The sequence below is a fragment of the Holdemanella hominis genome (assembly GCF_014306155.1).
Lineage (GTDB): Bacteria > Bacillota_I > Bacilli_A > Erysipelotrichales > Erysipelotrichaceae > Holdemanella > Holdemanella hominis.
Window position 1 is genome coordinate 1 of sequence record NZ_JACRWH010000016.1, and the last position, 40848, is coordinate 40848.

General features: G+C 34.4%; 41 protein-coding genes, 2 tRNA genes, 2 riboswitches and 1 other annotated feature. Of the genes, 5 read left to right on the forward strand and 38 right to left on the reverse strand.

The genetic code is table 11. The annotated features are described in order from the left end of the window. Nucleotides 1-178: 178 nt before the first annotated feature. The gene (locus tag H8911_RS05455) at nt 179-1210 is read right to left on the reverse strand and encodes a M42 family metallopeptidase (protein ID WP_117925573.1); all 1032 of its coding nucleotides are present in this window, start codon (nt 1208-1210) and stop codon (nt 179-181) included. 43 nt (nt 1211-1253) lie between these two features. Between H8911_RS05455 and yaaA the strand changes: the two genes are divergently transcribed. After that, nucleotides 1254-1964: a peroxide stress protein YaaA gene (gene yaaA / locus H8911_RS05460; protein ID WP_186998936.1), complete on the forward strand. Its 711-nt coding sequence runs from the start codon at nt 1254-1256 to the stop codon at nt 1962-1964. Here the strand turns inward: yaaA and H8911_RS05465 are convergent. The 17 genes from H8911_RS05465 to ftsX (H8911_RS05545) all read right to left on the reverse strand — a co-directional run bounded on the left by H8911_RS05465 (nt 1959) and on the right by ftsX (H8911_RS05545) (nt 20877). Continuing rightward, nucleotides 1959-2939, reverse strand: a complete 981-nt coding sequence (locus tag H8911_RS05465) for a Gfo/Idh/MocA family protein (RefSeq protein ID WP_186998937.1) — start codon at nt 2937-2939, stop codon at nt 1959-1961. The genes yaaA and H8911_RS05465 overlap by 6 nt on opposite strands. Continuing rightward, nucleotides 2936-4351, reverse strand: a complete 1416-nt coding sequence (locus H8911_RS05470; protein ID WP_117925570.1) for a HAMP domain-containing sensor histidine kinase — start codon at nt 4349-4351, stop codon at nt 2936-2938. Before H8911_RS05470 ends, H8911_RS05465 begins: the two co-directional genes overlap by 4 nt. Before the next feature lie 60 nt (nt 4352-4411). Then, nucleotides 4412-5071 (reverse strand): response regulator transcription factor, encoded by a 660-nt coding sequence (locus H8911_RS05475; RefSeq protein WP_117570991.1) that lies wholly within the window; start codon nt 5069-5071, stop codon nt 4412-4414. A gap of 15 nt (nt 5072-5086) precedes the next feature. Next, nucleotides 5087-6421 carry a phosphoglucosamine mutase gene (glmM, locus tag H8911_RS05480; RefSeq protein ID WP_117925569.1) on the reverse strand — a complete coding sequence of 445 codons (1335 nt, stop codon included), beginning with the start codon at nt 6419-6421 and terminating at the stop codon, nt 5087-5089. Further along, entirely contained in the window at nt 6421-7215 is a 795-nt protein-coding gene (locus H8911_RS05485) for a CdaR family protein (RefSeq protein ID WP_117925568.1), read from the reverse strand. The genes glmM and H8911_RS05485 overlap by 1 nt, the downstream gene beginning before the upstream one ends. Then, nucleotides 7199-8137 (reverse strand): diadenylate cyclase CdaA, encoded by a 939-nt coding sequence (gene cdaA / locus H8911_RS05490; protein WP_117925567.1) that lies wholly within the window; start codon nt 8135-8137, stop codon nt 7199-7201. Before cdaA ends, H8911_RS05485 begins: the two co-directional genes overlap by 17 nt. A gap of 22 nt (nt 8138-8159) precedes the next feature. Further along, on the reverse strand, nt 8160-8927 hold the full coding sequence (locus H8911_RS05495) for an HAD-IIB family hydrolase (RefSeq protein WP_199593202.1): 768 nt from the start codon (nt 8925-8927) through the stop codon (nt 8160-8162). Nucleotides 8928-8974: 47 nt separating this feature from the next. After that, entirely contained in the window at nt 8975-10549 is a 1575-nt protein-coding gene (locus tag H8911_RS05500) for a gamma-glutamyltransferase family protein (RefSeq protein ID WP_186998938.1), read from the reverse strand. A 548-nt stretch (nt 10550-11097) separates the two neighbouring features. Further along, on the reverse strand, nt 11098-11760 hold the full coding sequence (locus tag H8911_RS05505; RefSeq protein WP_186998939.1) for a LytR/AlgR family response regulator transcription factor: 663 nt from the start codon (nt 11758-11760) through the stop codon (nt 11098-11100). A 56-nt stretch (nt 11761-11816) separates the two neighbouring features. Continuing rightward, nucleotides 11817-12578, reverse strand: coding sequence for a creatininase family protein (locus H8911_RS05510; RefSeq protein WP_186998940.1), 762 nt, complete (start codon nt 12576-12578; stop codon nt 11817-11819). After that, nucleotides 12568-13197, reverse strand: coding sequence for an ECF transporter S component (locus H8911_RS05515; protein ID WP_186998941.1), 630 nt, complete (start codon nt 13195-13197; stop codon nt 12568-12570). Before H8911_RS05515 ends, H8911_RS05510 begins: the two co-directional genes overlap by 11 nt. 91 nt (nt 13198-13288) lie before the next feature. After that, a riboswitch (FMN riboswitch) is annotated at nt 13289-13407 on the reverse strand. A gap of 77 nt (nt 13408-13484) precedes the next feature. Next, nucleotides 13485-15458, reverse strand: a complete 1974-nt coding sequence (uvrB, locus tag H8911_RS05520) for an excinuclease ABC subunit UvrB (protein WP_186998942.1) — start codon at nt 15456-15458, stop codon at nt 13485-13487. 47 nt (nt 15459-15505) lie between these two features. Beyond that, nucleotides 15506-16921, reverse strand: coding sequence for a S41 family peptidase (locus H8911_RS05525; protein ID WP_186998943.1), 1416 nt, complete (start codon nt 16919-16921; stop codon nt 15506-15508). Nucleotides 16922-17017: 96 nt separating this feature from the next. Then, nucleotides 17018-17920 (reverse strand): permease-like cell division protein FtsX, encoded by a 903-nt coding sequence (gene ftsX / locus H8911_RS05530; protein WP_255466300.1) that lies wholly within the window; start codon nt 17918-17920, stop codon nt 17018-17020. Then, nucleotides 17917-18603, reverse strand: coding sequence for a cell division ATP-binding protein FtsE (gene ftsE / locus H8911_RS05535; RefSeq protein ID WP_117925559.1), 687 nt, complete (start codon nt 18601-18603; stop codon nt 17917-17919). Before ftsE ends, ftsX (H8911_RS05530) begins: the two co-directional genes overlap by 4 nt. Before the next feature lie 10 nt (nt 18604-18613). Beyond that, nucleotides 18614-19978 carry a murein hydrolase activator EnvC family protein gene (locus H8911_RS05540; protein ID WP_186998944.1) on the reverse strand — a complete coding sequence of 455 codons (1365 nt, stop codon included), beginning with the start codon at nt 19976-19978 and terminating at the stop codon, nt 18614-18616. Next, nucleotides 19975-20877 carry a permease-like cell division protein FtsX gene (gene ftsX, locus H8911_RS05545; protein ID WP_186998945.1) on the reverse strand — a complete coding sequence of 301 codons (903 nt, stop codon included), beginning with the start codon at nt 20875-20877 and terminating at the stop codon, nt 19975-19977. Before ftsX (H8911_RS05545) ends, H8911_RS05540 begins: the two co-directional genes overlap by 4 nt. A gap of 174 nt (nt 20878-21051) precedes the next feature. On the opposite strand from ftsX (H8911_RS05545), the gene H8911_RS05550 reads away from it, so the two are divergent. Further along, on the forward strand, nt 21052-22029 hold the full coding sequence (locus tag H8911_RS05550; protein WP_186998946.1) for a restriction endonuclease: 978 nt from the start codon (nt 21052-21054) through the stop codon (nt 22027-22029). 64 nt (nt 22030-22093) lie between these two features. Here the strand turns inward: H8911_RS05550 and H8911_RS05555 are convergent, their stop codons facing one another. From H8911_RS05555 to H8911_RS05575, 5 genes are all read right to left on the reverse strand, one after another. Further along, the gene (locus H8911_RS05555) at nt 22094-23176 is read right to left on the reverse strand and encodes an iron-containing alcohol dehydrogenase family protein (RefSeq protein ID WP_117925556.1); all 1083 of its coding nucleotides are present in this window, start codon (nt 23174-23176) and stop codon (nt 22094-22096) included. Then, the gene (locus H8911_RS05560) at nt 23163-24314 is read right to left on the reverse strand and encodes a YkvI family membrane protein (protein ID WP_186998947.1); all 1152 of its coding nucleotides are present in this window, start codon (nt 24312-24314) and stop codon (nt 23163-23165) included. Before H8911_RS05560 ends, H8911_RS05555 begins: the two co-directional genes overlap by 14 nt. Nucleotides 24315-24383: 69 nt before the next feature. Next, nucleotides 24384-24622, reverse strand: a binding site (T-box leader). 105 nt (nt 24623-24727) lie between these two features. Next, a complete protein-coding gene (locus tag H8911_RS05565) occupies nt 24728-25204 on the reverse strand; it encodes a methylated-DNA--[protein]-cysteine S-methyltransferase (RefSeq protein ID WP_186998948.1) in 477 nt (158 codons plus the stop codon). Nucleotides 25205-25262: 58 nt separating this feature from the next. Beyond that, a tRNA-Ala gene (locus H8911_RS05570) sits at nt 25263-25338 on the reverse strand. Nucleotides 25339-25352: 14 nt separating this feature from the next. Next, nucleotides 25353-25429: transfer RNA gene (locus tag H8911_RS05575), tRNA-Ile, on the reverse strand. Between the two features lie 146 nt (nt 25430-25575). Here H8911_RS05575 and H8911_RS05580 point away from each other — a divergent pair. Next, entirely contained in the window at nt 25576-27216 is a 1641-nt protein-coding gene (locus H8911_RS05580; RefSeq protein WP_186998949.1) for a DUF2130 domain-containing protein, read from the forward strand. 30 nt (nt 27217-27246) lie between these two features. Here H8911_RS05580 and H8911_RS05585 read toward each other — a convergent pair whose 3' ends face one another. From H8911_RS05585 to H8911_RS05645, 13 genes are all read right to left on the reverse strand, one after another. Then, nucleotides 27247-28143, reverse strand: a complete 897-nt coding sequence (locus H8911_RS05585) for a CPBP family intramembrane glutamic endopeptidase (protein WP_186998950.1) — start codon at nt 28141-28143, stop codon at nt 27247-27249. A gap of 44 nt (nt 28144-28187) precedes the next feature. Further along, nucleotides 28188-28694, reverse strand: a complete 507-nt coding sequence (locus H8911_RS05590; RefSeq protein WP_117926133.1) for a transcription repressor NadR — start codon at nt 28692-28694, stop codon at nt 28188-28190. Next, on the reverse strand, nt 28695-29546 hold the full coding sequence (gene nadC / locus H8911_RS05595) for a carboxylating nicotinate-nucleotide diphosphorylase (RefSeq protein WP_186998951.1): 852 nt from the start codon (nt 29544-29546) through the stop codon (nt 28695-28697). It lies immediately after the preceding gene. Next, nucleotides 29539-30831, reverse strand: a complete 1293-nt coding sequence (locus H8911_RS05600) for an L-aspartate oxidase (RefSeq protein WP_117926131.1) — start codon at nt 30829-30831, stop codon at nt 29539-29541. The genes nadC and H8911_RS05600 overlap by 8 nt, the downstream gene beginning before the upstream one ends. A gap of 1 nt (nt 30832) precedes the next feature. Then, the gene (gene nadA / locus H8911_RS05605; RefSeq protein ID WP_186998952.1) at nt 30833-31738 is read right to left on the reverse strand and encodes a quinolinate synthase NadA; all 906 of its coding nucleotides are present in this window, start codon (nt 31736-31738) and stop codon (nt 30833-30835) included. A 148-nt stretch (nt 31739-31886) separates the two neighbouring features. Further along, nucleotides 31887-32408 (reverse strand): ferritin, encoded by a 522-nt coding sequence (locus H8911_RS05610; protein ID WP_117926129.1) that lies wholly within the window; start codon nt 32406-32408, stop codon nt 31887-31889. 64 nt (nt 32409-32472) lie between these two features. Then, nucleotides 32473-32934: a flavodoxin family protein BilS gene (gene bilS, locus H8911_RS05615; RefSeq protein WP_117926135.1), complete on the reverse strand. Its 462-nt coding sequence runs from the start codon at nt 32932-32934 to the stop codon at nt 32473-32475. Nucleotides 32935-32947: 13 nt separating this feature from the next. Further along, on the reverse strand, nt 32948-33196 hold the full coding sequence (locus H8911_RS05620) for a hypothetical protein (protein ID WP_117926128.1): 249 nt from the start codon (nt 33194-33196) through the stop codon (nt 32948-32950). A 63-nt stretch (nt 33197-33259) separates the two neighbouring features. Further along, nucleotides 33260-33802 (reverse strand): rubrerythrin, encoded by a 543-nt coding sequence (gene rbr / locus H8911_RS05625; protein WP_117926126.1) that lies wholly within the window; start codon nt 33800-33802, stop codon nt 33260-33262. A gap of 96 nt (nt 33803-33898) precedes the next feature. Beyond that, nucleotides 33899-34288, reverse strand: coding sequence for an Inorganic pyrophosphatase (locus tag H8911_RS05630; protein ID WP_117926124.1), 390 nt, complete (start codon nt 34286-34288; stop codon nt 33899-33901). Nucleotides 34289-34365: 77 nt separating this feature from the next. Continuing rightward, complete coding sequence (locus H8911_RS05635; protein WP_117926122.1) at nt 34366-35349, reverse strand: asparaginase; 984 nt, start codon at nt 35347-35349, stop codon at nt 34366-34368. After that, nucleotides 35342-35851, reverse strand: a complete 510-nt coding sequence (locus H8911_RS05640) for a hypothetical protein (RefSeq protein WP_186998953.1) — start codon at nt 35849-35851, stop codon at nt 35342-35344. The genes H8911_RS05635 and H8911_RS05640 overlap by 8 nt, the downstream gene beginning before the upstream one ends. Before the next feature lie 8 nt (nt 35852-35859). Next, nucleotides 35860-36993 (reverse strand): glycerate kinase, encoded by a 1134-nt coding sequence (locus tag H8911_RS05645; protein WP_186998954.1) that lies wholly within the window; start codon nt 36991-36993, stop codon nt 35860-35862. Between the two features lie 175 nt (nt 36994-37168). On the opposite strand from H8911_RS05645, the gene coaBC reads away from it, so the two are divergent. Beyond that, a complete protein-coding gene (coaBC, locus tag H8911_RS05650) occupies nt 37169-38365 on the forward strand; it encodes a bifunctional phosphopantothenoylcysteine decarboxylase/phosphopantothenate--cysteine ligase CoaBC (protein ID WP_117926116.1) in 1197 nt (398 codons plus the stop codon). A 1-nt stretch (nt 38366) separates the two neighbouring features. Further along, nucleotides 38367-39134 carry a type III pantothenate kinase gene (locus H8911_RS05655; protein ID WP_117926114.1) on the forward strand — a complete coding sequence of 256 codons (768 nt, stop codon included), beginning with the start codon at nt 38367-38369 and terminating at the stop codon, nt 39132-39134. On the opposite strand, the gene H8911_RS05660 is transcribed toward H8911_RS05655, so the two are convergent. Both H8911_RS05660 and H8911_RS05665 read right to left on the reverse strand, forming a co-directional pair. Continuing rightward, nucleotides 39131-40315 (reverse strand): cation:proton antiporter, encoded by a 1185-nt coding sequence (locus H8911_RS05660; RefSeq protein WP_186998955.1) that lies wholly within the window; start codon nt 40313-40315, stop codon nt 39131-39133. The genes H8911_RS05655 and H8911_RS05660 overlap by 4 nt on opposite strands. A 46-nt stretch (nt 40316-40361) precedes the next feature. Then, a riboswitch (Fluoride riboswitch) is annotated at nt 40362-40437 on the reverse strand. A 185-nt stretch (nt 40438-40622) separates the two neighbouring features. Beyond that, the coding region (locus tag H8911_RS05665) for a hypothetical protein (RefSeq protein ID WP_186998956.1) at nt 40623-40848 on the reverse strand (226 nt) is incomplete at its 5' end.

A 40848-nucleotide genomic window follows, 5' to 3' on the forward strand; every position in this document is an offset into this window, starting at 1 on the left:
ACGGTATATGCAAAAACAAGACCACATATGAAAGGTAGTCTTGAATACATTATAAACAAAAATTTAAAAAATTGGAGAAATCCAATCTTTTTGTCGTGGAAAATCATCAAAAAATGTGTTCTTCATGGAAAGACACAAAATTTTATGAATTAGGCTTGATTTTTATTATCTAATTTTTCTATTCACTTAATACATAAGCCAATGTTAGACGTGCACAATCCTCAATAGCTTGAACACTCGTTCTTTCATAGCCATGCGAATTCATACAACCAACCCCAAATACAGCAGGCATAATATTGTTTCCAGCGCGAATCGCCGCTGTAGCATCTGAGCCAAAACGATAATATGTATCTACGCAATAGTTAATATTGTTCGCTTTTGCCAAATTGATGATTTTAGTTGTTAATCCCCAATCATAAGGAGAATAGTTGTCGCTAGCCCCAATAGAAACTTTCTTTTCAGATCCATGATTATCTGGCCCAATCAAGCCGATATCCAAAGCTACATATTCACTCACTTCACTAGGAACATATGCTCCTCCATGGCCAATTTCTTCATAAATAGGAAACGCAAACAAAGTATCATAAGCCGGTGTTAGATTCTCTTCTTTCAATTGACGCAACACATCAATCACGGCTGCAACCATAGCCTTATCATCAATATGACGTGATTTAATAAAACCAAATTCTGTACGTCTAAAACGTGGTTCTACACTAATCAAATCCCCATGTTCAATCCCTAAATCATATACATCTTTAGCACAACTAACATCTTCATCCAATAAAATAGCTTCATTAAATTTATCACGCTCACGACTTCTCGCATCATCAAATACATGTGTAGAGTGCGACTTACAAATTACCATACCCTCATATGTTTTTCCACTACGAGTGTGAATATAGACATTCTCCCCTTCCACATTATGGAAATTGACTCCACCCAAGTTTTTTACTTCGATCCATCCATTGTCCATCACATGACGAACCTGCATACCAATCGTATCTAAGTGAGCTCCTACACATACAATCTTACTAGAATCTTTACCTGGTACACGAACATAGGCAGTACGTTTATTATCAAACTCAAGTTCATATCCAAACTTTCCTACCATCTCCGCTAATTTTTTATGAATTTCAGGATAAAAACCAACCACACTCGGTGTATTGATCAATTCCTCTAAATTTTTTAACATTTCTTCAGTTTTCACCATAATCTTCACTTCCCTTTCTTGACACCTATTATACAATATTATTATGAAAATAATTATCTCACCCGCTAAGAAAATGAAAATGATCGATGATATCAACATAGAGTGTACAACACCCATGTTCTTATCCAAGACAACTGAACTTTTAAATCATATTAAAAGTTTAGACTATTCAGAATTAAAATCTTATTTAAAATGTTCAGACACAATTGCCCAAACTACATATGATCAATTCCAAAATATGAGTCTAGAAGAAAATACAACACCAGCCATACTGAGCTATTCTGGCATACAATATCAATATATGGCACCCCATGTATTTACAGATGATCAAATCAAATATATTCAAGGGCATCTGTACATTCTTTCTGGATTTTATGGTCTTTTAAAGCCACTGGATGCGATCACACCCTATCGTTTAGAAATGCAGACAAAATGCCCATTCTCTTTGTATGACTTTTGGAAAGACGATCTTGCCAAACAAATCGATGAACCGATTTTAAATCTGGCGAGTGAAGAATATGCCAAAATCATACGAAAATATAAGCCATTGATTGATGTTCGTTTTGTCGAAGAAAATGGTAAAGAAAAAGGTGTTTATGCCAAGATGGCAAGAGGTGCTATGGTTCGCTATCTTGCCGAAAACAAGATTGAAAACATCAAAGATATTACTCAATTTTCAGATTTAGGATACACTTTTGATGCGAGTCAAAGCACTGAAAAATTATATATATTCCAAAAAAAGCTATCATCATGATAGCTTTTCTAATAGTTCGACAACCATTTGGGTTTGTTCCTTATACATTGTATAAGCTTCTTCATCCTTATTTAGGATGATATCCATAAAGTCCTGACACTCATACAACATGTGATTTGGTTGTTCAATACTGATTTTTTCTTTAGTGTCTGTAGCTTTTTTTCCAATTTGATCCTTTTTAGGCGCATCAAAATACACATCTTTACATACACCACTGCTCGCACCAGAGACAATAATCGTTCCTTGATCCCCTTGTACATATACTGCATAAGGACTTGAACAATCTTTAGCACCCGTACAAGTTGCGATAAAATCGGGATACTGCATAATAATAATTCCGCTTGTATCGATGCCGTTGTATCCAACATTTTTAAAATAATGAACCTCATTCGGCTTACCAAACATTCCCGTCACAAAATGTAAATTATATACATTGATATCCATTAATGCTCCACCATTGAAAGCTGTATCAAAGGCATTTGTTTGAACATGATTTTTATACTTTTGATACTTCGATGAATATTGTGAGAAATTACACTGAACCATCTTGATATTTCCGCAATTCGACATATTTTCTTTAATAATTTTATAATTTGGTAAATGCACATTTGTGATGGCTTCAAAAATATAGACACCCTTTTTTTCTGCTATTTCAAATAGTTCATTACACTCTTTTAAAGTTGGCGTAAATGGTTTTTCATTAATAACATGCTTCTCATGTTCCAACGCCATTTTTGATTGTGAATAATGTAAAGAGTTTGGACTTGCCACATAAACAATATCCACATTTTCATCATTCAACATTTCTTCCATGTCCGTGTAATACTTTTGAATCCCATGTTTTTCGGCAAATTCTTTAGCACGCTTCTCCGTTCTAGAATATACACAATATAAATTGTATCGACCATCTAAACGCATAGCTTCAATCATGCGCTCTACTATAACACCAGAGCCAATCGTTGCGACATTCATCATGCTTTTTCTCCTTTATTTTTTACCCAGTTATTTTCTTTTTTCTTCTTTTGTTTTTTTGTTTTACGATAAATGATAAAGCGAACTCCATCCTCGCTGTTTTCACCTTTCACAATATAGTGGTTGGCCTTACAAACCTTAGAAACAATGGATAATCCTAGTCCGAAACGTCCTCCTTCGCCTTTTTCATAAGGTCTAAATAAAGATTGAATGCGATCTTCAGGCATCTTTGGACCATCATTACTAATACACAACCAGTCTTCTCTTACTTCAATCTTAATGTAAGATTTCGCATAACGGAATGCATTTTCCATAATGTTTTCAATGGCTACACGCCACGCTTCAATCAAACCATCAAAGAAGACTTCTTCTACATCTGTAATCACTTGAATTTCAGGGCGAATCACGGCTGCATTTAATACAACCTGTTCCACAACATCCTTCATATTTGTGACTACACCCTCAGCATCACTTGCCACCAAGTATTCAACACGATTCATATACAATAAAGAATGTACCTTATTTTCTAATCTTTGTGCATTATCTAAGATGACATCAACACTGCTTTCCAAAGTTCCATAAGGATAGATACCATCTTTAATAGATTCAGCGTACGATTTAATTGTCGCAATCGGCGTTTTTAAATCATGCGAAATATTATGAATCATATCTTCTTTGGCTTTATCCTGCTTTTTCAATTCTTCATTCATCTTCACAATCGCAGTCGCCATTTCACCAATTTCATCATCACGATTTAAATGAAGTTCTACTTCTTTTCCATCTTTAATTTGTTCAATATAATTTCGAATTAAATTCAAAGGATGAATAATTGAGAATACCCACATTAAAATAATCAGGAATACAATCATAAACGCAATCACAATAACGTATACCGTAGAATCAATCAATGAATCTCTAAATTGTGTCGCGTACGTATCATCCATAAAACTTGCCAAAATTATACCGTCATGACAATAGATCAAACGATAATAATACTTCGAATTTGCGACTATAATCGTTCCCTGTAGTGCTTCTTCATTTTCGGAATTCATTTGTTTAGATTGATCTAATAAATATTCATATACTTTATGATTCACTGGTTTTCTTTTGGAACTCTGATTTGAGATCACATTCATTTTACCATCTTGAATAATACAGTTTGTTTGAACACTGTCACTCGCTAAGAAAGCATAAATGTCATCTATACTATCGGTTTGTTTCGAATCCACTAATCCAACGATCGATGTTTGTCGATTTAAGATCAGTTCATACATTTGTTTAGTAATGGTTCGATCAATATTATCGCTGACAAACACAAAGAAAAACATGATAAAAAACATCAAAACCGTCAAAATAATTGTTAAAATTTGTCGCGTTAATGACATTTTTTGAAAATAAAAGGAAGGTCCCTTCATAAAATATCACCTCATCATAAACATTTTACCATAAGAAAAAGAAAAGGGGATACATTTGTATCACCCTAAACGATATCCATATCCATAGATTGTATGAATGTTTAAATTTGGAAGTTTTTTACGCAAACGACGCAAAGTATCATCTACGACACGATCACTACCAAAGTAGTTTTCATCCCAAACATTTTCAAGAATTTTATCACGTGAGAAGGCAATTCCTTTGTTTTTGATAAACATCATCAACAAGTCAAATTCCTTTGTCGTTAATTCAATTTCTACATTGTCCGCATAGATTTTTCGTTGTTCTTCATCCAATTCATATCCATCAATGCTAATGCGATTATTATCATCACGATAAGCACGCTTAATAATATTGTTGACTCTTAATACTAATTCTTTAGGTGAAAATGGTTTTGTGATATAGTCATCGCAGCCTTTCTCTAATCCAATAATACGGTCAAATTCTTTATCACGCGCAGACATAAAGATAACTGGCGTTTCTGGTCCTTGAAGACGAATTTCTTCAATCAAGTCAAAACCAGATTTGTCATCCAACATAATATCTAAGATCCACAAATGCACATCATCATCCGCAACATGTGCACTTGCCTCTTCGTATGTATAGTAAGAATGAACCTCATATCCTTCTTTTCGTAAGTATTGGGCAACTAGATTATTGATATCCTTCTCGTCTTCAACAATACTAATGACTCTTTTCATTGGGCCACCCTCTTTCTAAAAATTATTTTCTTCTAAGAAATCTGTAACACGCTTAACATATTGAGCACATAACTCATCTGTCTTCGCTTCCACCATGACACGAATCAATGGTTCTGTCCCACTTGGACGAACTAAGATACGTCCTTCATTTCCTAAATCATTCGCAACTGCATCTACAACTTCTTGTAGTTCTTTACTTTCTAGACATGCATTCTTATCTTTAACAGTCACATTCTTTAATAACTGTGGATAAATAAACAATCCTTCACTTAATTCCTTTAATGATTTTCCTGTAGCTTTCATGATTTCTAGAATCTTTAAAGCCGTCATTAAACCATCACCCGTTACTTCATGTTCTAAGAAAATGATGTGTCCACTTTGTTCTCCACCAACCCAGTAGTCATTCTTCTGCATTTCTTCAAATACATACTTATCTCCTACTGCCGTTTGAATATAATCAATCTTATTGGCATCTAAAGCCTTATATAAACCTAGGTTTGCCATAACCGTTGTGACAACCATATTCTTGTTTAAATGATTGATTGATTTCATGTAGCGAGAACAAATATATAAGATGTAGTCTCCATCGCAAAGCTTTCCATCTGAATCCACCATGATCAAACGATCGGCATCGCCATCAAATGCCAAACCAATATCATAGTCCCCTTCACGCATCATTCTTTGTAGTCCTTCAGGATGTGTAGATCCACACTTATTGTTGATATTGATTCCATTTGGCGAATTGCTGATGGCATCTACTGTAGCACCTAAAGAATCCAATGTTTCTACCGCTGTACTTGTCGCAGACCCATTTGCCAAGTCACAAAGAATCTTCATACCAGATAAATCTACAGGAACACATTCTTTTAACCAGCTCATATAGATTTCTAGTCCATCTTCCCATTCGAAATATTCTCCAATGTGATCTCCAGTCACTAGATCTAAATCGGTTAATCCATCCATAAATTTTTCAACTTCAAGAAGAAGTTCTTCTTCCATCTTCTCTCCATTGTGGTTAAAACACTTGATTCCATTATCATAATACGGATTGTGACTTGCACTTACCATGATTCCACAATCAAAGCGTTCTTTACGAACCAAATAAGATATAGCCGGAGTTGGACATACACCTAATAAATAGACTTGAGCCCCCATGCTTGTAGCACCCGCCGCAAGACCTAATTCAAACATGTCTCCACTAAGTCTTGTATCTTTACCAATCAAGATTTTCGCATGTTTTTCTTTTCCATAATACCAGCCTAAATATTGTCCAATTTTAATGGACATATCCAAAGTTAAACCTTCATTCGCTCTTCCACGAACTCCATCTGTTCCAAAATACTTACCCATTACTCTGAATCCTCCTTGTCTGATGATGTATTTTTAGCTAATTTCACACTTGCATGTACTGTCTCTGGTGATAGTGTAACATTTACTCGATTACCCTTCGCATCATAAGCCGCCAACGCTGCATTAGCCTCAAAATCTTGAATTTGACCTGTACAGTCAATCAACGCCTTCACAATTCGAATTGAATTCAATTGATTCTGGCTTGCCGTAATTTTAACTGTCATCACATCTAATGTAGGTGTTTCAAAATCAGTTACCTTTTGATTTGATCCCACCAACAATTCTGGTTGGATTGTGAATGATTTTGTAACTTTTTTAGAAAGTGTAACATCAATTGTAGCAGGATCTACAACAGCTTCAATTTTTTCTGGCAAATTCTTTACCTTTAAATTGATGATATTTTCACCTTCCGAATATTTTTTCAAGTCAGCTACGACTTGCACACTACCCTTTGAACGGAATACCTGAATACTTGTCGCATCTCCAGTTAATGAAACATCTACTGTACTTGGCACACCAGCCACATCATATTTATCTGTATCTGCTAGTACTTCAACAGCTACATTTCTTAGATCCACAGTTGTTCTGGTATCGTTAAACAATTTTAAACTAATATCTTCATAGTTGATCACAACACAAATCATGATGGATAAAACCAAAGAAATAATTACAGATCCTTTTTTATCAAATAATACACGGTCTACGAGTTTACTAACTTTTTGAAATATCAAAGTCAGTAAACCACGCAACTCATTAAACCATACAGAAGGGCTCTTCTTATTTGGAGATTCCATGTTGACTGCCCTCCTTTTTCTGTTCATATAAATTCACAATTTCAATTGCCTTCACACGCTCATCCTTATTTGCGTCCTCAGTCTGCTTTTTAGCACGTTTGCCCATGGACTTGGCCTGAGACAACATAGGAACAAGAATTGAAGACGGATTTTGACTTGATTCTGTCACTAACATATTTGTTAGATAACGCTGTAAACCTTCTGGTGGATATTGCGTTAACTGGCCGTTGACCGCAACTGAAATATTTCCTGTTTCTTCACTCACAATAATTGTGATTGAGTCTGTAATTTCACTAATGCCGACAGCCGCTCTATGTCTTGCTCCATACTTACTAGGAAGATCCTTTGTGGTTGGAGGAAAATAAGCTGCTGCACACGCTATTTTATTCCCCTGAATAATAACGGCACCATCATGCATTGGTGTTCCATACTGAAATATTGTTCCTAATAATTCAGTTGAAACTTCCGAATCCATCACAATTCCTGTACGAATAAAATCGGACAAGCTCTGTGTTCTTTCAATAGAAATCAAGGCTCCTGTCTTTGATTTTGACATTTCTGCGCATGCCTCTACCAATTCATTGATCATTTGTTGAATTTGTGAAACGGAGACATCCGTTGTTAAGATGGCTGTTGTTTTACCAACTTTCTCCAACATACCACGAATTTCAGGTTGGAAAACAACCAAAATAACGACAACTCCCCAATTCAAGAACATTTCAATCAAATAATTTAAAGCATTTAAGCCTAGCCATACGGCTAAAGCCTTGATTAAAACGATAATCAATACACCCTTCACAAGTTGGATCGTACGTGAATTATTACGCACAATTCTTAGTCCAGAATATATCAATCCCCATACTACTAAAATATCCAATAATAATCGAATTAGGAATGTAATATCAGATAAGCTGAAACTCATCTAAAATACCCCCTTATTTTATTTATAAATTTTTTGAAATTAAATCACTTACTGAATCATACTCAACTTGAGCATGTGCTTTTACATCTTCATCTGCACACGACATAACTGAACCATGCACACCAAATTCAATCAACGGAATATCATTATGTCCATCACCAATTGTATATACATCTTCTTCTTTGATATTCGCATATTCAATCAAGAAATCTATACCTGTCGCTTTAGAAACCCCCTTTGGAACAATATCAACAACGAAATTATTTGGATAAGCAACAACTTGTTCATAATACAAATCATTGATTTTACTTGCCACTTCTAAAGCTGAATCTGTATCTTCCATTGATAATACGATCTGCGCAAAATGTGTCATATCCAACAACTCGGCTTCCGTAACATCTGGTTTTAAATTTGGATAACGATGATCCACTGCATCTGGCTGCAATACAATACGATGACGGTGAATTCCATCATTTACAACATAACTAATCACAGTGTCTAATTTTTTAACATTATGTAAAATGTCTACGCAAACATCAAAATTCAAATAATTCGACAACAAGACATCTCCATTTTCGCCAAAAACCATACCACCATTATTTGTGATCAAATAATCACATGGTAAATTAAATAATTTGATTTGCGCATCAATCGATTCTTTAGAACGACCCGTCACAATCACGAATTTGTTCCCCTTATTTTTCCATTCTTCAATCGATTTTAAATCTTCTGGCATTACATCCTGTGCATAACGTAATGTACCATCATAATCTGTAGCTAAAAGCTTCATGTATAATTCCTCAACTTTTCTATTTACCCTAATTTTATCACATACATTTAATAACAGGCAATATTACTATCCGTCCTTGATTCACATCCTGCAACATAGACACCATTTTCTAATCGAATAATGACTTGTCCACGTCCAAACATTGCTAATTCGGACTCTATTTCAATTTCATGACCACGTTTCTTTAATTCAGTAATTATATTCTCATCAAAGCCTGGCTCAACAATAAATTTCATATTCTCTATCCACTGAAATCGTTTGGCATCTAAAGCCATCTGTGGATTTAAATGAAAATCAATCATGTTTGTGACAACTTGCATATGTCCCTGTGGCTGCATATAACCGCCCATTACACCAAAAGGCCCAACAGGTTTATCATCTTTTGTCAAAAAACCAGGAATAATTGTATGATACGTCTTTTTATGAGGCATCAAGTAATTTACATGAGATGGATCTAAACTAAAATCATATCCACGATTTTGTAAGGAAACTCCATCTACGACAATGCCACTACCAAATCCCATATAGTTTGATTGAATATATGAAACCATATTGCCATCTTTATCTGCTGTGCACAAATAGACTGTACCGGAGCCATGCGGCTTATCTACCCTTGGTGGCAAAGCCAAATGACCAATTTGACTTGCTCTTTGTTTACCATAATCAACACTTATCAAATCATCCACTGGCATATTCATACATTTAGGATCTGTAACATATTCTTTGGCATCCGCAAAAGCCATTTTTAAAGCTTCCATCTGCGTATGAATACAATCCACATCTCTTTCTTTAAATTGAAAATTATTTAAAACATTCAAAGCCATTAAAGCCACAATGCCCTGTCCATTAGGAGGTAATTCCCACACTTGATAGCCATGATAAGCTACATGAATTGGATTGACCCATTCAACCTTGTGATCTTCTAAATCTTGTTTTCGTAAGAATCCACCAAATCTTTTAGATTCTTCATCAATTCGATCTGCCAATTCTCCATAATACAAAGAATCTGTATTTGTATCAGCAATCTTTTCTAGTGCATCCGCAAGTTTTGGCATGCAAATCATCTGTCCTGGTTCAGGTGTTTTTCCATCAAAAGTAAAAGTATCATACCAGCTCTTAAACTCCTCACTATTTGGAATCGCATTTAATGCTTTTTTCCACATACGAGCAATCTCTGCACTGACTGGATATCCATTTCTTGCATAATCAATGGCAGGTTCTAATAACTTTTTAAACGGCAAAGAACCAAATCTTTCACTTAAAGCTTTCCAACCCTTTACTGCACCAGGCACCGTAACTGGAATCCATCCTCGTTTTGGAATTTCATCCACTTTATCTGCCGAAATCGCATATGGAGAATGACCTGAACTGTTCATGCCATACATCTTATTTTTCATCCACACAATCGCAAATCCATCGGATCCAAGTCCATTTGAACATGGTTCTACAACCGTCAAACAAGCTGCCGTCGCAATGGCCGCATCTACGGCATTTCCACCCTGCATAAGCATTCTTAAACCAGCTTGTGTAGCTAAATTATTTCCTGTGCAGACAACTCCGTTTCGTGCAATCACATTCGTTCTTTTGGATGCGAATGGATTATCATAATAGTTAATTTCCATATCTTCATCACCGAGACAATTATACAAAAATTAGAGCAGACATTCCATCTGCTCTGATTTATTTATTCACTTTTTTTAAACCGGATAACTTTTCTACCTTATCCAATTTTTTATCATCCGCATTATGATTTTATTCTATTCATTTTCCTTAAGCATTTTCTCAAGTATGACCATATATGAGTATCTTTAAGTTCCATGATCTAGATTGGATGATATCCTTAACATTCCAAGTACTCTATCCTTTTTGTGATTATTCACTCAATAAAACCCTTTATCTAAATCCTATTTCCTTTTCTTGTTAAGTTCCACTGAATGTTTTTTCTAGAATTCCTCTAGCTTAACCTTTGGAGCCTTCTCTCCATAGCTTCAACTTTTTATAGTTAAAACTTTCCGTTTCAACCCTATGTTATTGTCATCTTCTCACCGCTCTCTTTTTGTCTCAAGAGAAGTTTTCTCTGCTCTTACTTCTCTTTGCACTTTCATTATAACCAACAAAATCAAAAAGAAAAGACAAGTGGTAAAACTCGCCTTTTTACTGGTAAAATCGGTTATTTCATCGATATCTTTCGTTTTTTTCCTCTCGAAACAGGAATCAGAACCTTGTTTATAAGCTCAACTTCATCTTTATACCAAACCACAATATATTTAGAATTCACAATATAGGATACGTGTACTCGTAAAAAACCGAACTCTTTAAACACTTCTTCAAGTGCATTCATACTATCACGCTTATGAAAAACGCCTTTTTTTGTATAGAAATACACCATCTTTTCATTCTTTTCCAAATAGTAGATATCTTCATACGAAAGATTCATACGAACTCCATCATAATTAAATTCATATACATGACTTTGAATACATTGCGAACGAATCATTTGATCATAAGCTGAAATGTCATCTGCGATATTTTCTTTTGAAATATAGAACACACGACTTCTTTCATCATCGCCACGCGTCTTAATTGGATTTTCACACACATAAATCACAATCGCATTTGGATTATCATGTACAAATACACTTTCAATACGATTCGTCTTAAACATTTCATCAAACACAAATAATTGATACTCTTCTTTCTTCATCCGTTTTGCCAGATCACTCGCCTTTAAGTAATGACGAAAACACCAATCCTCATGCATAAACAATTTAGATAATTGAAAAACGATGTCCTTAGTTTCTTTTTCATATTCTAATATGGCTACTTTTATCATACTTATAATTATAAAGAGTGAACGCATTTTTATCAAATGTAAACCATTTCAAAATATTATTCTTTAAAGTCACGAATTAAAATCAAATCCTTAACAATTTCTTTTGCGCTAATTGATAAAATGATTTCTCCCTTTTCTTTAGTCGCACCCTTTGGATCTCCACCAATCCCAATTGGTTTTTGCTGCTCAGTTACCCAATCCGATGCAAGCCAAGACAAATGTGCTTTCATAGCTGTATTTTTAGGAATACCCTTTTCACTTGTTTCTAACTTAACTAAACTTTCATCAATTGCCATGACCATGGAAGTTTCCATTTCTCCACCATGAAAATCAAAAGTATTCCCTTTAGAAATTGTTGCCTTTACAACTGGATGATCAAAGGCTCCTGAGTTTAATACAAATGGATACACTTTAAAATCGCTTCTTACTTCTCTAGAAATCAAATTTGCGACCGGTGCATTTCCACCATGACATACAAGAAAAGCCAATTTTTTAAAGCCATGATGAGCTAGACTTTCACATAAGTCATACAACATATGATAGTAAGTCATAGGTTTAAATGTAATAGAGCCACAAAACTCTTTATGTTCCGTACTCAATCCAACTGGAATGACTGGAAACAACAATAAATGTATGTCCTCATCCTTTAACTCTTTTTCAATATAGTCACACATGGCTGTGGCAATGAGTGTATCCGTACCAAGTGGTGCTTGATTTCCATGTTGTTCTAATGCACCTAATGGAATCAAAACAATTGTGTTTTCTCGATCGACTTGTTCCATTTCTAAACGTGTTAATTCTTGATACTTACAAATCATACTTATTTGCCTCATAAATAAACTTAAAACTTGGACGAATGGCAGACAATCTTTCCATCAAGAAATATCCAATGATATAGTTAGCTGAGATTTTGATCAAGTTAAATGGAATTGTCGCAAATGCAATAAATGAAATTAAATCTTTAATACTTGGATTTACAGAACCTACCATTTGCACAACAGAATCTAACGGCATTCCCATAGCTTTGGCATATAGTGGCAAAGTAATACATGCATTACAGAAACATGCGAATACAGTACGAATTAGAATTCCAACAATTAAAGAGACAATAACAGCTTTTCTTGTCTTATTCATCTTCTTGTACACAAACCATGTTGGTAAAATAAATAGAGCAATTCCTAAAAGATTTGCGAGTTCACCCACATAAGCTGTATTTGTTCCTACAGTCACTACTTTTACAATCAATTTAATAACTTCAACTAAAGTGGCAGATACAGGTCCTAGACTAAATAGGGCAATAATACTTGGTACATCACTAAAATCAATCTTGTAGAATGGTGGCATCATTGGTAAAGAAAATTCCAGTGACATCAGTGCCCCGGCAAGACCTGCAAGCATCGCCGTTAATACAATTGTTTGAACATTCCATTTTTTCATCTTTTTACCTCCTTTTGATTCGGATAAGCTCTTCCAAAAGGAAAACCCCAAGAAAAATCTTCTCGGGGTCTAAAAAATACAAAAAATACTTTTGTGTCTTCTACCATCCAGACTATACTGTCGGTCTTGGAATTACACCAAGTCAGCCACTTGCGTGGGTCGCGGACTTTTACCGCCGGTAGGGAATTGCACCCTGCCCCGAAGAACTCATTGAATCTATGTTCGCAAATAAAATAACACACTTATTTTCATTATGCAATTAATTTGTTTATTTTTTCACAATGTGACTATTTTTCACCTTTCATCTCAAATAAGATATCTCTTAACTGCGCTGCTCTTTCGAAATCTAAAGTACGAGCTGCCTCTTTCATTTCCTGCTCTAATTCTTTGATCATCTTTTCCTTTTGTTTTGCCGGCAACTTTTTCTTCTTCAAATACTTAGCTGCCATTTCCTTAGTTTCCTTAGAACGAACTACATCGTGGATTGGTTTGATGATTGTCTTAGGAACAATACCATGTTTTTCATTGTATTCCATCTGAATCGATCTACGTCTTGCGGTTTCATCTATGGCTTCTTGCATACTTTCCGTAATTTTGTCGGCATACATAATAACTTTACCTTTGGCATTACGTGCCGCACGACCAATAATCTGAATCAATGATCGTCTTGATCTTAAGAAACCTTCTTTATCCGCATCTAATATCGCAATCAAGCTGACTTCCGGAATATCCAAGCCTTCCCTTAATAAGTTGATACCTACAAGTACATCGTATTTTCCTTGGCGTAAATCATGAATGATCTCCGTACGTTCAATCGTTGTAACTTCATGGTGTAGCCACGCTACTTTTAAATCCATATTCTTTAAATAGGAAGTTAAATCTTCAGCCATACGAACCGTTAGCGTCGTAATCAGAGTTCTTTCATGTTTTTCAAGGCGCTCCTTGATTTCATCTACTAAGTCATCAATTTGACCTTCAATAGGACGTACTTCGACTTCCGGGTCTAAAAGACCTGTTGGACGAATGATTTGTTCAACAATTTCCCCATGCGTTTGATCCAGTTCATAATCTCCAGGTGTTGCAGATACAAAGATGGCATTTTTAATCAACCCCTCAAATTCATTAAAACGCAAAGGTCGATTATCTAAAGCACTTGGAAGTCTAAAGCCATAATCCACCAATATTTGTTTTCTTGCGCGGTCTCCATTATACATGCCACGAATTTGTGGTAAAGAAACATGACTTTCATCTACCACAAGCAAGAAATCATCTGGAAAATAATCAAATAGTGTATACGGTTTTTCGCCTGGTTTTCTGCCATCAATATGCCTTGAATAGTTTTCAATACCTGGACATACGCCAAATTCCCTTAATGCTTCTATATCATAACGACACCTTTGTTCCAAACGCTCTTTTTCTAATGGTTTATCCTGCTCATCAAAATAAGCCAATCTTTCATCCAATTCTTCTTGAATTGTGTCTGCTGCATGATTGATGATATCCATACTTGTCGCATAGCCATTGGCCGGATAAATAATATACAGCTGATAAGATTGATTGACATGTCCTGTTACTGGATCGACTTCACAAATTCTTTCCACTTCATCATCAAACATTTCAATACGAATTAAATAACGATCTGTATGACCTGGTGTGATTTCAATGACATCCCCACGTACTCTAAAAGTCCCTCTTAATGGATCTGTATCATTACGCTTATATTGTTGATGTACTAACGCTAGCATCAATTCATTTCTTTCAATGATCTGTCCGCTTCTTAAAGTAAAGATCATATGACGATATTGTTCTGGATTACTAGCACCATAAATAGAGGCAACACTAGCTACAATAATCGTATCTCTTCTTTCTAAAACACTATTTACAGCTGCCATTCTAAGCATATCCAATTCTTCATTGGTCTTTGTGTTTTTATCAATATATGTATCTGTTTTTGGCAAATAGGCTTCTGGCTGGTAATAATCAAAATAAGAGACGAAATATTCCACACGATTATGTGGAAAAAATTCTTTAAATTCGGAATACAACTGTCCCGCCAAAGTTTTATTATGTGCAAACACCAAGGTTGGTCGATTCACTTGGGCAATCACATTCGAAATTGTAAATGTTTTTCCAGTTCCTGTAGCTCCCAACAGTACTTGAAATTTTTTATCTTCTTTTAAACCAGAAACCAATTCCCTAATAGCTTCTGGCTGATCTCCACTCGGTTTATATTCAGATATTAATTCAAACTGATTTTTCATACGTTCACATCCTTCTTCTCCATTATATACAAAAAGTAGGTTTATACCTACTTTTGTGCCTCTTCTATCGCTTTTTGTCTTTGCGTATCATCACTTGGTGTTCCATTCATCTTCAACAATACTTTTTCCATCAAAAGATCCCACGTCTTTTTATCACAATCTCCCGTTACTTCTAAACGATTGTCCTGTTGAAAACTTGCCAAAGCTTGAGAGCTGGTATTTGAAAAATATGTATCTGTTCGATCCACATCATATCCTAAATACTTCAGATATACTTGTAAAGCTTGGGCATTATCATCCACGCTGTCTTTTTTGATGACATCCTTTTTCTTGACTTTATAATAGGACGTTGTCTTCACTTCTCCAAGTTTTACTTCAATATCTGGTTTAAAACCCTTCTTGTTGATACTTGTACCTTTTGGCGTATACCAACGTGCCACTGTATACTTAAAACTTGTTCCATCTGAGAATGGTACTGTAACTTGTTCGGTACCTTTACCGTAAGATGTTGTTCCTACCGTAATCACTGTATCCCCTAAATTATCTTTTAAAGCACCAATCAAAACTTCGGCTGCACTTGCCGTATTTTCATTTTGTAGAACAATAATTTTACCCATTTTTACTTGATTGAATTCATCTTTTGCCATTTCTTTAGTAAACTTGCCATCTTTATCTTTTTCCTTAAAGACAACTGACTTTTTGGGAATCAAAGAACTTGAAATTTCCAATGCCGCATTTAAATAGCCGCCACCATTATTACGTAAATCTAAGACCAACTTTTTGATCCCCGCTTCTTGTAGGCGAGACATTGCCTTTGAGAAATCTTTGCCACTATTTTCTGAGAAACTCGTTAGAATAATTTCTCCATAACCTTCGTATACGTTACATACGACCGTTGAATCAAAAGTACCTGGAATCAAATTTGTCGTATATTCTTTTCCATCACGAAGATATTTTGTTTTAACATTCTGCCCTTCATGCGCCTTAATATATTTAATGATTGTGTCTGAATCATTTTCACTACATTTTAAATCATCTAATGAAATGATTTCATCTTGGGGTTTTAAGCCTTTCTTATCCGCTGTTGAATTGATGTATACGTTGGATACGACGAAGTTTTTACTTTCATTTAAATAAAAAGAGATCCCTAATCCTACATTACTTCCTTCAAGACTGCTTGAAAAGGCTCTGGCTTGTTCTAAGTCAAAATAGTTTGTATGAACATCTTGATCTAGAGTTGTCATTCCATCAATAGCTTGTTCCATAAGTTTGGAATCCAAATTTTTGATTTTATTCGAATAATACCAATCTGAATTCAAAATTGAATAAATGGTATCAAATTTTTCTTGTTCTTTACTATTTCCTGTCGTTTTTTTATTTAAAATAGCTGGTACACTTATGCCTGCGCCAAAACATGCAATGCATAGTAGTGTAATCAATATTGTTTGACTTTTTTTTCTCATAAGCTCATCCTATTCTAAAACAAAATGGGACGAATCATTCGCCCCAATAATTCCATATAGAAAGTATACGAAACAATCCTTTATTCTGCAATGTTTTTATCGTTTCATTTTCAAATATTTTCTTGCCGCAAACAAGGATGCGAACCCACCAATCAAGGCTCCCGCAAGAATGATAGAGAGTCCTACTTGAAAGCTGATTGTACTTGGTTTAAATAGGGCAAACATAGGTGTGAATAGTTTTCCGTCTAAACTTTCGTACAGCTTTTCATATCCAAAATGCACCAATAAATATGGAATGATAGATCCAATTAGTCCAATAAAAATACCTTCGACAATGAATGGATTACTGATGAAACCATTCGTTGCACCTACTGTACGCATAATAATAATTTCATCACTTCTTGAATCAATTGTCGTTCGAATCGCGTTATAAATCAAATATAAAGACAATAGAGTCAATAAAGCAACAATGCCTAAACCAATCTTTTGAATCATATTCAACATGTCTACTAAGCTTGTAACGCTGTCTCCTCCAAAAGCTGTGCTGGATACGCCATCAATTTTTTGAATCTGCACACTTGTTTTACGGATAGAAGAAGCATTCTTTACATAAACAAAGAAAGCATTGGATAAGGGATTTGTTTCTCCTCGATAAGCTTTAAAAGCATCTCCCTTTTCTTTGATCATAAGTTCAAGTTCATCATCTTTAGAGGATACTTCTACCTTTGAAACATTCTTCAATTTAGATATTTCACTCTGAATACTTGATATAGCTGTTTCATCATCGATATCCTCATTTAAAATAATGTGAATACTCAAATCTTTTTGAACATCATTCGAAAAATAATTAACGTGTAATCCAATAATCAATATCGAACCAATCAAAAGTAGGGTAATGCCAATGGCACTAATGGCAGAAAAGCACAACATAATATGTCTTTTCATTTGGAGAAAGGCATACTTCAATTCGTATAAAAAAGTACGTAAACCTTTCATCATAAACTCTTATACCCACCTTTATTCGAATCGTGAATCACATATCCTTTGTCTAACATAATCGTACGTTTTTTAAAGCGGTCAACCAATACTTTATCATGTGTAACCATCATGATTGTTGTATCTAGTTTTTGGTTGATTTTTTCTAATAATGAAATAATTTCTAAACTCTTTTCGGGATCTAGATTTCCTGTTGGTTCATCTGCAATCAAAACTTTTGGTTTATTCGCAATGGCACGGCCAATCGTTACACGCTGTTGTTGTCCTCCAGATAATTCGTCTGGATAACTTCTAGCCTTTTCTTTCAAATCAACAAGCTCTAATACTTCCATTACACGTTTACGAATTTGTTTGCGTGGCATACCCACAACTTCTAGGGCAAAGGCAATATTTTCAAAGACAGTTAATTTTGGAAGTAAACGATAATCTTGAAATACGCAGCCAACATTACGTCTATAGTATGGAACTTTTCTATGTTTTAAGGCCCCTACATTAATACCATCTACAATAACTGCACCTTCATCTGGAACTTCTTCTCCATTTAGCACTTTGATCAATGTAGATTTACCAGAACCTGTGGCTCCAATCACATAAACAAATTCACCTTTATCAATATGTAAATTTACATGATTTAAAGCATGTACTCCATTGGGATATGCTTTTGAAACATCTTTTAAATCAATCATAATGTTCCTCCTAACTAAAGAACTTTTCTGGTCTTTCCCTGCAAGGCGCTGCTTTGCCAGCTTCACAAGAAGTACCTGTGCCTGACCAGCCTGTTCCCCACGCAAAATCAGCACCCGCACTAAAACGAGCTACCGCATCACTTACAGACATTGAACCTAGATTATAGACTTCAATATGTGTATGTGGCCCACTTGAATTTCCTGAATTTCCCGATAACGCGATTGCTTGACCTTGTGAAACACTTTGTCCTGCACTTACGTAGATTGTTTGCGACAAGTGACAGAAACTTACGGCATAAAGTGTATCGTTCACATTACACAACATTTCTATTGTGTTTCCACCACCATAAGGATATCCTGACCAGTTACCCAAATAGCCTGAGTTGCTTCCTACAGGGGCTGCGGCATATAAAATCACACCACTTGCTGGAGCTACTACAGTTGTACCAATTGGAGCTGCCCAATCTAGTCCTAAGTGCATGCCTCCACCAGGATATGCCCAGGTACCTGCACTTTTGCTTCCACCTTGTACAGGATGTATAAATCCAGATACGGATTCAATCGATCCTGAGAAGTTTGTTGAAATCACAAAGTCTCGAATGCTATTCATGTCCACTTGTGCGGAACGTTTCTGTGCTTCTAATTCTGTAATTTTTTTCTGATATTCTTCAACCAGTTTATTATAAGATTCCTCTAATTTACTGGCCTGCTGTTTTTGCGATTCTAATTCTGCCTTTTGACTTTTTGCGTCTTCATCTAAACGTTTTTGTTCATCTTGCTGCAAAACAAGTTCTTTCTTTAATTTATTTAACTTTTTAATTTGCGACTGATCATCTTCTGTGATTCTTTCAACTCCAGAAATACGACGAAGCATATCACTTAAACTATCCGATCCCATGATCAAGTCTATAATCATATTGGTTCCAATCGTTGTTTGTTCATTTTTCATACGATTTTCGATTTGTGCGTTCCAAGCATCAATTTCAGCTTGTTTTGCCTGAATCTTCTCTTCCAATTCTTTAATGTTGTTTTCAATCAACTCAATCGATTTTTCTTTTTCACTTATCTGCGTTTGTAAATTGGAAACCAATTCTTTTTGTTCCTTGGCAAGCTGCTCCATTTTTGTCGTATCACTCTGCAAAGAAGCTATGCTCGAAGTATAAGCTTCAATACTGTTTTGCAGACTTTGTTTACGATTCTTCTGATATTCCTGAAATCCCTGACAAGCTTTTACGCCAGCTTGTGAAGTTTGTGCCTGACTACACTTGGCATACCAGGCTTCTGTATCGGAATAGTCTTCTGCTGAAACAGGCATGATTAATGAGCAGGCCATAGCTAAACTTAGAAAACCTGCACAGAATTTATATTTTCTCATCGTGTCCACCTCAAATATTTTCTAACGGCTAAATAACTTCCTAGCATTCCTACAACCATTCCAATCAAAAGAATGCCACCTGAAGTACAAAGTACGAATGGATATGGTTTCAGCATACTCATCATGTCACTAAAAAACATACCATTCATTACGTGGTAAAGTCCTGTATAGCCAAATATACAAATCAAAACAGGGCCTAATGCACCCCAAAAGCCAATAAAGATTCCTTCTAATACAAACGGTAAAGAAATATACCAGTTATAGGCACCAACTGTTCGCATGATCGCAATCTCATCTTTTCGTACTAAAATTGTCATTTTAATAGTATTTCGAATCAAGAATACGGCAATCAAAACCATCAATCCAACAAAGACACTTCCCCATACACGGATATTTTTAAACAGTTGAATCATCGTGTTGATAGCACTACCTCCATATGTAGCTTGAACAACACCATCCATTTTAGAAATTTTCTTTGTCACTTTTGAAATTTTTGTGTTGTCTTTTAATTCCACATTCAAAACGTCATATAAAGGGTTCTTGTCCTCTCCCTTATATTGTTTAAACATCGCCCCATTTTCTTTGATCAACGCATCCAATTCCTCTTCTTTACTTGAATACGTTACTTTTTTTACGGAAGCAAGAGATGAAATTGAATCGGATAATTCACTAATTTCTTCATCTTCTAGTGTTGGATTTAAAGAGACTTGAATCATAAATTCACTTTCAATTTGACTCGTAAATCCTCCGACATTCATATAAATCACAAATATAAACAAAGCCATTAATAAAGCAATGCCAATCGATACAATGGAAGAAAAGGTCATCAAGAAATGACGGTGCATATCTTTATTGGCACTGTGTACTAGTCTTGGTAAACTCTTAAAAAACAGTAACATTTTTATCACCTACATCACTAATTATAACATATCTATCAAATCAACCTACAAATCACAAAATTTCACATACACCTTCATTCTAATCCTTCCATGTGAAAATAACATTAAAGTCGCTAATTTTCTCAAAAAATGATATATTTTTCTTATAGTTTTTATAAAAAGGGGAAAATTAAAATGTACATATTTGAAGATTTAATAGGCTATATCTTCTTAGCATCTTTATTAGGGATTATTTTAACTATTATTATTGGTCCTTTTGTTTACCTTACGATTTACATAAGGAATAAAAGAGAAGAAAAAGCCATTGAATTAAATAACAATCTCAAAAGAGAATTTACCAATAAATATCAATTAGATATAATGCCGAGCAACGCAATTATCGAGAGCACAGAAGAATGTTATGCAGAAAATTATTATCAATTAAATTTTCCACATTGGAAATTTGAAAATATGAATAAAACAAAAGATAATCGCATGAACAATAATTATATTGTCTGGGAAGATAGTTATCTCTATATTGACAACTATTTAATATCTTTTGATAATCCATTATCCCTAATGGACTGTATCTATCACTTACGAAATAATAGCGTTGAAATAAAGAAATCTTTTTACGAAATTGAAAAGATAAATAAAGAAAAGAGTAAATTTGAATATAGCAACACCCTCCTGTCAATTACAGATTTAATCAGACTATATAGTTCAAAGCCTACAGATTTTGAGTATTATTGTGCAAATATTTTTAAAAAAATAGGCTTTGAAGCTGTAGTAACTCCGCCAACTAACGATGGAGGATATGATATAAAATTATTGAAGAACAACAATATATTCGCTTTAGTTGAATGCAAGTTATTTGATAAAACAAAAGTTGGACGACCATTAATCCAAAAACTTGTTGGAGCTAGTGTCACAGAAAAAGCCAATAACTTGATTTTTATAACGACAAGTGATTTTTCAAATGAAGCAATAGAATACGCTAATGCCACTCACGTTCAACTTATTAACGGCGAAAATCTAATCAAATTATCCGAACGTGTCTATCATAGTGACAACAAAAATTATTTTGATGAAGATTCTGTAAGACTTGATATTCAAGACTTCTTAGAATACATACCAAAAGATATTTTAGCAATCTGCTATGATAATATGTAATCATTAAAAAGAATCCCGAAAAATCGGGATTCTTTTTATAAGCAAAGATCGATTACTCGATCTCTTATAAGCTTTGACCTACTGCATCTGCCTTTTTAATAGCGTCAATAAACTCTTCTTTTGTGAATGGGAAAGGTGCATTTTTCCACTCATTTGTTTTTGTAGCCGCTTCAGTCAAAGCTTCCAAATGGCTTTCATCCAAGTCCACATCCGCTAAAGTCACTGGTAAGCCGATTGATTTATTGAATTTTGCCATTTTCATTAAATTTTCTTCATCTTTGGCATATGCATACAATACTAATACACCAAAGGATACAACTTCGCCATGTAGATGGTGTCCATCACGTGTAATTGAGCAACTACCATTATAGAAGGCATGCGCAATGCTTGAATTATAATAATATTCTGGTTGGTTTGTTAAGTTTGAAACATATCCAGTTGATACGACAATATCCAAGGCAATAGCTTCGATTGCAGCTGAATTTGTATCATTTTTACAATCTTCCATACCTTGTTTACCATATTTCAACAATGGTGCAGTACAAGTTTTCGCCAATGCCAATCCCATTGTAGCCGTGTGATCTAAAATCTTTCCTTGTGTTGCGAATTCAACTTCACATTGTTTAGACAACGCATCCCCAATTCCGGCCCAGAAATATTCACTTGGTGCTTTTGCGATGACATCTGGATTGATAAAAATGTGTGCTGGACAATGAGGATATGAATAGTGGTCCAATGCTCCATTATCATCATATACTACGGCAATAGCTGTAGCGGCCGAACAGTTTGAACAGATTGTTGGAAATGAAAAAACCATTTTGTCATTCATCTCAATGGATGCGGTTTTACAAGTATCGATAGCTTTTCCTCCACCAATCGCAAAGATAACATCGGCTTCTTGTACGTTTGAATTTGAAGTCAATTTATGTACGTTCGTCATAGTACATTCAATACCATATACAATTGAATCTGTAATAATAATATCAGTCTCTTTAATGGCTTCACGAATTCTTGGTTCAGTAGCCGCCAAAGCTCTTTTACCACCAATCAATACAACTTTTTTAACATTGTACTTTTCACATACACCTGGGATTTCGTTGTAACAACTTTCTCCGACTGAATAATTAGACATTTCAATTGTTTTCATAAACTTCTACTCCTTCTTTTACTTCAATACTTTTTGTATGATAATTCTTGTATACACCGACCGTTAAGAATGGAACAATGATGATTGCGATAGCTAAATATCCACAATATCCATATCCATATTTAATAATATTTGTTAATCCGGCTAAAGAAATTGTCATGGATACAATAATAATAAAGGCAGATACAATAATTCTTTTCTTTACTGGATTTTCTACATTCTTTAAAACACGCATATTTTCAAAGCGAGCCACAAATCCGAATGTTGTTGTTACTGCTGTAGAAATTAAGCAAAGTAATAAACAAATACCATATACAACAACCATCCAATTGGCATTCATCGTATTTAAACTCGTCAATGTAGGAAGAGTTGTTTCTCCATAAACACTCTTCCAAGAAATTAACATCAATACACTTAATACTAATGCGACAGCATTCATCACAAATGAGACCCACATTGCTTTTGAACAAGATTTTCGATCTGGTAAGATAGCTCCACATGCTACGATCGTTGGTAATGTCACACATTGAAAGCCTGCATATGTAAATGCATTTAAGATGGCTTTAGGCATATCCATAAAACCATTTACAGTAAAGTCATTTGCTAAAATAGCTCCAATATTTTGACCTTTCATGATTCCCATACCATAAATAACAATAGCTGTTACCAAAATAGCCATACCCATATATGTACTTGCCATACGAACCACGTCAGCTCCAAAAATTGTTAAGCAAAGAACAACAATTCCAACCGCAACGACACAAGCATAATAATTAAATCCAAAGTATTGTTGCAATGCACTTGCAGCTCCACTAATTGCTGCTGCAACAGCCATCAAAACCATGATATTAAAGAAGATCTCAAATAAGATTTCCAACTTATCGAATGGATGATATAAGTTTTCAAACAATTCCTTTGCACTTGTCAAATTTCTCTGGTTATACATCACCATGGCTTCTCGCATTGTCAATATCAATAGCAACATAGCTATTATGGCACTCACAATACCAGTCCATCCTAAACCTACATAATATGTATTTGCCTGATTTCCTGTGGCAAATCCACCTCCAGCATGTGCTGAGAATAATACAGCGCCTACCGAAAATATCGCCATTTTCCCAACTTTTTGTGCTTTCATAATTTTCCTCCTATAACGTGCACAACAAGCTAACAAAAAAACCAATCGTTTCTTGCTGCCTGTTTAGACAGAAGAGACGAAAGGTTAGAATTACAATACTTCCGCGGTACCACTCTTCTTCATTCATTTAAGAATGCACTCATTTCAGATGCTATCACATCCTGCTTTATTAACGTTAAGCCTACGTTCAAGTCTTATCAACCTGACCACTCCATGGTAAGTTCAAAGTTCAATCCTTTATGTCTTGCACCAACCGACAACTCTCTAACAAAGACTTTCCTTTTACTACTCCATTTCCTTGTGTTTTATGCGTTTATAATAACACCACATTTTCATTTAAGCAAGCATTTTATTACATTTATTTTCAGTAAATTCGAATCTATGTTTTACATCCATCAAAAAAATGGTACATATTACTCATATATACCCTCAATTTCTAATAATTTTTCTTTCTTCTCAATTCCACCTGCATATCCAGTTAAACTACTGTTGGATCCAATTACTCTATGACAAGGAATCAAAATCGAGATCTTATTATGTCCTACAGCACTTCCCACTGCTTGTGCTGACATTGATGGAGAAATCATTCTTGCGATGTCTTTATATGTCATAGTTTTACCATAGGGTATTTTAAGAAGTAGTTGCCAAACTTTCTTTTGAAACTTTGTTCCAATTAGATGCATTTTAGGCAAAACTTTTGGTTCATTACCACTAAAATAAAGATTTAACCATTCTTTTGTTTCTTTTAAAACAGCCGTTTCTTTTTCAACAGGGTCTATCAAACCATCCGCATAATATTTTTGATTTTCAAACCAAACACCAATCAATCCGATTTCATCAGCCGCCAATAACATTTTACCTAATGGTGAATCATAATATTGTATATACATAATCAAACCTCTATATATAGAAAAAAAGTCATCCGAAGATGACTTACTTTTTTTTAATTGGTGGAGCGTATCGGGATCGAACCGATGACCCCCTGCGTGCAAGGCAGGTGCTCTCCCAGCTGAGCTAACACCCCATATATTCAGCAAATGGTGGGCCTGAATGGACTTGAACCAACGACCTCACCCTTATCAGGGGTGCGCTCTAACCACCTGAGCTACAGGCCCATTTGCTGAATGCCTATTTAATATACCATGCGATTTTATATTATGCAAGTCTTTTTTTGATTTTTTTTAAATATTATAATTAATCTAGTTTTAGACATCAGTATTGTCAGTTTAATGATTATAATCTTTTAAAATGGAGGTATCTTATGAGTCAAATAAAATGTCCCAATTGTGGAACTGTATTTCAGGTGGATGAGAGTCACTATCATGAAATCTTACAACAAGTCCGTAATGAAGAATTTGAAAAGGAATTAAAAGAAAGAGAAAAGAATTCAAACCAGGTTCTTCAGTCTAAACTTGAAAAAGAATATGAAGCTAAATTAAGTCAGAAAACTTTAGAAATCAAAGAGCTTCAGGCAAATAAAGAGCAAGAAATCATTTCTTTAAAAGAACAATTAAAGTCTACTGAACAAATTATCAAGAGTGAAACTGAAAAAGCTTATCAAGACCAATTAAACAAGAAAGAGCTTGAAATCAAACAGCTGCAATCGGACTTCAATCAGAAACAAAGTGATAAAGAGCAGGAAGTCATTTCATTAAAAGAAAAGCTAGAAGCAAGTACGCAGTTAACGAAAACTGAAACGCAAAAAGAATATCAGGAGCAATTAAATCAAAAAGATTTAGAGATTTCTAAACTCAATGCCAAATTAGAACAGATTCTTTCACAGAATAAAATCCATGAATCTAAGGCTGAACAAGAATATAGATTGCAGCTACAGGCAAAGGAAAATGAAATTCAAGCCTTAAAGAACAACATTTCAAACAACGAAAAAGTATTAAAGGCAAATCTATTAAATACATACCAATCAAAGCTAAATGAAAAGAACCTTGAAATCCAGTCTTTAAAGCAAGATATGGATAAGGCTAAGGTTGAAAACGAATTGAATGTAAAGAGTATTAAACAAGATCTACAAAATCAAATCGAGCAGGATAAAATGAAATATCAGCTTCAAGAAAAGAGCTTGCAGGAAAAATACGATACTTTACTACAAACCAAAGATGAGCAAATTGCCTACTATAAAGATTTCAAATTAAAACAGTCTACTAAAATGATTGGTGAATCTTTAGAACAACATTGTGAAATTGAATTCAATAAACTTCGTGCTACTGGTTTTCAAAATGCATACTTTGAAAAAGATAATGATGCTCGTACAGGATCAAAGGGTGACTATATCTATCGTGAGTTAGACGAGAATGGTGTAGAAATCATTTCCATCATGTTTGAAATGAAAAACGAAAATGACAAAACAGCTACAAAACATAAGAATGAAGATTTCTTAAAAGAATTAGATAAAGACCGTAATGAAAAGAATTGTGAATATGCTGTTCTTGTTTCTATGTTAGAGCCAGAAAACGAATTATATAACACGGGTATTATTGATAAATCCCATCGCTATCCAAAGATGTATGTGATTCGTCCTCAATTCTTTATTCCAATGATCACCATTTTAAGAAATGCTGCATTCAATTCTATGCAGTATAAAAATGAATTGCAGTTGATGCGTAATCAAAATATTGATATTACACACTTTGAAGAGAATATGAATGATTTTAAACAAAAGTTCTCAAGAAATTATGAATTAGCTTCCAAAAAATTCAATACGGCTATCGAAGAGATTGATAAAACAATTTCACATCTTCAAAAGACAAAAGAAGCCTTACTATCAAGTGAAAGACAATTGCAATTGGCTAATAATAAAGCAGAGGATCTTACAATCAAGCGTTTAACTCGTAACAATCCTACAATGAAGCAGAAGTTTGATGAATTAAAGAAATATGACAAATAAAGGACATTTCCAATAGGAGATGTCCTCTTTTTAAAACATATTCATGAATAATGAAATGATAATCCAAAGAATAGTAAATATTAAATATAAAAGGTTAGGAATTTGCTTAAAGAATCTTACATACCAATTCTCATTTGTCTTCTCTTCTTTAATAAATGCATTCACTTCCTTTGATTTTAGTATTATTGTAATGAGGCCATAAATCACAAGGGCAAGTACTAAAACTGTAATCAAAACATGATTTGAATAAACCGACATTAAAGCTAAAAAGTTATTACCTGCATGAGCTAGCATAGTAACTAAAATACTATCCGATTTAAGATACATATAACATAGTACCAGTCCCATAAAGAAAGCGGGTATGGCTTGTGTAATATTTAAATGTAAAAGTCCAAATAATAAAGAAGTCACAATAATCGCAAACATTTTATTATATTTCGACAATGTTTGTAGAATCATACCTCTAAATATCAACTCTTCAAATATAGGTGCAAGCACGACAACACTGATAAAAGTAAAAGCGTTATACATTAAACTGCCGCTTAACGAAAAATCTGGACTTGTATTTGGTAATCCAAATTTTGATAATAAAGCACCAATAATACCAATCGCATAATTCAGAAAATACATCATTGAAACAGTATCTATTGTCTCTTTGGGTTTAAATGTAAACTTCAAATCTTTGATATTTTGTTTAAAAGAACTACTCATAAACCATAATATGATGATTCCAGATATAAAAGAAATCAACATTTCAATGCAGGCATTGATTGCAGAATAATCATAATACAAAGAATACATAATTAAAGGCATTGCGACAAAGCTAAACAAAAAAGAGAGTGTCAGCTGCATAATAATATATAGCCATAATGAGCCTCCAACTTTACTTAATTCTTTATCGGGCATAAATTTAGGTGGTTGTTGCATAAAATCCCTACTTTCTTAAATTTATTCTAACACAAAAGAGGCTCTTAGGCCTCTTGTAAAATATGAAGTTTTCTTAATGATTCCTCAATTGAATCTAAATCTTCTTTTGATTGTGCACTCACCGTATGACAATGATATCCACTCGTTAGATCCGTTAAAGGTTTTGCCTGATTCTGTGAAATAGAATCAATGAATTCCTTGACTTGTTTTCTAGAACTAATGTTCATTTTAGCCTCTAACTTTCCATATACATCATGTTTGACAAATACATTTTCAATACAGCCACCACAATCTACGATCGCATTCATTTCTTCTTCCATACGATCATTCAAATGAAAACAAGAAAATACTCTTCGAACTCTTTGATGTGAACATACATATCCTTTGTGTGTCGCATAAATATGAACATTTCTTGCCTTTAATAAGGCAATATCCTGCACAATGACTTGTCTTGATACATTAAACTTTTTGGAAAGTTCACTTCCTGAAACTGGCACTTCGCTTTTTGAAATCGTGTCATAAATGGCTTGAAGTCTAGCTTCTTTTTCCATTTATTTCACCTGCAAGTTTTTTAAAGACAAATCTAAAATAGGTGCTGAATGCGTTAGAGCACCACTTGAAATATAGTCCACACCTAAGGCAGTTAATTTTTCAATATTCTCTTTTGTGACATTTCCAGAACATTCAGTTTCGGATCTTCCATCGATGATTTCAATTGCTTTTTTCATATTTTCAACACTCATGTTATCTAACATGATAATATCCGCACCTGCTTCAACCGCTTCTTTAACCTGTTCTAAATTTTCTACTTCCACTTCAATTTTACGAACGAAAGAAGCATAATCCTTTGCCATCTGAACTGCATTCGTGATTGAACCAGCTGCTGCGATATGATTATCCTTCAACATAACACCATCTGATAAATTGTATCTATGGTTATTTCCACCACCAACACGAACTGCATATTTTTCAAACACACGCATATTTGGTGTTGTTTTTCTTGTGTCCAACAGCTTTGTCTTTGAACCCTTCAAATAAGATACGACACGATTTGTATAAGTGGCAATTCCACTCATTCTTTGAAGATAATTCAACGCAGTTCTTTCACCTGATAAAAGAACACGAACATCTCCAGACACTTCAGCCAATAATTGTCCGTTTTTAACGGCATCCCCATCTTTTACATAGAATTTCACTTCCATGTTTTCATCTAATAAATAAAAGACTCTTTCAAATACTTCAAGGCCTGCAATGATTCCTTCTTCTTTACAGATCAATTGTACCTGCCCATATTGATAGGAAGGCATGACTGCATTTGTTGAAACATCTTCACTTGTTATATCTTCCTGCAAAGCTTGGATCAATAAGTGATCCACATTTAAACGCATTGTATTCTTATCCACGAGCTTGTCTCTCTCTTTCTATTTCTTCAAGTACCATATCATGATACATTTTTTCTTGATTTGACAACTGATGTGACTTAATCACATTCGTCAAATGATCAAATTCACTAGTTGTTGCCGGTTTATTTTTCAATAAATCTTCAACAGCTCTTTTACCCCACACTAAAGATTCAAGTAAAGAGTTGCTAGCCAAGCGGTTTCTTCCGTGAACTCCGTTGCAGCTCGTCTCTCCTACCGCATATAAGTGGGACATAGAAGTACGTGAATCTTTATCTACATGAATTCCACCCATAAAATAGTGCTGGGCTGGCGTAACAGGAATCCATTCTTTTGTACAATCATATCCTTCTTCCAAACACTTTTCATAAATGTGAGGAAAATGATTCTTAATGACTTCTTCACCTAAAACAGTCATATCCATCCAAACATAAGGCATATCATCCTTCTTCATTTGTTCGCGAATCTTTTGTGTCATGATATCGCGTGGCAACACTTCATTCGCAAAACGCTTTCCGTCTTTTCCATAAAGCTTAGCCCCTTCTCCACGAACCGATTCACTAATAAGGAAGGCTCTTCCTTTTTTCTTTGTATATAAAGTTGTTGGGTGAATCTGTACATAATCCACATTTTCTAATTTAATACCATGCTGGATTGCAATCGCAATGGCATCTCCCGTTAAGTGTGGATAGTTAGTTGAATGATCATATAATCCGCCGATTCCACCACACGCAAAGATTGTATAACCAGCTTCAATGCTCATTTCATTATTGTTGGCATCTTTCGCCAAAACACCATAACATACATTGTCCTTTTCAATAATGTCTGTCATTGTGACATATTCCATGATTGTAACATTCTCTAATTTGCGAACCGCATCTAATAAAGTGGATGTGATTTCTTTTCCCGTAATATCTTCATGGAATAAAATACGTGGCTTAGAATGTGCCCCTTCACGCGTGTAATCTAATTCACCATCTTTTGTCGCAAAATTAACACCATATCCAATCAGTTCATTAATAATATCACGGCTTGAATTGATCATAATTTCAACAGATTCCTTACGATTTTCGTAATGCCCTGCCTTCATAGTATCTTCCATAAAAGAATCAAAATCATTTTTGTCTCTCAATACACAAATTCCACCTTGTGCTAAAAATGAATCACTATTTTCCGCATCAGATTTTGTCAACATTAGGACCTTTTTATCATTTGGAACATGTAAAGCTGCAAACAACCCACTTGCACCTGTTCCAACAATAACTATATCTGCCTCTAACTTTTCCATATTATTTTGCCAACTCCAACATTCTATCTAATGACTTTTCGGCCATAGCCTTCACTTCTTCATCTACAAACACTTCATTTGTCTCATTCAACAAACAATCATAAACTTTTTCCAAAGATACTTTTTTCATATTCATACAGATCAATTTATCGGATAATGGATAGAAAGTTTTATCTGGTGATTTCAACTGCATTTCATGAAGTACACCAAGTTCAGTGCCAATCACAAATTCTTTACTTGGATTGTCCACTGTATATTGAATCAATTCTGAAGTGCTTCCCGCAAAATCAGTTGCCTCAACAACTTCATTAACACACTCAGGATGAACAATGATTGGAACATTTGGATGTTCTTCACGTGCTTTTTCAACATCTTTTAATGTCACACGCTTATGTGTAATACAATATCCATCATTTAAGATAATATTCTTTTCAGGTACTTGTTTCTTCACATAAGCACCTAAGTTTCCGTCTGGAATAAAGAAAATATTTTTATTTGGAAGTGAACGAACAATCTTCACTGCGTTTGAACTTGTTACACAAATATCAGCCATTGTTTTTAGTTCAGCTGTTGAGTTGATATAACATACAATCGCTAAATCTTCATATTCTTCTTTAATCTTCTTAATAACAGCCTTACTTGCCATGTGTGCCATTGGACAATCTGCATTTAAATCTGGCATCAATACTTTCTTGTCTGGATTTAACATTTTGGCACTTTCACCCATAAATTTAACACCCGCAAATACAATAATATCTGCATCTGTATTTTTTGCTTTCTTTGCCAAAGCATATGAATCTCCGACAAAATCCGCTACATCTTGTACAGCTCCATCTACATAATAATGCGCTAAAATAATCGCATTTTTTTCCTTTTTTAATTTCAATACATCTTCTTTTAAAGACATGGAATTTTCCTCCCTTAAAAAATTTTACCGTTTTGAATTATACACCCAGGCTTTACATCTGACAAGACAGTTGTAAAGTCAATATTATATAAGTTATATATCACAATGAAATAAGCACGAAAAAAGCGATGAATCAAAAATCATCGCCTTAGTTTTTTGTCTGTAAAATGCTTGGTGCAATATAAGTACGAGTTTTGTACTCTGCATCTAAATCATACAAACCCTTGGCATCGTGTCCAAACAATTCAAATCGAGAAATTAAATCCGAAGCATTCTTTTCTTCTTCTCCTTGTTCTTTGACAAACCAATCCAAGAACTGCATAGTTCTAAAATCTTTTACTTCATAAGCTGCTGCGTAACAAGTATGAATCAATTCAGTTACGTATTGTTCATGTTTTAAGCCTGCTTTTAACGGATCACTTAGTTCATTTAAAGGAATATTTGGCTTATTAATAGCTTCCAAAACAACACTATGATCATTGTCTTGAAGATATTGCATCATCAATTGAGCATGTGCAATCTCTTCTTGTACTTGTACATGATACCAATTTGCGAAACCCTCTAAACTTTTATCATGATAATAATTTTCGAAATCCAAATACAAATAAGCAGAATATAATTCTTTATTAACTTGATTATTCAACAAGTCCGCTACTTTCTTACTCAACATAGCACATTCCTTCTTTCTGGCTACATCATACTCCTAGCGACAAGAAAAGCGTAGTGATATGCTCTCACAACGCTTCATTTACACATTTCATTAAACTGTCAACATCCTTATCGTTTGGATGTTTTAAAGCCTCATCAAAATTCTTCAACATTTCAGAATTCGATTCAAACTTTGCACGAATTGCCAAAGGCATCTTACCTTGACACATCCATGTTCCTTTAACGCAGTTGGATGCATCTAAATGATTTTGAACATTTTTTAAAATCATCTCAAAATATTCTTTAGATTTACCAAAACCAGCCGTTCCAAACAAGAAAACATTTTGATTACGTAGTGTAGAAAGATATTGTTTCATTTGATCATCACAATCTCCCTTATCACACCAGAATCCAATGCACAACAAATCTACAGGTTCTAAATTTTGTGTATTTTCTACAGGTACACAATATTTTGACTCCATAAAATTCAAGCTGTTTGCCAAAGATTGTGTATTCCCTGTTTTTGAACTATATACAATTCCTATCATAAAATATACCCTTTCATAAGTAGCGATTACGCCATGCATAATACTCTTCATCTTTTTCCATATCAATACCATGGTCATTTTCATAAACTTCAAACGTATTCTGATGAAATAGTGAAATAAAATCATTTCTTGAAATCTTTGAATGCCATTGACTATGCCATATATATACTTTATCTTTTTCCATTTTAATCAACGCACGATTCTCTAAACATATTAGTGCATGACTATCTTTTAATTTTTCAAATGCCTCTATTATTTCCATAGAATTATTTTAGCACAACTTTCAAGGATAAGAAAAGGTAGCCGAAGCTACCATGAGATATTATTATTCGTAATGATCTTTTAATTCTTGGAAATAAGCCTGTGGATGATTACATACTGGACATACTAATGGGGCTGTTTCGCCATAGTGAATGTGTCCACAATTCAAACAAATCCAAACAGTTGAAGTTGCCTTTTTAAACATTGCATCTTTTTCAACATCTTTCAACATAGCTTTATAACGAGCTTCGTGATGTTTTTCAATAGCCCCTACGCCTTCGAACAAGGCAGCAATATCATCAAAGCCTTCTTCACGAGCTTCTTTAGCCATTGTTGCGTACATATCTGTCCACTCATAGTTTTCACCTGCAGCCGCATCTTTTAGGTTTTCTGTTGTTGTAGGAACTTTTCCACCATGCAAAGCCTTAAACCACAATTTTGCGTGTTCTTTTTCATTATTTGATGTTTCAGTGAAAATGTTCTGAATCTTTACATAACCATCTTTTTTAGCTTGTGAAGCATAATATTGATACTTAACACATGCCTGAGATTCCCCTGCAAAAGCAGTCATTAAATTCTTTTCTGTTTTAGATCCTTTTAATTCCATAATAAAGACCTCCTATCTGTCTTCATTTTAAATCAACTCAACATATTTTTCCATTAAAACGCATAAGAAAAAGACAAATCCTAAGACTTGTCTTTTCTAATCATTATTTGACCATGATGGTGTATCATTGCCTCTTCGTACTAAAATAGCTTTTTGGAATTCGGTTTGATTCAAGAACTCTAAAATACGCATCGTTTCTTCTTCTGTACATCCTATCAATAATTTGACGATACAATCCTTCTTAAGAATGTCAGCTGTAATCGCAATCGCATCTACATTATTTGTTGCGATAGAACCTTTGAAAACATCAATAGGTTTTTGATCTGAACCAAATGTATCTGAAAGAAAACCGTAATCTACAGGGTAGACTAAATTTGTAAATTTATAGTGAGTACTTCCTTTTGGTCGGTCAATCGTACAACTGCTAGACAACAATAGTGTATCAAGCTTTTGCCAAAAGTATGCGTTATTTTCTAATTGCTGCATAATAACCTCCTGTCTTGTAATAGTCTATAGATTATTATAGCATTTACAAAATTATTTACAATACAAGAAAAGTTTTTTCAATATTCTTGGAAGAAAGATTTGATTGTTTCATGGTTTTTAGTACAATTTAGTGCAAGCATCAATAAAATCCTTGCCTTCTGCGCTGAAAATTTATAGGCCGGAATAGTGACTCTTTTAGAATCAAAAAATTCTGAATCAAAGACAGCTCCCTCTAATACGCGACTTGCACGTACGACTGTACATTCTCCTGTATAATTTTCTAAAACTTCTTTAATTTTTGTTGGATAATTCCCTGAACCTGTTCCTGCTAGAACTAGGCCATCATACGTACCTAACATAAATTTTAACAATTCAGGATCCGAATCTGTGTGCACATAAAAAATTTCTACTTTAGGCAAGTCATCAAATTCCATTTTTGAAAAAATGGTTTGGAATGTATGTTTTTTAAATGGTGCATTCAGTAAATACACATGATCATCACGCATATATCCTAGAGAGCCAAATTCACCCATTTTAAATGCATCGGTTTTATAGCTATTTGTTTTCTGTAAATCTCTACCTGAATAGATTGTATCAGAAATCACAGCTAAAACACCGGCTTGCCAAGCTTCCATATGACATGCTAAAGCTACTGCTTGATATAAATTCATAGGTCCATCTGCACTTGTTGCAGTTGCAGGTCGCATCGACCCTGTTAGGACAACAGGTTTATGACATGCCAAAGTAAGATTTAAAAAGAAGGCTGTTTCTTCTAATGTATCTGTACCGTGTGTAATAACAATTCCATCCACATAGCGATCTTTTTCTAATTCATGACAAATTTTTCTTAATTCAATCCATTTATCTAAACCCATATCATTAGAATCTACATTGTATAATTGAATCGTATTTAGATTTGCCAAATCACGAATTTGTGGAATACTTTTAACAATTTCTTCCACATCAAAAGTGCCCGCCTCATAATTCGCACTTTTGCCTAAACTTCCTCGACCAGCAATTGTTCCGCCTGTCGCAATGATTGTAATATTCTTCTTATTCATATGTTTCTAAAAACTCCCAGAACTCTTGTGTATCTGCCAAATCAAAATCAACGGTAGAATCAACATCCCATAAACTGACTGAATGATCATCTTCACTATAACCAATACCTGCATGTGTGGCCTTGCCATTTTCAATCACATATAATGTTGGTGTATAAAGGAAATATGGAGCCATATCCAAAAGAATCTTTCCATCTTCTGTCGAGCTTTGTAGCTGCTTAGAATCCTGGCTAATTTTACTAAAGCCATAGTTTGTTGAATCAATCTTATATAAAACAAGATTTGGATGTTCATCCTTTGTTTGTTTGATATATTCTTGTAAAGATTCACAATAAGGACAATTTTCTCTTTCAATAATTAACACAAAAGAGTCTTTATGATCTAATTTTTTCTGTAATTTTGTTGCCGTAATTTTTTTAATTTCGAAAGGTTCTTTTGAAGAACATCCAACAAGCCCAATGCACAGAACAAAAGCACAAAATATAGTTAATAGTTTTTTCATCGAACAACCTACTTTCTAATACCATCCATAAATTTAGTCAAACTAAAAGCCAATGCCTCTAGTTTTTCACTTCCTGTCTGTAAGGCCATCTGAAAAGACATGGCACGATCAGCACTCGAAAAAATTCCAATCATACCTTGCTCATAAAGTGATTGATAACCTAAGCCTAAAGCCCCACTCAAACAAACACATGGCACATTATAGGATCTTGCCAATTGGGCAATTCCTAGTGGCAATTTACCATACACTGTCTGCGCATCCGTCTGACCTTCTCCAGTAATGACTAAATCAGCATCTTGAAGATGATTTTTTAAGCCAGAATATTCTATAACTAAATCGATACCCGAAGTTCTTTTTGCCTTCATAACACCCAACAATACACATCCAATGCCTCCAGCCGCTCCTGAACCTTCAAATTCATTCACATTCACATGGAATGTCTGTTTCAATTTCGTACAATAATGAGCCATTCCTTTTTCGACTTCTGCCATTTGATTTAAATAAATTCCTTTTTGTTTCCCAAAAATATAAGTAGCCCCATTCTTCCCCAATAAATAATTCTTTACATCACAAGCACAAACGATTTCTACATCTTTTGGTAATCTTGCATAACGCTTATCAATAAAAGCTATTTGACTAAGAGCATATACGCTTGGTACAAGCAATTCTCTTTTTGAATTATAAAAGCGAACCCCAAATTCATTTAAAATTCCCATACCACCATCATTTGTTGCACTGCCACCTAAGCCAATAATAATTTTTTTACATCCTCTAGAAAGTGCGTCTTTCATCATGATACCCACACCTTTACTTGATGCGATCATTGGATTTCTTTTTTCTTTAGGTGTCATATTCAGTCCGATGCAGCTAGCCACATCCATTATGGCAAGTTGACCATCTTGAGAAATACAGTATGTCGTAAATACATTTTTACCATAGGCATCCACAGTTAATACGTCTATTGTCTTTCCTTGAATGATATCGCAAAACACCATAGCCGTTCCTTCTCCGCCATCGGCCATAGGAAAAGTTAAAACTTCATGTTTATTATTTGCCTTTAATATTCCTTTTTTTATACTTTCTTCGACTTCTTTTGAAGACATACAACCTTTAAAAGAGTCACACGCAACAATTATTTTCATGCGTACATTTTACCATATGCCACAAAAAATAAACACTTTTTTAATTTTTCAGTTTCATAAGTTTAAATATCCATAGTTAATACTTTATTGTTGCTTGAAAAGCAAGATGTCATATGGGATAATATTTGAGTGAAAATCTATACGTGATTTTATTCACAAAGGAGAATCAATAATCATGGAAAAAAAACATGTCGTTATAGGGGTGTCTGGAGGTATTGCAGCCTACAAAGCTTGCGATCTTGTCAGCAAATTATCCAAAAAAGATTATGAAATCAAAGTTGTCATGACAAAACATGCTCAAGAATTTGTCAAACCAATCAACTTTGAATCTTTGAGTAAACATAAATGTGAAGTTTCTTTGTTTGACGAAACAAATGAAGATCCAATTGCCCACATTACTTTAGCTAAATGGGCTGATATCATGGTGCTAGTTCCGGCTACAGCCAATATCATTGCCAAAGTTGTTCATGGTATTGCGGATGATATTGTTTCAACAACATTCTTGGCTTGTCATACTAAAAAATTAATTTGTCCGGCAATGAATGTTCATATGTATGAGAATGAGGTCACCCAAAGAAATATTAAACTTGCCAAAGAACTTGGCTATAAATTTGTAGAACCCGTTGTTGGTCATTTGGCATGTAATGATACTGGAAAAGGTAAGCTTGCTGATGTGCAAGATATTGTGTCTGCCATTGATCATGAGTTTGAATTGGAACAAACATTAAAAGGGAAAAACGTTTTAGTTTCTGCAGGTCCTACGCAGGAAGCTTTAGATCCTGTTCGTTTTTTAAGCAATCATTCAAGTGGTAAACAAGGGTATGCGATTGCCAAAGCCGCAAAAGCTCTAGGTGCCAATGTAACTTTAGTTGCAGGTCCTACTGCTTTAGAAGATCTTAATGATGTTAATATGGTACACGTAACAAGTGCGCAAGATATGTTTGATGCGATCACATCGAGACTCGATGTTCAAAACTATATCATCATGGCGGCAGCGGTTGCGGATTACAGACCTGAAATAGTCGCAGATCAAAAAATCAAAAAGTCAGATGAAGAGGTTACTTTTCATTTTGTGAAAAACCCAGATATCTTAGCTTACATTGGACAACACAAAAAAGAGAATCAAGTCATTTGCGGTTTTGCGATGGAAACTCAGAATTTAGAGGAAAATGCGCGAAAAAAACTAGAGTCCAAAAATTGTGATATGTTGATTGCGAATAACTTATTCACAAGTGGTGCTGGTTTTCAGACAGATACAAATGTTGTGACTTTATTAAGAAAGAATGATACGCAACATTTGCCTAAGTGTTCAAAAGAAGAATTGGGATATAAAATTCTAGAAACGATGAAAGAGATTGAGATGGAGAAATAATATGCTTGTAACAGTAGATATTGGAAATACAAATATTACGATTGGCATTTTTGATAAAGAGGATTTAATTGGTACATATCGATTAACGACAAAAGTAAGAAGAACGAGTGATGAATATGGTTTTATGTTAAAAAATTTTTTGGATCGTTCTAATGTACATGAAAAACAAATTGATGCCGTTATTGTTTCAAGTGTTGTTCCTAAAGTGATGCATTCCTTCACAAATGGAATCAAAAAATTTGTTGGTATCGAACCACTTATTGTTGGTCCTGGTATTAAGAGTGGTATCAGTGTTCAATTAGAAAACCCTAGAAATGTTGGCGCAGACCGTATTGCCGATTGTGCTGGTGCATTCAGTGAATATGGAGGACCTATTCTAGTGGCCGATTTTGGAACAGCTACAACTTATGACTATGTAGATGAAAATGGTTGTTTTAAAGCTGGTGCCATTGGTGTTGGTATTGAAACAGGAGCAAATGCATTATGGGGACAAACGGCACAACTTCCTGAAATTGAGATCAAACGTCCAAAAACTATCTTGGCAAGAAATACACAAACAGAAATGCAAGCTGGTGTATTTTATCAATTTTTGGGCGGAGTTGAATATACAATTGCTCAATTCAAAAAAGAAGTTGGTAAAGACATGAAAGTCATTGCAACTGGTGGTTTAGGAAGAATTGTTTGTAACTACACAAAATCCATTGATGTATATGATCCAAACCTAATTTTCAAAGGATTAAAAGTTATATATGAAAAGAACAAAGACTAATAAGCTCTTTGTTCTTTTTTTAACCATTTTTTATATGTATGTTCAATTAAAAATGCACCTAATGGAGCTGTAATCAAGATGGATAAAACAGCTACGGTCAATACAATTTGTCCACATTCTAGTCCTGCAGTCAAAGGAACTGAGCCAATTGCTGCTTGAACAGTAGCCTTAGGGCAATATGCGATCATGCAAAATAAGCGTTCTGATTTTGTCAAAGATGTTTTTAACAAACAAATAAATACTCCAAGCATTCTAAATAAAAGCACGCCAAATATCAACAGAATAGCCATAACGCCTGCTTTTAATGCATAAAAAATATTTACACAAGCTCCAACTAACACAAATAATAAGACTTCAGCGCCTACCCATAACTTATTAAATTTAACGGATAGTCGTTTGGATGCAACTGAATGATTTCTTTGAAGGAAAATTCCCATAAACATAATCGCAATTAATCCTGAAAATGGAATTGGTAAAGCATCCTCAAATGTCACTAGAATAAATGCCACACTTAGTAGAACTAAAATCTTTATAGTATCTCGCATATGATTTTTCTTAAAGAAGATTGCAAAACCTTTTCCTAATAATGCTCCACATATAATACCAGTTAGAATGGATAGTGGAATATTCACAAAGCTTAATATATTCACGCTTTCTCCTTGGGCTAAACTAAGAAATGCCGTAAACATCACAATCACAAATACATCATCTACACTTGCTCCAGCTAAAATCAATTGTGGAATACTTTCTTTCGTTCCATATCCTTCATCCATAAGTTGTAACATTTTTGGAACAATAACTGCAGGACTTACGGCTGCAACAACGCTTCCCATAATAGCAGCATCTAATAAAGAAATTCCTAATAATTTTGGCGCCAACAAAATCATTCCAACCATCTCAAAACAAGCTGGCACAAAACACATCAATATGGCTGGTCTTCCTACCCTTTTTAAATCACTTAAATCAAGATTCAATCCGGCTCGCATTAATATAATAATTAGAGCAATCTTTCTTAATTCACTGGATATGTTCAACAATGAAGAATCAATCAAGCCAAGACAATAAGGTCCTAAAAGAATTCCTGTAAATATCATTCCTAATAGCCCAGGTAATCTCATCTTTTTACATAACCAAGATAAAAACATTCCTGCAAGAAAAATATAAGATAGACTGATCAGCATTTTATCTCTCCTTTCAAAACGCAGAAAAGCTGATGGTTTCCGCGTTAAAAACACAGAAGTCATCAGCTTATAAAAGCGGTTTTAGTTTACAACTAAGGGAGAACTTCATTCCCAATGAGATTATACTACGACATCTAAGCTTTCATCAATAACTTTTTAATCGATTCTTCGCTCACTGAGAAAATGGATGCGATAGCTTTAACACTAAAACCTTTGTCTAGCATGATTTGATATACTTCAAATTGATTTAGTTCAATACCTTGTTCAGTGCCTTGCTTGATACCATATGGATTCCTCTGTTTGTTGATTATTCAAACATTTCATAGAATGCTCTGCACACTTTTACATCTCCTTTCTCGCTTTTCTGGTAGATACTCAATAACTCTTTGTTCTTTGTCGCTACATACGCAAAATACAATGCATCACGATTAAACTCTCGATCTAGATCTTCTTTTAAAATCTGCTTTCTATGGATTATACGCAATAGATCAAAAAAAACCTGTGTTGTCTTTTCACCTGTACTATACTTGTGA

Coding starts and splice junctions, on each gene's coding strand:
- H8911_RS05455 (WP_117925573.1), bottom strand. CDS start 1,210: ATGGTGAAAACTGAAGAAATGTTAAAAAATTTAGAGGAATTGATCAAT.
- yaaA (WP_186998936.1), top strand. CDS start 1,254: ATGAAAATAATTATCTCACCCGCTAAGAAAATGAAAATGATCGATGAT.
- H8911_RS05465 (WP_186998937.1), bottom strand. CDS start 2,939: ATGATGAATGTCGCAACGATTGGCTCTGGTGTTATAGTAGAGCGCATG.
- H8911_RS05470 (WP_117925570.1), bottom strand. CDS start 4,351: ATGAAGGGACCTTCCTTTTATTTTCAAAAAATGTCATTAACGCGACAA.
- H8911_RS05475 (WP_117570991.1), bottom strand. CDS start 5,071: ATGAAAAGAGTCATTAGTATTGTTGAAGACGAGAAGGATATCAATAAT.
- glmM (WP_117925569.1), bottom strand. CDS start 6,421: ATGGGTAAGTATTTTGGAACAGATGGAGTTCGTGGAAGAGCGAATGAA.
- H8911_RS05485 (WP_117925568.1), bottom strand. CDS start 7,215: ATGGAATCTCCAAATAAGAAGAGCCCTTCTGTATGGTTTAATGAGTTG.
- cdaA (WP_117925567.1), bottom strand. CDS start 8,137: ATGAGTTTCAGCTTATCTGATATTACATTCCTAATTCGATTATTATTG.
- H8911_RS05495 (WP_199593202.1), bottom strand. CDS start 8,927: ATGAAGCTTTTAGCTACAGATTATGATGGTACATTACGTTATGCACAG.
- H8911_RS05500 (WP_186998938.1), bottom strand. CDS start 10,549: ATGGAAATTAACTATTATGATAATCCATTCGCATCCAAAAGAACGAAT.
- H8911_RS05505 (WP_186998939.1), bottom strand. CDS start 11,760: ATGATAAAAGTAGCCATATTAGAATATGAAAAAGAAACTAAGGACATC.
- H8911_RS05510 (WP_186998940.1), bottom strand. CDS start 12,578: ATGATTTGTAAGTATCAAGAATTAACACGTTTAGAAATGGAACAAGTC.
- H8911_RS05515 (WP_186998941.1), bottom strand. CDS start 13,197: ATGAAAAAATGGAATGTTCAAACAATTGTATTAACGGCGATGCTTGCA.
- uvrB (WP_186998942.1), bottom strand. CDS start 15,458: ATGAAAAATCAGTTTGAATTAATATCTGAATATAAACCGAGTGGAGAT.
- H8911_RS05525 (WP_186998943.1), bottom strand. CDS start 16,921: ATGAGAAAAAAAAGTCAAACAATATTGATTACACTACTATGCATTGCA.
- ftsX (WP_255466300.1), bottom strand. CDS start 17,920: ATGATGAAAGGTTTACGTACTTTTTTATACGAATTGAAGTATGCCTTT.
- ftsE (WP_117925559.1), bottom strand. CDS start 18,603: ATGATTGATTTAAAAGATGTTTCAAAAGCATATCCCAATGGAGTACAT.
- H8911_RS05540 (WP_186998944.1), bottom strand. CDS start 19,978: ATGAGAAAATATAAATTCTGTGCAGGTTTTCTAAGTTTAGCTATGGCC.
- ftsX (WP_186998945.1), bottom strand. CDS start 20,877: ATGTTACTGTTTTTTAAGAGTTTACCAAGACTAGTACACAGTGCCAAT.
- H8911_RS05550 (WP_186998946.1), top strand. CDS start 21,052: ATGTACATATTTGAAGATTTAATAGGCTATATCTTCTTAGCATCTTTA.
- H8911_RS05555 (WP_117925556.1), bottom strand. CDS start 23,176: ATGAAAACAATTGAAATGTCTAATTATTCAGTCGGAGAAAGTTGTTAC.
- H8911_RS05560 (WP_186998947.1), bottom strand. CDS start 24,314: ATGAAAGCACAAAAAGTTGGGAAAATGGCGATATTTTCGGTAGGCGCT.
- H8911_RS05565 (WP_186998948.1), bottom strand. CDS start 25,204: ATGTATATACAATATTATGATTCACCATTAGGTAAAATGTTATTGGCG.
- H8911_RS05580 (WP_186998949.1), top strand. CDS start 25,576: ATGAGTCAAATAAAATGTCCCAATTGTGGAACTGTATTTCAGGTGGAT.
- H8911_RS05585 (WP_186998950.1), bottom strand. CDS start 28,143: ATGCAACAACCACCTAAATTTATGCCCGATAAAGAATTAAGTAAAGTT.
- H8911_RS05590 (WP_117926133.1), bottom strand. CDS start 28,694: ATGGAAAAAGAAGCTAGACTTCAAGCCATTTATGACACGATTTCAAAA.
- H8911_RS05600 (WP_117926131.1), bottom strand. CDS start 30,831: ATGGAAAAGTTAGAGGCAGATATAGTTATTGTTGGAACAGGTGCAAGT.
- nadA (WP_186998952.1), bottom strand. CDS start 31,738: ATGTCTTTAAAAGAAGATGTATTGAAATTAAAAAAGGAAAAAAATGCG.
- H8911_RS05610 (WP_117926129.1), bottom strand. CDS start 32,408: ATGTTGAGTAAGAAAGTAGCGGACTTGTTGAATAATCAAGTTAATAAA.
- bilS (WP_117926135.1), bottom strand. CDS start 32,934: ATGATAGGAATTGTATATAGTTCAAAAACAGGGAATACACAATCTTTG.
- H8911_RS05620 (WP_117926128.1), bottom strand. CDS start 33,196: ATGGAAATAATAGAGGCATTTGAAAAATTAAAAGATAGTCATGCACTA.
- rbr (WP_117926126.1), bottom strand. CDS start 33,802: ATGGAATTAAAAGGATCTAAAACAGAAAAGAATTTAATGACTGCTTTT.
- H8911_RS05630 (WP_117926124.1), bottom strand. CDS start 34,288: ATGCAGCAATTAGAAAATAACGCATACTTTTGGCAAAAGCTTGATACA.
- H8911_RS05635 (WP_117926122.1), bottom strand. CDS start 35,349: ATGAATAAGAAGAATATTACAATCATTGCGACAGGCGGAACAATTGCT.
- H8911_RS05640 (WP_186998953.1), bottom strand. CDS start 35,851: ATGAAAAAACTATTAACTATATTTTGTGCTTTTGTTCTGTGCATTGGG.
- H8911_RS05645 (WP_186998954.1), bottom strand. CDS start 36,993: ATGAAAATAATTGTTGCGTGTGACTCTTTTAAAGGTTGTATGTCTTCA.
- coaBC (WP_117926116.1), top strand. CDS start 37,169: ATGGAAAAAAAACATGTCGTTATAGGGGTGTCTGGAGGTATTGCAGCC.
- H8911_RS05655 (WP_117926114.1), top strand. CDS start 38,367: ATGCTTGTAACAGTAGATATTGGAAATACAAATATTACGATTGGCATT.
- H8911_RS05660 (WP_186998955.1), bottom strand. CDS start 40,315: ATGCTGATCAGTCTATCTTATATTTTTCTTGCAGGAATGTTTTTATCT.